Source organism: Campylobacter concisus (genome assembly GCF_002913745.1).
Taxonomy (GTDB): Bacteria; Campylobacterota; Campylobacteria; order Campylobacterales; family Campylobacteraceae; genus Campylobacter_A; species Campylobacter_A concisus_R.
Window position 1 is genome coordinate 1 of record NZ_PPCG01000034.1, and the last position, 57671, is coordinate 57671.

General features: G+C 40.5%; 54 protein-coding genes and 2 pseudogenes (1 of these 56 running past the window's edge). 20 read left to right on the forward strand and 36 right to left on the reverse strand.

Annotated features, from left to right (window positions below; translation table 11 throughout):
* The 6 genes from CYO90_RS04635 to CYO90_RS04660 all read left to right on the forward strand — a co-directional run.
* The coding region (locus CYO90_RS04635; RefSeq protein ID WP_258030656.1) for a hypothetical protein at positions 1 to 754 on the forward strand (754 nt) is incomplete at its 5' end.
* Between the two features lie 80 nt (positions 755 to 834).
* The gene (locus CYO90_RS04640; RefSeq protein WP_103578635.1) at positions 835 to 1959 is read left to right on the forward strand and encodes a PepSY-associated TM helix domain-containing protein; all 1125 of its coding nucleotides are present in this window, start codon (positions 835 to 837) and stop codon (positions 1957 to 1959) included.
* Positions 1960 to 2030: 71 nt separating this feature from the next.
* Positions 2031 to 3053 carry a ribonucleotide-diphosphate reductase subunit beta gene (locus CYO90_RS04645; protein ID WP_009494790.1) on the forward strand — a complete coding sequence of 341 codons (1023 nt, stop codon included), beginning with the start codon at positions 2031 to 2033 and terminating at the stop codon, positions 3051 to 3053.
* Positions 3040 to 3531 (forward strand): hypothetical protein, encoded by a 492-nt coding sequence (locus CYO90_RS04650; protein WP_181000211.1) that lies wholly within the window; start codon positions 3040 to 3042, stop codon positions 3529 to 3531. The genes CYO90_RS04645 and CYO90_RS04650 overlap by 14 nt, the downstream gene beginning before the upstream one ends.
* Complete coding sequence (locus tag CYO90_RS04655) at positions 3532 to 4299, forward strand: carbon-nitrogen hydrolase family protein (RefSeq protein ID WP_103578637.1); 768 nt, start codon at positions 3532 to 3534, stop codon at positions 4297 to 4299.
* 60 nt (positions 4300 to 4359) lie between these two features.
* Positions 4360 to 4992: a protein-L-isoaspartate(D-aspartate) O-methyltransferase gene (locus tag CYO90_RS04660; RefSeq protein ID WP_103578638.1), complete on the forward strand. Its 633-nt coding sequence runs from the start codon at positions 4360 to 4362 to the stop codon at positions 4990 to 4992.
* 19 nt (positions 4993 to 5011) lie between these two features.
* Here the strand turns inward: CYO90_RS04660 and CYO90_RS04665 are convergent, their stop codons facing one another.
* The 5 genes from CYO90_RS04665 to CYO90_RS04685 all read right to left on the reverse strand — a co-directional run bounded on the left by CYO90_RS04665 (position 5012) and on the right by CYO90_RS04685 (position 10128).
* Entirely contained in the window at positions 5012 to 5494 is a 483-nt protein-coding gene (locus CYO90_RS04665; RefSeq protein ID WP_103578639.1) for a hypothetical protein, read from the reverse strand.
* Between the two features lie 120 nt (positions 5495 to 5614).
* Positions 5615 to 5860 carry a hypothetical protein gene (locus tag CYO90_RS04670; protein WP_002940613.1) on the reverse strand — a complete coding sequence of 82 codons (246 nt, stop codon included), beginning with the start codon at positions 5858 to 5860 and terminating at the stop codon, positions 5615 to 5617.
* 92 nt (positions 5861 to 5952) lie between these two features.
* Complete coding sequence (recJ, locus tag CYO90_RS04675) at positions 5953 to 7527, reverse strand: single-stranded-DNA-specific exonuclease RecJ (RefSeq protein WP_103578640.1); 1575 nt, start codon at positions 7525 to 7527, stop codon at positions 5953 to 5955.
* 312 nt (positions 7528 to 7839) lie between these two features.
* Positions 7840 to 8412: a hypothetical protein gene (locus CYO90_RS04680; RefSeq protein ID WP_103578641.1), complete on the reverse strand. Its 573-nt coding sequence runs from the start codon at positions 8410 to 8412 to the stop codon at positions 7840 to 7842.
* 81 nt (positions 8413 to 8493) lie between these two features.
* The gene (locus CYO90_RS04685) at positions 8494 to 10128 is read right to left on the reverse strand and encodes a CTP synthase (protein ID WP_103578642.1); all 1635 of its coding nucleotides are present in this window, start codon (positions 10126 to 10128) and stop codon (positions 8494 to 8496) included.
* A gap of 126 nt (positions 10129 to 10254) precedes the next feature.
* Between CYO90_RS04685 and CYO90_RS04690 the strand changes: the two genes are divergently transcribed.
* The 4 genes from CYO90_RS04690 (at position 10255) to ilvD (ending at position 15739) form a co-directional block, all read left to right on the forward strand.
* Entirely contained in the window at positions 10255 to 10470 is a 216-nt protein-coding gene (locus CYO90_RS04690) for a DUF4492 domain-containing protein (protein ID WP_009295224.1), read from the forward strand.
* Position 10471: 1 nt separating this feature from the next.
* Positions 10472 to 12007 (forward strand): cytochrome ubiquinol oxidase subunit I, encoded by a 1536-nt coding sequence (locus tag CYO90_RS04695; protein WP_103578643.1) that lies wholly within the window; start codon positions 10472 to 10474, stop codon positions 12005 to 12007.
* The gene (locus CYO90_RS04700) at positions 12000 to 13124 is read left to right on the forward strand and encodes a cytochrome d ubiquinol oxidase subunit II (RefSeq protein WP_103578644.1); all 1125 of its coding nucleotides are present in this window, start codon (positions 12000 to 12002) and stop codon (positions 13122 to 13124) included. Before CYO90_RS04695 ends, CYO90_RS04700 begins: the two co-directional genes overlap by 8 nt.
* Before the next feature lie 941 nt (positions 13125 to 14065).
* Complete coding sequence (gene ilvD, locus CYO90_RS04710; protein WP_103578646.1) at positions 14066 to 15739, forward strand: dihydroxy-acid dehydratase; 1674 nt, start codon at positions 14066 to 14068, stop codon at positions 15737 to 15739.
* Between the two features lie 42 nt (positions 15740 to 15781).
* Here ilvD and CYO90_RS04715 read toward each other — a convergent pair whose 3' ends face one another.
* The 6 genes from CYO90_RS04715 to CYO90_RS04740 all read right to left on the reverse strand — a co-directional run bounded on the left by CYO90_RS04715 (position 15782) and on the right by CYO90_RS04740 (position 20866).
* On the reverse strand, positions 15782 to 16516 hold the full coding sequence (locus tag CYO90_RS04715; RefSeq protein ID WP_103578647.1) for a hydroxymethylpyrimidine/phosphomethylpyrimidine kinase: 735 nt from the start codon (positions 16514 to 16516) through the stop codon (positions 15782 to 15784).
* An 87-nt stretch (positions 16517 to 16603) separates the two neighbouring features.
* A complete protein-coding gene (locus tag CYO90_RS04720; RefSeq protein ID WP_103578648.1) occupies positions 16604 to 17140 on the reverse strand; it encodes a hypothetical protein in 537 nt (178 codons plus the stop codon).
* A 44-nt stretch (positions 17141 to 17184) separates the two neighbouring features.
* Positions 17185 to 17880 (reverse strand): response regulator transcription factor, encoded by a 696-nt coding sequence (locus CYO90_RS04725; protein ID WP_103578649.1) that lies wholly within the window; start codon positions 17878 to 17880, stop codon positions 17185 to 17187.
* A gap of 3 nt (positions 17881 to 17883) precedes the next feature.
* A complete protein-coding gene (locus CYO90_RS04730; RefSeq protein ID WP_103578650.1) occupies positions 17884 to 19533 on the reverse strand; it encodes a sensor histidine kinase in 1650 nt (549 codons plus the stop codon).
* 47 nt (positions 19534 to 19580) lie between these two features.
* The gene (gene dsbI / locus CYO90_RS04735) at positions 19581 to 20201 is read right to left on the reverse strand and encodes a protein-disulfide oxidoreductase DsbI (protein WP_103578651.1); all 621 of its coding nucleotides are present in this window, start codon (positions 20199 to 20201) and stop codon (positions 19581 to 19583) included.
* A gap of 8 nt (positions 20202 to 20209) precedes the next feature.
* Positions 20210 to 20866, reverse strand: coding sequence for a thiol:disulfide interchange protein DsbA/DsbL (locus tag CYO90_RS04740; RefSeq protein ID WP_103578652.1), 657 nt, complete (start codon positions 20864 to 20866; stop codon positions 20210 to 20212).
* A 231-nt stretch (positions 20867 to 21097) separates the two neighbouring features.
* Between CYO90_RS04740 and CYO90_RS04745 the strand changes: the two genes are divergently transcribed.
* Both CYO90_RS04745 and CYO90_RS04750 read left to right on the forward strand, forming a co-directional pair.
* The gene (locus tag CYO90_RS04745; protein WP_103578653.1) at positions 21098 to 21742 is read left to right on the forward strand and encodes a ferritin family protein; all 645 of its coding nucleotides are present in this window, start codon (positions 21098 to 21100) and stop codon (positions 21740 to 21742) included.
* 110 nt (positions 21743 to 21852) lie between these two features.
* Positions 21853 to 22143, forward strand: coding sequence for a DUF5339 domain-containing protein (locus CYO90_RS04750; protein WP_002940734.1), 291 nt, complete (start codon positions 21853 to 21855; stop codon positions 22141 to 22143).
* A 38-nt stretch (positions 22144 to 22181) separates the two neighbouring features.
* Here the strand turns inward: CYO90_RS04750 and CYO90_RS04755 are convergent, their stop codons facing one another.
* From CYO90_RS04755 to CYO90_RS04800, 10 genes and pseudogenes are all read right to left on the reverse strand, one after another.
* Positions 22182 to 22412: a DUF2798 domain-containing protein gene (locus tag CYO90_RS04755; RefSeq protein WP_103578654.1), complete on the reverse strand. Its 231-nt coding sequence runs from the start codon at positions 22410 to 22412 to the stop codon at positions 22182 to 22184.
* Positions 22409 to 22969, reverse strand: a complete 561-nt coding sequence (locus CYO90_RS04760; protein WP_103578655.1) for an NAD(P)H-dependent oxidoreductase — start codon at positions 22967 to 22969, stop codon at positions 22409 to 22411. The genes CYO90_RS04755 and CYO90_RS04760 overlap by 4 nt, the downstream gene beginning before the upstream one ends.
* 15 nt (positions 22970 to 22984) lie before the next feature.
* Positions 22985 to 24556 (reverse strand): annotated as a pseudogene (locus tag CYO90_RS04765) (tannase/feruloyl esterase family alpha/beta hydrolase).
* 8 nt (positions 24557 to 24564) lie between these two features.
* Entirely contained in the window at positions 24565 to 25245 is a 681-nt protein-coding gene (locus CYO90_RS04770; protein ID WP_103578656.1) for a putative quinol monooxygenase, read from the reverse strand.
* 15 nt (positions 25246 to 25260) lie between these two features.
* Entirely contained in the window at positions 25261 to 26697 is a 1437-nt protein-coding gene (locus CYO90_RS04775) for a subtype B tannase (protein ID WP_103578657.1), read from the reverse strand.
* A gap of 70 nt (positions 26698 to 26767) precedes the next feature.
* Positions 26768 to 27538 carry an SDR family NAD(P)-dependent oxidoreductase gene (locus tag CYO90_RS04780; protein WP_103578658.1) on the reverse strand — a complete coding sequence of 257 codons (771 nt, stop codon included), beginning with the start codon at positions 27536 to 27538 and terminating at the stop codon, positions 26768 to 26770.
* On the reverse strand, positions 27535 to 28176 hold the full coding sequence (locus CYO90_RS04785; protein WP_103578659.1) for an NAD(P)H-binding protein: 642 nt from the start codon (positions 28174 to 28176) through the stop codon (positions 27535 to 27537). The genes CYO90_RS04780 and CYO90_RS04785 overlap by 4 nt, the downstream gene beginning before the upstream one ends.
* Positions 28177 to 28205: 29 nt before the next feature.
* On the reverse strand, positions 28206 to 29351 hold the full coding sequence (locus CYO90_RS04790) for an iron-containing alcohol dehydrogenase (protein ID WP_103578660.1): 1146 nt from the start codon (positions 29349 to 29351) through the stop codon (positions 28206 to 28208).
* Positions 29352 to 29435: 84 nt separating this feature from the next.
* Positions 29436 to 30140, reverse strand: a complete 705-nt coding sequence (locus tag CYO90_RS04795) for an anaerobic ribonucleoside-triphosphate reductase activating protein (protein ID WP_429827816.1) — start codon at positions 30138 to 30140, stop codon at positions 29436 to 29438.
* A 69-nt stretch (positions 30141 to 30209) separates the two neighbouring features.
* Positions 30210 to 32492 (reverse strand): annotated as a pseudogene (locus tag CYO90_RS04800) (ribonucleoside triphosphate reductase).
* Between the two features lie 327 nt (positions 32493 to 32819).
* Here CYO90_RS04800 and CYO90_RS04805 point away from each other — a divergent pair.
* Positions 32820 to 34778, forward strand: a complete 1959-nt coding sequence (locus CYO90_RS04805; RefSeq protein WP_103578662.1) for an AAA family ATPase — start codon at positions 32820 to 32822, stop codon at positions 34776 to 34778.
* 32 nt (positions 34779 to 34810) lie between these two features.
* Here the strand turns inward: CYO90_RS04805 and CYO90_RS04810 are convergent, their stop codons facing one another.
* Positions 34811 to 37186: a ribonucleoside-diphosphate reductase subunit alpha gene (locus CYO90_RS04810; protein ID WP_103578663.1), complete on the reverse strand. Its 2376-nt coding sequence runs from the start codon at positions 37184 to 37186 to the stop codon at positions 34811 to 34813.
* A 373-nt stretch (positions 37187 to 37559) separates the two neighbouring features.
* Positions 37560 to 38891, reverse strand: coding sequence for an adenylosuccinate lyase (purB, locus tag CYO90_RS04820; RefSeq protein ID WP_103578665.1), 1332 nt, complete (start codon positions 38889 to 38891; stop codon positions 37560 to 37562).
* A gap of 187 nt (positions 38892 to 39078) precedes the next feature.
* On the opposite strand from purB, the gene CYO90_RS04825 reads away from it, so the two are divergent.
* The gene (locus tag CYO90_RS04825) at positions 39079 to 39999 is read left to right on the forward strand and encodes a pseudouridine synthase family protein (protein WP_103578666.1); all 921 of its coding nucleotides are present in this window, start codon (positions 39079 to 39081) and stop codon (positions 39997 to 39999) included.
* Here the strand turns inward: CYO90_RS04825 and CYO90_RS04830 are convergent.
* Complete coding sequence (locus CYO90_RS04830) at positions 39986 to 40189, reverse strand: transcriptional regulator (RefSeq protein ID WP_103578667.1); 204 nt, start codon at positions 40187 to 40189, stop codon at positions 39986 to 39988. The genes CYO90_RS04825 and CYO90_RS04830 overlap by 14 nt on opposite strands.
* Positions 40190 to 40353: 164 nt before the next feature.
* On the opposite strand from CYO90_RS04830, the gene CYO90_RS04835 reads away from it, so the two are divergent.
* Positions 40354 to 40719: a hypothetical protein gene (locus CYO90_RS04835; protein ID WP_009295193.1), complete on the forward strand. Its 366-nt coding sequence runs from the start codon at positions 40354 to 40356 to the stop codon at positions 40717 to 40719.
* Positions 40720 to 40873: 154 nt separating this feature from the next.
* Here CYO90_RS04835 and rlmN read toward each other — a convergent pair whose 3' ends face one another.
* The 4 genes from rlmN to CYO90_RS04855 are packed head-to-tail and all read right to left on the reverse strand — an operon-like array spanning position 40874 to position 46732.
* Positions 40874 to 42019: a 23S rRNA (adenine(2503)-C(2))-methyltransferase RlmN gene (gene rlmN, locus CYO90_RS04840; protein ID WP_103578668.1), complete on the reverse strand. Its 1146-nt coding sequence runs from the start codon at positions 42017 to 42019 to the stop codon at positions 40874 to 40876.
* A complete protein-coding gene (locus CYO90_RS04845; protein WP_103578669.1) occupies positions 42016 to 42696 on the reverse strand; it encodes a purine-nucleoside phosphorylase in 681 nt (226 codons plus the stop codon). Before CYO90_RS04845 ends, rlmN begins: the two co-directional genes overlap by 4 nt.
* Positions 42696 to 43451, reverse strand: coding sequence for an imidazole glycerol phosphate synthase subunit HisF (gene hisF, locus CYO90_RS04850; protein WP_009295189.1), 756 nt, complete (start codon positions 43449 to 43451; stop codon positions 42696 to 42698). Before hisF ends, CYO90_RS04845 begins: the two co-directional genes overlap by 1 nt.
* Positions 43452 to 43453: 2 nt before the next feature.
* Positions 43454 to 46732, reverse strand: a complete 3279-nt coding sequence (locus CYO90_RS04855; protein ID WP_103578670.1) for a DEAD/DEAH box helicase — start codon at positions 46730 to 46732, stop codon at positions 43454 to 43456.
* A 106-nt stretch (positions 46733 to 46838) separates the two neighbouring features.
* Between CYO90_RS04855 and rsmA the strand changes: the two genes are divergently transcribed.
* From rsmA to CYO90_RS04880, 5 genes are read left to right on the forward strand one after another with little or no spacing between them, the layout of a single operon-like run.
* The gene (rsmA, locus tag CYO90_RS04860; RefSeq protein ID WP_103578714.1) at positions 46839 to 47714 is read left to right on the forward strand and encodes a 16S rRNA (adenine(1518)-N(6)/adenine(1519)-N(6))-dimethyltransferase RsmA; all 876 of its coding nucleotides are present in this window, start codon (positions 46839 to 46841) and stop codon (positions 47712 to 47714) included.
* Positions 47647 to 49800 (forward strand): ribonuclease J, encoded by a 2154-nt coding sequence (locus CYO90_RS04865; RefSeq protein ID WP_181000212.1) that lies wholly within the window; start codon positions 47647 to 47649, stop codon positions 49798 to 49800. Before rsmA ends, CYO90_RS04865 begins: the two co-directional genes overlap by 68 nt.
* Positions 49801 to 49809: 9 nt before the next feature.
* Complete coding sequence (locus CYO90_RS04870) at positions 49810 to 50763, forward strand: KpsF/GutQ family sugar-phosphate isomerase (RefSeq protein ID WP_103578671.1); 954 nt, start codon at positions 49810 to 49812, stop codon at positions 50761 to 50763.
* 1 nt (position 50764) lies between these two features.
* The gene (locus tag CYO90_RS04875) at positions 50765 to 51538 is read left to right on the forward strand and encodes a pseudouridine synthase (RefSeq protein WP_009295179.1); all 774 of its coding nucleotides are present in this window, start codon (positions 50765 to 50767) and stop codon (positions 51536 to 51538) included.
* Positions 51539 to 51595: 57 nt separating this feature from the next.
* Positions 51596 to 52426: a tetratricopeptide repeat protein gene (locus CYO90_RS04880; RefSeq protein ID WP_103578672.1), complete on the forward strand. Its 831-nt coding sequence runs from the start codon at positions 51596 to 51598 to the stop codon at positions 52424 to 52426.
* 57 nt (positions 52427 to 52483) lie between these two features.
* Here the strand turns inward: CYO90_RS04880 and CYO90_RS04885 are convergent, their stop codons facing one another.
* The 8 genes from CYO90_RS04885 to CYO90_RS04920 all read right to left on the reverse strand — a co-directional run.
* The gene (locus CYO90_RS04885; protein WP_103578673.1) at positions 52484 to 52993 is read right to left on the reverse strand and encodes a hypothetical protein; all 510 of its coding nucleotides are present in this window, start codon (positions 52991 to 52993) and stop codon (positions 52484 to 52486) included.
* Positions 52990 to 53943: a hypothetical protein gene (locus tag CYO90_RS04890; protein WP_103578674.1), complete on the reverse strand. Its 954-nt coding sequence runs from the start codon at positions 53941 to 53943 to the stop codon at positions 52990 to 52992. The genes CYO90_RS04885 and CYO90_RS04890 overlap by 4 nt, the downstream gene beginning before the upstream one ends.
* Positions 53940 to 54608 (reverse strand): ABC transporter ATP-binding protein, encoded by a 669-nt coding sequence (locus tag CYO90_RS04895; protein ID WP_103578675.1) that lies wholly within the window; start codon positions 54606 to 54608, stop codon positions 53940 to 53942. The genes CYO90_RS04890 and CYO90_RS04895 overlap by 4 nt, the downstream gene beginning before the upstream one ends.
* Positions 54605 to 55714 (reverse strand): ABC transporter permease, encoded by a 1110-nt coding sequence (locus CYO90_RS04900; RefSeq protein WP_103578676.1) that lies wholly within the window; start codon positions 55712 to 55714, stop codon positions 54605 to 54607. Before CYO90_RS04900 ends, CYO90_RS04895 begins: the two co-directional genes overlap by 4 nt.
* On the reverse strand, positions 55704 to 55889 hold the full coding sequence (locus CYO90_RS04905; RefSeq protein WP_021084005.1) for a hypothetical protein: 186 nt from the start codon (positions 55887 to 55889) through the stop codon (positions 55704 to 55706). The genes CYO90_RS04900 and CYO90_RS04905 overlap by 11 nt, the downstream gene beginning before the upstream one ends.
* Position 55890: 1 nt before the next feature.
* Entirely contained in the window at positions 55891 to 56349 is a 459-nt protein-coding gene (locus CYO90_RS04910) for a nitrous oxide reductase accessory protein NosL (RefSeq protein WP_103578677.1), read from the reverse strand.
* Positions 56346 to 56750: a hypothetical protein gene (locus CYO90_RS04915; protein ID WP_258030657.1), complete on the reverse strand. Its 405-nt coding sequence runs from the start codon at positions 56748 to 56750 to the stop codon at positions 56346 to 56348. The genes CYO90_RS04910 and CYO90_RS04915 overlap by 4 nt, the downstream gene beginning before the upstream one ends.
* Before the next feature lie 135 nt (positions 56751 to 56885).
* Positions 56886 to 57671, reverse strand: partial view of an SEL1-like repeat protein gene (locus tag CYO90_RS04920; RefSeq protein WP_103578678.1) — the 3' portion only. The gene runs 36 nt beyond the window's last position; 786 of the gene's 822 nt are visible here — the last part of the coding sequence; the start codon falls outside the window, past its right edge; its stop codon occupies positions 56886 to 56888.

Consider the following 57671-nt stretch of genomic DNA (forward strand, 5'->3'; position numbering starts at 1 on the left):
CTACATTTACAACATGCAAAATTTAAAACAATATGTAAATGAAATTTTAAAAAATCACCATGATGAGCGTGTATTTAGCTTTGAATTTGATGGGCAAAAATTTTGGTTAAAGCGCATTGAAAAGAGCATTGAAGGCAGCTTTTTAACTAAAATTTTTAAACCAAACCCTTATAGGTCATTTGCGGTCGAGATAAAAAAGCTTGAAATTTTAAACGAAGCAAATGCCCCTGTTCCAAAACTCGTGCTAAAAAGTGATGAATTTTTCGTTATAGAAGATGTTGGTGAGCCAGTTTCTAGACTATTTAAATATAGCACCGATGAAAAATTTAAGCATGAAATTTTACTAAAAGCAGCCCGCGCATTAGCTGGACTTCACGCATTAAATTTCGCGCACGGACGCCCGGCACTTAGAGATATCGCCATAAAAAATGACGAGATAAAATTTCTTGATTTTGAGTCAAAATTTTTTAGCGATGATCTAGAGCTTAGAAAGTGCCGTGATCTGCTAGTTTTCATTCACGAGCTCTACCGACAAAAAATTTCAAACGAGCTTGTAAAGGAGGCGATTGATGAGTACATTAAGGCTAATGGCAGTGAAATTTATGAGCACTCTTTGCGATTAATAGTGAAATTTAAGCCACTTTACTACCTGCTAAGGCCGTTTAGATTTTTAGACAAAAAAGATCTAAATGCTGCTATTTCAACATTTGAGCTACTTTTGCCAGCCGCAAAATCCAAAATCACTTCTAGATAACTTAAAAATAATCTTCTAAATTTTATCTCTGCTTAACAAAAAATAAATTAATATTCGTTATTAAAATTAAAAGGAGATATATGCTTTTCAAGCGTAATAAAATCATTTTCAACATCCATCTAATAATCGGTCTGATCGCGACTATACCGCTACTTATCATGACACTTGCAGCGCCATTTGCCTCTTATAGAGAGGAGATTAAGTCTGCGATAAATGAAAAATATATAAATTTAACGCCTAGCGAAAAGCCAAATTTAAGCTTAAGCGAGATCCTCGCCAAAGCAAAAAGTGAGATCAAATTTGACACGCTTGAAAACGTGCAAATCGGCGGCGAAAACAAAGCTTACAGCATCAGCGTTACTAAAGATAAAAAGCCCTTAAATTTCTTCATCGATCCAAGAAGTGGCGAGGTGATCAGCGAAGACTGGGGTGAGAAAACTCGCATGATAATACTAAGCCTACATAGAAATTTAGGCCTTGCTCTGCTTGATAGCAAGGTCCCAGCCAACATCGGCAAACAAATAGTCGCCATTAGCTCCATCATCATGGCGCTTCTTGCCATCAGCGGCCTCATCCTCTACGCCCCAGCGATCAAGCGAAATTTACTAAATTCGCTAAAGATCAAAACAAACACAAAGGGCTACGCCTGCTTTTACAACCTCCACACAAGCCTTGGCACCTACGTGGCGATCCTGCTTGTCGTGATGTCGCTAACTGGGCTTTACTGGTCTTATGGCTGGGTCAGAAACAGCGTAAATAGCGTATTTTTCGAGCTAAAACCAAGCCAAGCGCAAAGGGCAATGCCTCAAAGAAATTTAATCCCTATAAGCGATGATAAATTTAAAGAGATCGAGACTGCGGAGCAAATTTTTAAAGACAATGTCACGCTAGAGCTAAAATCACTCACAATAAACGTGCCTGAAAACAACCAAAGCACCTACACCATAAACTACGAAACTAGCGAGAGCCAAGTGGGCAAACTAAAGCTTGACGCGAGCGCTGGAAAGATCAAAGAAAATAAGCTTGTTAGCAAGGCTGAGAGCATCCCAGAGGCAAAAAAGGCTGGCCGCAAGGTGCTTAACTTGCACACTGGAGAGATGTTTGGCGAGGTCGGTCAGATCGTCTTTGCCATCTCTTGCGTGATCGCCGTTTTACTAATAATAACTGGCTTTTTGATGACCATAAAAAGGAGCAAAGCCATATAAATAAAAGTAAATTTTTACCTTGCTTTGGGTAAGATTTTAAGAAATTTTTACCACAAACAAGAGAGAAATTTATGAATAGAAAACGCATCTACAACCCAAGTTCAAATGAAAATTTGACCGACAGAAGAGTCTTTAACGGCAACCCACACGGCATTTTAAATTTCACCAAGGCAAAATACGAGTGGGCGTTAAAGCTTTGGGACCTCATGGAGGCAAACACCTGGTTTCCAAAAGAGGTCGATACCACCGACGACGTGCGCGACTACGCCTACAACCTCACAGAGGCTGAAAAACGCATGTACGACCTAGTTTGGAGCCAGCTCATCTCGATGGATAGCTTTCAGACAAACAACCTAGCTGACAACATCAACCCTTACATCACAGCTCCAGAGATCAACGCCGTACTAAGCCGCCAAGCCTACGAAGAGGCGAATCACAGCAAGTCTTACGCTGTCATGGTCGAGGCGATCTGCGACAATACCGACCTCATCTACGAGATGGAGAAACACGACGACGTCTTGCGCGAGAAAAACGACTACATCTCAAGCGTCTATGAAGAGCTTGCAGGCGAAGTGACTGACGAGAAGCTGCTTCTTGCGATGGTTGCGAACCAAATTTTAGAGGGCATCTACTTTTACAGCGGCTTTACAGCGATCTACGCTCTAGCTCGCGCTGGCAAAATGCTAGGCTCAGCGCAGATGATACGCTTCATCCAACGCGACGAGATCACGCACCTGCTTTTGTTTCAAAACATGATAAATTCAGTCCGCAAAGAGAGACCCGACCTTTTCACGCCTGAGACTGAGGCAAAAATTTATGATATGTTTGAAAAAGCTGGAAATTTAGAGATCAAATGGGGAAAATATATCACCCAAAACCAGATAATGGGCTTTACCGACGATATCATCGAGCAGTACATCCACTATCTCATCGACCAGCGCCTAGTTGCGATCGGCCTAAAACGCAAATACAACGTCGCTCACCCGATCAAATGGGTCGATGACTTTGCTAAATTTAACGACCAAAAGTCAAATTTCTTTGAAGCAAAGGTGACAAACTACAGCAAGGGAAGCATCAGCTTTGATGACTTTTAAAAATGGCATCTTAGCCCTTGCCTGTGTGCTTTTTGTGGGGTGTGCGAGTAGTAGTCAAAGGATAATTGATCAAGCAAATAAAAATAATCTCGAAAATTTCTACGCTTACAAGCTTGTCAAGATAAAAGAGACAAGCCAAGCGGAAGTCTATCAAGAGATGCCAAACGGCGAAATTGCACCAAGTTTTGCTCCACTAGGATCAGTGCTAGGAAATGACGTGATGCTTGGCATAAACAAGCAGTGCGGCTTTGAAGCAAAAGACCTAAAAGAGGTAAGAGTAGTTTCACATGATGAGGCTAGAGGTCTAGGCTTTGAGGTCTGGGTTTTTAATGATCCACTCTCGCAGCGCGATGACAAGATCACAGCTATAAGCGTTATTTTAAAAGCTACACCAAACATCGGTGGCACGGATATAAACTGCAAAATTCCAAAAGACTGCCATGATGAAAAACCTGTGACATTTGTATTTGAAAAATAAATGAGCGAAAATTTAAACCTAATAAGCCTAACTTTAAAGGCAAAAAATGCTACCGAGCGGCTAGAAGAGCTTGCAAATTTAGTTGAGACTGCGCCTGAAAACTCTCTCCTGCTTGCAAGCGAGCTTTGCATCAGTGGCTACGACTTTGACGGCTTTTTTGCTGGGGCGAACAAAGCGATGCTTGGTGGTATGATAGGCAGCTTTGATGCGATGCTGCTTGAGCGCTTGCAAGAGGTGCTTAGCCCGGATAAATTTCTTGGTTTTACGCACCTTAGCAGCCTAAACAAAAGCGCAGGGCTCGCTCAAATTTCAAATCTAAATCCGCACCAACCAAAAATTTATAACGAATTTTTACTTCTTAACTCAAACAACGTCTTTCATTCGCAGTTTAAGGCTGAGCTTTTTAGGCCAAATTTAGAGCACGAGATCTTTGCGGCTGGCGAGGTGAGCGATATAAATGCATTTACATTTAAAGGACTAAAGCTTGGCGTGCTTATATGCTTTGAGCTGCGTGATAGCAGGCTTTGGGCAAAACTAAGAGGGTGCGACATCATCATGGTGCCAGCCATGTGGGGCAAGGCTAGAGAGGACGCCTACCTTAGCCTTTGCAAGGCGCTTGCGATCGCAAATAACTGCTACGTCATGATCTCAAGCTCGCTTGATCTTGAGCTCGCTGGGGTCTTTTTGCCAGATGGCACGCTAGAAGCAAGCGCAGTTTTTGACACAAATTTGATAGCGCAGATAAAGAAAAATTTAGGTCTTTTATAAATTTTAAGATAAGCTTTAAATCGTATAATAATGATTTAAAATTTGTTTAGGATATAAATTTTGACCCAATTAGAAGCGATAAAATGCCAAAATTTAGCTAGCGACATAGCCGATGAGATCACGCTAAGTCCGCTTTTGTTTGACGCGATATCAACAACTGAGCGTGAAATTTTCGTGCCTATCCCTGCACATGCTTACAAGCTTGACGCGCAGCCGATACTGGGCAACCAGTGGATCAGCTCGCCACTAACGGTGGCAAAGATGACGATGGCGCTGGAGTGTGAAAACGTGGATAACATCCTAGAAATAGGCTGTGGCAGCGGCTATCAAGCAGCGATACTAAGCAAGCTCGCGCATAGAATTTTTAGCGTCGAGCGTATAGAAAAGCTAGCCATGGAGGCTAAAAAACGCTTTGAGGCGCTAAAGATCAAAAACGTACACGTAAGATATGATGATGGCAACAACGGCTGGCGAAGCTACGCGCCGTTTGATAGGATTTTACTCTCGGCTGCTGCTGATGAGATCTCGACAAATTTATTCGCTCAACTAAAAAATGGCGGCATCTTGGTCGCTCCGATGAAAAGAGATGGCAAGCAGTTTATCGCTAAATTTAGAAAAGACGAGAGTGGGAATTTAGAAAAAGAGTTTTTAGACGAGTGCCTTTTCGTGCCACTTCTTGAGGGCAGAGAGTAGAGGCTTTTTGCCTCTACAACTACCACCTAACCAGCCACTCGCCGCTAGGGTGCTGCGTAAATATAATATCATCAAATTTTGTAGTTTCTTCGCCATCTGCTGTGATAAATGTAACGCTAAAACTAAATGCGTTTTTGGCGATAAATTTCACATTTTCTATACTCAAGATATCGACGTTGTCGCTACAAGTGCTACTAGCCCTTTTTGAATAGCTATCATCTCTTCTTAGCGTAGGTGCCCTTGTGCCACTTTCCATAAATTTATCATTTTTATTAGCCTTATAGCATGCCATATTTGCTAAAAATTCCTGCATCCTAGGTTTTGCGCTATCAAATTTCGCTTGATACTCCTTTGGCACCTTAACGCCCAAAATAGCGCCTGGCACCGTCTGACCAACTAAATTTCTACTTTTTGTTAGCGTTGGCTCGCTTTTTGGTTCGCAAAAGGCAAAGCTACTAAAAACGGCACAGAGCACAATGGCAAAAAGCGATTTGGTTTTCATTTTTCTCCTTTTTATATTAGAGCCATTCTACCCTGCATCACTTAAAGGTTGCTTGAGTTATAAATTTAAAGAATAAATTTGAGTTTTTTTGGAGTGGCAAAGCCTAAGCCTTGCCTTGAATTAGAATTTATAAGTGTAGCCTGTGTAAATTCCCACGCTTGTATCTCTTAGCTGGGCGCCGCTATTTTTCTTATAAAATGTCTTATCAGCTTTTAAACCAAACTCAAGCGCGTTGTGAGCGTCAAATGAGTACTGACCGCCAGCTTTTGCACCAACTAACAAACCTTTGAAATTTTTCTTGCTAGTTTCGTTTTCAAAGCTTTGTCTAACACTTAGATAACCAAGACCAGCATAACCACCAAGCACGGCTTTAAAGTTTTCTGTGATGTTTGGAGTGTAGTCAGCATTTTGGTTTTAAAGATATTTAGTGGTTAAATTTCAAACGACTAGGCAAAATGCTATAAAATTTCTCTTATGAGAAGCTGTGGCGTAACAAGTCCGCGGAACGAATTTTTAGATACGCAAAAGATGATATCTATCATTTCGCCTACTCTAACGTTTCTTGTGAAGTTGAAAAATAGCGCCTCAAGCGTCTTGTTGTCTTTTTGCAAGATTAGTTTTAAGTGGTTTTGATCCCTGCCTATGAGCCTCTCGTTTTTCACGACAGCATTTTCTATCTTAAAGACTGGACGTGGATTTTTCTGTCCATACGGCTCATAAAATTCCAAAATTTCAAGTAGTTCAAAGTCGATCTCGCTTGGCATTATGTCGCCAAGTAGCTCATCTGAGCTTTTGCACTCTTGCATATTTAGGCATGAGCAGCTTTTATTTATAGCATCTTTAAATTTTTCCAAATTTTCAGGCGCAAGAGTTAGCCCTGCTGCACCTTTGTGACCGCCGTAGCTTGTTAGTAGATCTTCGTGGCTTGCGATGAGTGACAAGATGTCAAGCTTGCCAACGCTTCTGGCACTGCCCTTTGCGCGGCCTTTATCGATGCTAAAGACGATAGCCGGCTTTGCAAAGTGCTTTGCCAGGCGGCTGGCTACGATGCCTATCACACCCTCATGCCACTGCTCGCCCCAAGTGATGATGACCTCATCGTCCTCTTTTACGTCCTTTAGCGAGCACTCAAAGAGTTGGCGCTCCTCCTCTTTTCTGGAGTTGTTAAATTCAATGATCGTATCAAGGTAGTTGTAAGCCTCTTCTATGCTCTTTGCACGCAAGAAGTTAAATGAATTCATCGCATCATCCATGCGTCCGGCTGAATTTATAAGAGGCGCTATAAGAAAGCTGATATCATCACACTCAAATTTATCCTTGCCGTAAAACTCTTTTATGACGCAAAATGCCGAGCGCTTCGAGGCATTTAGCTTGCAAATACCCATGCGAACGAGCATCCTGTTCATATCTCTTAGCTCCATCATATCAGCGATTATCGCGATGGCTAAAAGCTCTAAAAACTTACTCATATCGTAGTTTAGCTTGCAAACATCCTTTAGCGCTCCAACCAAATACCAAGCCACTTCAGCACCGCAAATTTCGATATTTGGAAAGTTGCAGTCCTCTTGTTTTGGATTGATGATGGCGTATGCTTCTGGTAAAACGGCTGGTGGCATGTGGTGATCTGTGATGATAAGATCGATGCCTTTTTCTTTGCAGATGCTAGCTGCCTCATTTGCTGAGATGCCGTTATCGACGGTGATTATTAGACTCACATCGCTTGCAAGCTCGTCGATGATCTCAGGATTTAAGCCGTATCCGTCTTTAAAGCGGTTTGGGATCTTTACTAGGTAGTTTTTTACGCCAAGATCATCAAAAAACTCGGCTAAAATCACACTTGAAACCACTCCATCAACGTCATAATCGCCAACAATAGCGATATGTTCGTTTCTCTCGATCGCTTCTTTGATGCGATTAGCGCCTTTGTAGATATCCTTTAGAGCGCTTGGCGTTGGAATTTCACTAAGTTTTTTGTGTATGTCGTTACAAAATCTACGTGCTAGTAAATTCCTAATATCCTCTTTAGTTAACATAGCTTTGGCAAGGACTTTTTGACGCCCTGCCAACTTTTACTAATGCTATTTGCTCACTTAAATTTACGCCCAAACTGCCAAAAATTTGGCAACAAAAATACTTTTTTTTCATCGTAATCTTTCGTCTTTATTTTGAATGCTTTGATTATATCTTTTTGAAATTTAATTTCTTATAATTTTCATTGAAAGTAAGATTTTTAGGGCAAAAAACTTTTGTTAAATTGATACTCTTTATAAATTAGCCATTGTAAATTTGAAGTAAAAAATGAGAGAAATTTTAAGTAAAAATAAGGGGTCATAAGACCCCAAAAATTAAAATTTATATGTGTAGCCTAGGTAAGCGCCAACATCTGTCGATTTAAAATCGAGATTATACGCTGAAGGATACCAAGCTTTATCAGTTTTTAAGCCGAATTCAAGTGCATTATTTTTATCAAAACTATACTCGCCACCTACTTTAGCACCCAATAGCCAACCAACTTTTGTAACATCATACATCTCTATAACAGTACCTCTATTATTATAAGCATTAAAATTTATTGTTGAAAGACCAGTATAAAGGCCAGCAATTAATTTCCAGTCTTCAGTTATAGTTGGTGTATAGTCGCCACCTACTACAAATTTATGATTTGTCCATTTTGCATCCACTATACTGCCATGGCTATCTTTAGCTTTAGCATGGTAGAAGTATCCACCATAAACTCTAGCTATATCAAAGTCATAACCACCCTTTATTCCTATATTTGGTCTATTATCTTTTAAACCACCAGTTAGCTTTGAGTTAAAATCATAGCCACCCTCAACTCCAGCAAATCCACCTTCAGCCAATGCAAATGAGCTAGCAAGTGAAAGTGCTAAAACACCTTTTAAAACACAATTTTTCATATTAATCCCTTCAATAGTAACTATGGTGCAATTCTATGTATCATATACTTTATTTTTACTTAAATACTTTTTGCAAATTTATCATTTTACGTGATTAGCCAAGCTTGCTTTTATAAAGCCTAGTATCACAGGATTTGGTCTAGTTAAGCGGCTAGTAAATTCAGGGTGACACTGCACGCCTACAAACCACGGATGGCCTTTTAGTTCGATCGCCTCTACTAGTCCGTCGCTTTCGCCACTTACTATAAGGCCAGCCTTTTCAAAGACCTCTTTATATTTTGGATTTGCCTCGTAGCGGTGGCGGTGGCGCTCTTTTACGCTCTTTGCGTTGCCATAAATTTCAGCTAAAAGCGTCTTTGGCTTGATGTCACAGTTGTAAGCACCTAGCCTCATAGTGCCGCCAAGTGGGCTTGTGTGCGTTCTTATCTGCTTTTTGCCGTGGGCATCAATGAAGCTATCTATTAGATATATGATAGGATTTTTGCACTCTTTGTTAAATTCCATAGAATTTGCATCTTCTAAGCCCAAAACATCCCTTGCAAACTCGATCATCGCTAGCTGCATACCAAGGCAAATTCCAAGATATGGGATCTTATTTTCACGAGCAAATTTTATGGCCTGCATCTTGCCTAAAACGCCTCTTTCGCCAAAACCGCCAGCTACTAAGATGCCATCTACGTCTTTTAAAAGCTCGCTTACGTTGCTCTCTTCTATCTTTTCGCTATCTATCCAGCGTAAATTTACCCTGGCGTCCAAATTTGCTCCAGCGTGGATGATGCCCTCAGTTAGGCTCTTGTAGCTCTCTTTTAGATCGATATATTTACCTACAAAAGCAATCGTTGTTTCGTTTGTTGGAGCGATGATCCTTTTTACTAGACTATCCCAGTTTGCCATGTCTGGTTTTAGCTCACCAAAGCCTAAATTTTCAGCGATCGGCGTTAATATATCTTGTTTTAAAAATGAAAGTGGAATTTGATAGATGCTTGCGCTGTCTAAGCTTTCTATGACGCAGTTTTTCTCCACACCACAGCTTGCTGCGATCTTATCTTTTAGCTCGCGGTTTAGCGGCATTTCAGACCTGCAGATGATGATATCTGGGCTTATACCTATGCGTCTTAGCTCGCCTACGCTGTGCTGGGTTGGCTTTGTCTTTAGCTCGCCAGCTACTTTGATAAATGGCACGAGTGTTAGGTGGATATTTAGCGCTCTTTTTTTGCCAACTTCTACTCTTAGCGCTCTTATCGCCTCTAAAAATGGTAGTCCCTCGATGTCGCCAACGGTTCCGCCGATCTCAACGATGAGTACATCTTTGCCCTCGCCTGCTTTTTTGATACGATCAACTATCTCGCCAACGATGTGAGGGATCACTTGTATAGTCTTTCCAAGATAGTCACCACGGCGCTCTTTTTCGATAACTGAGCTATAAACTCTACCTGTTGTGAAGTTATTGTCCTGACTTAGGCTCTCATCTAAAAATCTCTCGTAGTGACCAAGGTCAAGATCAGTCTCAGCGCCATCGTCTGTGACGAAGACTTCGCCGTGTTCTAGCGGGCTCATCGTGCCTGGATCTACGTTGATATATGGGTCAGCTTTTAAAACGCTCACCTTTAAGCCAGAATTTTTAAGTAATGTCGCGATAGACGCAGCTGCGATGCCTTTTCCAAGTGAGCTTAAAACGCCACCTGTGATAAAAATGTACTTCGTCTCTTTTGCCATCAAATTTTCCTTAACTTTAGTTATTTTTTAATCTGCCGATTATACCCCTTAAATATTTAGTAAGGCATTAATCTTGCAATTTTTAAAAATTATTCTTTAAGTTTTTTTGTTATAGACTTCAACATCATGATTAAAAACTGCTTAAAAAACATCGCCTCTTTATATATAGACGGCTTTAAAAATATGAAAATAGGCAAGAAACTATGGCTTCTCATAGCGATAAAGCTTATCATTATGTTTGGGATATTAAAGGTCTTCATCTTTGATGAAACTCTTAATACCAAATTTCAAACCGACGAAGAAAAAAGCGAATTTGTAATTCGTAATTTAATAAAGGAATAAAATGTCTGAGATGGATTTTGTTGATTGGTCTAGGGCTCAGTTTGCGCTGACTGCCATTTACCACTTTTTGTTTGTCCCGCTTACGTTGGGGCTAAGTTTTATTATCGCCATTATGGAGACGATATATGTCAAAACTGGCGATAAAGTCTGGCTTGAGATAACGAAATTTTGGCTAAAGCTCTTTGGTATAAATTTCGCTATCGGTGTGGCAACTGGCATCATTATGGAGTTTGAGTTTGGTACAAACTGGGCGAATTATAGCTGGTTTGTAGGCGATATATTTGGCGCTCCACTTGCGATTGAAGGCTTGCTAGCATTTTTCATGGAGAGTACATTTTTTGCCATTATGTTTTTTGGCTGGGATAAAGTTAGCAAGAAATTTCACCTATTTTCAACTTGGCTTGTCGCGATCGGTTCAAATTTAAGCGCACTTTGGATCTTGATCGCAAATGGCTGGATGCAGTATCCAATAGGCATGAAATTTAACCCAGATACCGCTAGAATGGAGATGCAAAATTTCTTCGAAGTCGCACTAAATCCACTTGGCATAACTAAATTTTTACACACAGTAACTAGCGGCTACACTATCTCGGCTCTTTTTGTGATAGGAATTTCAGCTTGGTTTTTGATCCAAAAACGCCACATCTTACTAGCTAAAAAAAGCATCGTCGTTGCTAGTGCATTTGGCCTTATCACATCGGCATTTTTACTACTTAGCGGCGATGAAAGCGCATATCTTGCAGCTCAAAAGCAGCCTATGAAGCTTGCTGCAATGGAGGGACTTTATAATGGCGAGAAAAACGCTGGTCTAGTTGCCGCTGGTATTTTAAACCTAGCTAAAGAGCTTGGCGACGAGAGCGAGCCATTTTTGCTTGAGATAAAGGTGCCTTACGCACTTGGCATTATGGCAAACAGAGAGCTTGACTCATTTACACCAGGTATAAATGACCTACTTTATGGCAATAGCGAGCACAATCTAATAAGCGTAGAAGAGAAGATGGCAAAAGGCAAAGTAGCTATCGAAGCTCTCAAAAACTACAAAGAAGCCAAAAAAGCAAATGACGAGAGCCTAATGAAAACTTCTCTTTCAAATTTAGAAAGTAACCTAAATTTCTTAGGATATGGCTATCTTAAAGACGCAAAAGAGGCTGTGCCACCAGTTGCGCTTACATTTTATAGCTTCCATATCATGGTCGCTCTTGGCACTTACTTCATAGCTCTTTTTGCTATTACGCTCTATCTAAATCTCTCAAGAAAATATAAATTTGAAAACATAAGAGCGTTTTTGTGGATCTGCCTCTTTACCATACCGCTTGGCTACATCGCAGCTGAGGCTGGCTGGATAGTAGCAGAGGTCGGTCGTCAGCCATGGGTGATACAAGATCTCATGACCGTTGGCGTTGGAGCTACAAATTTATCTGACTCAAATATCAAAATTTCATTTATATTATTTGCTGTTTTATTTACGGTCTTGCTGATAGCCGAGATCAAAATCATGCTTAAGCAAATAAAGATAGGATTTAACGACCATGCATAGTTTAAGCTTAGAAAATTTACAAATTTATTGGTGGTTTATAGTTAGCCTTCTTGGCGGACTTTTAGTCTTTATGATGTTTGTTCAAGGCGGCCAGTCGCTCATCTTTAGCCTTGGCAAAGACGAGCTTAAAAAAGATATGCTCATAAATTCTATCGGTAGAAAATGGGAACTTACATTTACGACGCTTGTTATGTTTGGTGGTGCGTGCTTTGCAGCGTTCCCACTATTTTACGCTACTAGTTTTGGCGGCGCTTACTGGGTTTGGCTGGCTATTTTGTTTTGCTTTATCATCCAAGCTGTAAGCTACGAGTACCGCAAAAAGCCTGATAACTTCTTAGGCGCTAGAACTTATGAAATTTTCCTTTTCATAAATGGCTCACTTGGCGTTATACTTATTGGCATGGCAGTTAGTACATTCTTTAGCGGTAGTGACTTTGTGTTAAATGAGCACAACTTTGTCGAGTGGAAGACTCCATTTCGCGGTCTTGAAGCACTAGCAAATCCTTACTTGTATTTGCTTGGCATAGCGATGTTTTTCTTATCTCGCGTAGGTGGCTGCTTATATCTTATAAACAACATCGCTGATGGCGAGTTTATACAAAACGCTAGAAAACAGCTGCTTATCAACACCGTGCTATTCTTGCCATTTTTCTTAGGATTTCTTGCGTGGATACTTACAAAAGATGGCTTTGCATACGACGCAAACGGCGTAGTTAGCCTTGTGCCTTACAAATACGCTATAAATTTGATCGAGATGCCTATCGTTGGCATATTGCTTCTTGTTGGCGTTGTTTTGGTACTTGTTGGAATTTTCCAAGGGGCATTTACAAAAAGTATCCGTGGAATTTTTGCTTACGGCGTTGGCGTAACACTAGCTGTGACTGCGCTATTTTTGATAACAGGCCTAAATGGCACAGCATTTTATCCATCATTTAGCGACCTTGCTAGCTCGTTAACTATCAAAAATGCAAGCTCTAGCCACTATACACTTGGAGTTATGGCATATGTTAGCTTGCTAGTACCAGTAGTGCTTACTTATATCATCGTCGTCTGGCGAGCGATAGATAGCAAGAAGATCACGCAAGATGAGATCAAAAACGATCATCACGCATACTAAGGATAAAAGATGTTAGAAGCAGGAATTTTTTTGATACTTTGGCCAGTGACATTGTTTGCTAGCTATAAATTTGTTCTTTTTTCTCTTAAGAAATTTGACGCAAATAACTAAAATTTAGGGGCATTTGCTCCTAAATTTATATAGATAAACAACTCTTACAAAAATCCATGAAATAAAAATTATATAAGCATAATATTTGGTGTGAGACCCCTCTCTCACACCGAGTGTATTAATTATTATGTTGAAATTTATAAATTTCTTCTTTGAGGCTAGTTAGGTCAAAATTTATCGCTCGCTCTAGCTCTAGCAAGCTTACATCTTCATCTATCTCAAGAGCCATCGCTATCTCGTTTAGCTCTTTTGCTTCCTCATTTGCAAGGATTGCGCTCTTAAAACTAGCCTCATCTATCTGGCCAAATTTTAAAAAGATCGATTTAAATTTATTTTTTAAAATTTCTCTACTTAGCTTTTTATCTTCTAAAGCCTTCTTCGTGCCGCCATTTCTGTTACAGGTTCTAAATATAAAATCTATTGTTTCATTTACTTCATCGAGTAAATTTTTGTTTTTTTACTTTGCACATATCCGATTTCTTCAGTGCAAACAAATGAACAAAGTATCTTCTTGATATAAATTAATCTCAAAAATATTTTATGATTAACTCTTTGATTTGTATATTATTATATCTAGGTACGACAAAGCCTTTTAAATTGGTATTTGTGACATATGTGACAATTTAAGTTATCAATTTATATATCATTTTGATCAAAATGAAGCAAATTTCATTTTATACGTCTTATCTTTTAAGAGAGAGTTAAATTTAACGTGTTATTTGCGTTATAAAACTTATTAAAAATTTTCTTTTAAATTTTGTAAAAACTTTTAAAATTTTTGATACTTTAGATGTGATAAAATCCTCTCAAATTTTAAAAAAGGATCAAATTTGAGAAGCGATATAATCAAAAAAGGCTACACAAGAGCCCCACACCGCTCACTTTTACGCGCGACTGGACTAAAAGACGAGGACTTTGCTAAGCCATTTATCGGCGTTGCAAACAGCTTTATAGAGATTATTCCTGGGCACTTTTTCTTAAACAAATACGCACAAATTTTAAAAGACGAAATTCGCAAAAATGGCTGTGTGCCGTTTGAGTTTAACTGCATCGGCGTGGATGACGGCATAGCGATGGGGCATGGGGGCATGCTATATAGCTTGCCTAGCCGCGAGATCATCGCAAATTCTATCGAGACCGTGATGAATGCGCACGCACTTGACGCGCTTGTTTGTATGCCAAACTGCGACAAGATCGTCCCTGGCATGGTTATGGGTGCTTTAAGGGTCAATGTCCCGACCATTTTCGTAAGCGGCGGCCCGATGAAAAAAGGTCACACAAAAGATGGCAGGCCGATCGATCTTGCGACTGCGTTTGAGGCGGTTGGTAAATTTGAGACCAAAGAGATAGACGAGGCTGAGCTAAGAGATATCGAGTGCAATGCATGTCCAAGTGGCGGCAGCTGTAGCGGTATGTTTACAGCAAATTCTATGAACACACTTTGCGAAGCGATGGGCATAGCGCTCCCTGGCAACGGCACCATCCTAGCACTAACTCCAGAGCGTGAGGAGCTCATCAGGCAGGCTGCTCGCAGGATCTGTCAGATCGCCCTTGATGAGAAATTTAAGATAAGAAACATACTAAATGAAAAGGCGATCCGCAACGCACTTGTCGTTGATATGGCGATGGGTGGCAGCAGCAACACCGTCCTTCACATGTTAGCTATCTCAAGAGAAGCTGGCGTAAATTTAGACATCAAAGAGCTAAACAAGATCAGCCAAAACATCGCTCACATCGCTAAGATCAGCCCAAGCTTGCCAAACGTGCACATGGAGGATGTCGGCAGAGCTGGCGGTATGAATGCGGTGATAAAAGAAATTTCACGCAGAGACCATGGCATGCTAAATTTGGACAACCTAACAGTTAGCGGCGAAACTTTGGGCGAGCGCGTACGTGCCAGCGACATCAAAGACGAAAGCGTTATCCACAAAGTGGAAAATGCCTATTCGCAAGTTGGCGGACTTGCCATTTTGTTTGGAAATTTAGCCGAGCAAGGCTGTGTCATCAAGACAGCTGGCATCGTTGGCGAGCGTAAATTTAGCGGCAAAGCGGTCTGCTTTAACTCACAAGATGAAGCGATAGCTGGCATCTCAAGTGGCAAAGTAGATAAAGGCGACGTCGTCGTCATACGTTACGAAGGCCCACGTGGAGGCCCTGGCATGCAAGAGATGCTAAGCCCTACTTCGCTCATCATGGGACGAGGACTTGGCGCAGACGTGGCGCTCATCACAGATGGTCGCTTTAGCGGGGCGACAAGGGGTCTAAGCATCGGCCATGTAAGTCCAGAAGCAGCCGAGGGCGGCATGATAGGCTTGCTACAAGATGGCGACATCATCGATATAGACGTCGATAAATACGAGATAAACGTTCGCCTAAGCGAAGCTGAGATAGCAAAGAGAAGAGCGGAATTTAAACCAGTCGATAAGGCGCTAACCTCTCGCTGGCTAAGGCAGTATCAAAAACTAGTCACAAACGCAAGCAACGGAGCGATATTAGAGGCGTAAGCTAAAAACTATCAAATTTAAGCCTAAATTTTAGGCTTAAATTTACTTCACCCCATGCCAAAGTAGGCGGTTTTTGCCTAGTTTTGTATCGATACTCTCTTTTATAACCTGACAAATATACTCTTTTGAAAGCCCTATGGCCTCCTCCAAGCTCTTACCCTTTGCAATGTAGCAAGCAAGTGCTGTTGAGAAAGTGCAACCAGTGCCGCTCATCACAAGCGGGTTAGCAAGCGGAGTTTTGAAATTTTGCAGTGAGCCATCTTTTCTATAAAGCGTATCTATGCTGCTATCCTCACTTACATGTTTTTTCACGATGATATCGCAAGGCAGATCTTTGAAATTCCCTCCAAAAAGGACATTTGCCTCGTCTAAATTTGGCGTGGCGACGGTAGCAAGCTTCATTAGCTCCTTTAGCTTCTCTACTGCGCTATCTTTTATGAGTTTGTGGCCGCTCTTTGAGACGCAGACTGGATCAAGCACGATCTTGCACTTTTGGGTGAGCAAAAACTCATGCACCACGTCCATTATCTCCTCGCTAAAGAGCATGCCGATCTTTATGGCATCAAAGCTAAATTCCTCAGCAAGCGTGCAAAGCTCGTCTTTAACAAAGCTAGATTCAAGACAAACTACGCTTTTTATCGCGTCTGTGGTCTCAGCAACTAGCGAAGTAACCGCCGTTGCGCTGTAACAATTTAACCTAGCACATGTCTTTATATCGGCTTGAAGCCCTGCTGTGCCGCTATTGCAAGAGCCTGCGATGATTAGAATTTTTTTCATCATTTTCCTTTTGTAAATTTTAGCTTATTATAAGAGATGTTAGTTAAATTTGAGTTTTTAAAAGGATTTGAGCCAAGCGGCTCAAATTTATGAAAGTTTGTTTAGATCGTTATCAATCTCGATATATATCGTAGTTGCGTCAAAATTTGCATGCTCATAAGAGTTATCTACTTTTAGCTCGTTTGAGTCAGATAAAATATCTTTGTTTACATTATATTTATCTGATAAATTTTCGTCAATCTCTTGACTATTAGTACTACTCTCTATCTCTTTTACCTCTATTTTTGTGAGTATATCTTCTACTTTTTCGTTCATATGATCAAGTATATCAGTATAGTTCTCTCCAATAAGTGCTCTAAAAAGCGCATCAGTATCGATACTATTTTCAGCGCTAGTATCAGCACTTACCACGCTACTATCAAGCCATATCGTGTCATATCCACTTAAAGATATATCATTGCCATCTAATGCCGTAATAGTCACACTAGCACTCTGGCTCTCGCCTTTTATGCTCTCTCCAATATAAACCTCATCATTTACATTTAGAACTCTTATGTGATCATTTTTATCTATCGCTATAACATCAGATGTGACGCTTTTTACCTTACCAGCTATAGCTGTCATCTTTATTCCTTATTTTTGATTTTGATGTATTTTAGTATTTTTTATCAAATTTGTATATTGTACTCAGGTACAACTAAGATATACCCACTCTCGCTGATATTTTTAAATTTCAAGCCAAGCTCGCGTTTTAGGCGAAGCACGACATTTTGTATCGCAGCCTTGCTCACCTCGGTGCTATCATAGACAAATTCCTCTATCATCTCGTAGGTGACAAGCTTGTTTAGGTTGTAAGCAAATAGCCAAAATATCTTATTTTGCAAAAAGCTAAGGTATAGCTCGCTGCCGTTTTTATAAATTTTCTCTCTTTTTAAATTTATGCTCACCTCATCACTTAAGCGCACTAGCTTCTCATCTCGCTCAAAGCTTAGGCTTATTAACATCGATCTAAGATCCTTTATATCGATAGGTTTTTTCAAAAACAAGGTCGCACCCTGCTCATAGCTCTTGATCAAATTTTCATCGCTATCATAAGAGGTAAAGACGATAAATTTCTGATGAGGTTTTAGCTTTTTTATCTCATTCATCATCTCAAAGCCATTTAGCACTGGCATGTGAATGTCGCTCATCACGATGTCAAAGCCTTGTTTTTTAAATTTCTCCAGTCCATCTTGCCCATCTTTTGCGCCTACGACCTGATCGCAGTATGGCTTAAGTCCAGTGATGATGAGCTCCCTTGCCATCTCGTCATCTTCAGCTACTAAGATAGATACTTTTTTTAAAATTTCTAACGCCTCTTGCATCTTTTAACCCTTTAAATTCTTCTCAAAGCTTAGCTCAAAAATCGTTGGCTTTAGGTTGTGCACAAGCGTGATGTCGCCATTTAGCTTCTCGCGCGCGAGCTTTTTAGTAAAGTAAAGTCCTATGCCATTTCCTTGCTTTTTAGTCGTGTTTAGCCATGTAAAAATTTTCTTACTCATCTCGTAGCTCACGCCGCCACCATTATCATAAACGCCGATGTAGCACTTATCTTCAAAGCTTCTAAATTTTAGCTCTATGACGCGTTTTAGTGGCTCATCTTTGTAGCTCTCAACTAGTGAGTCTTTTGCGTTGTGGATTAGGATTAGTAAAATTTGCTGGATGATGTTTTCTATCTGACAGACCTTCATCTCTTCAAAACCGCTAAATTTCACGCTCACATTTGCACGGCTGAGCTCTGTGTGCATAAGTGTTATTAAATTTCTAACGCTTGTTTGGATATCAAATTCGCTCACATTTTCAGCGCTTTTGTAAAAATTTCTAAAAATTTCGATTGTTTTTGAAAGTAGCTCAATCGAGCTTTGCCCTTTTTCTAGTAAATTTAAAAGCTCCTCATCGCTTAGCTTGCCCTCTTTTTTTAGCATTATCGCCGAGCTTAGCATCAGTTTTAGCGAATTTACTGGCTGGATGAACTGATGACTTATGCCACTTATGAGCTCTCCAGCCTCGCTCATCTTGGCTCTGTGCGCTAGCAAGGTCTCGTACTCGTCTTGCACCTTTTTTATCTTGTTATACATGAAGTTGTGCAGGCTGTTTGCCAAAAATGCAAGTGCGACGAAGGCAAAGAGTAAATTTAGAGCGTTTTTTAGCGCCTCTCTTGTCATGGCTAAAATTTCTTCTTCGTTGTTTGTGCCAGCTCCGATAAACCAGTTCATCGTCGGTATCTCGGCTACTTGGATCAAATTTTGCCCTATCTTTAGGCTAGTGATGTCCTCATCTTTTAAAAATAGCTCCTTAAATTTCTCCTCGATCTCTCTTTTAAGCGTCGCATCAGCCATCGATGTGAGGATCTCGCCGCTGTGAGTTACTAAAAATGAGTAAGAATTTGGCGCAAGGCTAAAGTTTTTGATGCTATCAAAGATAGTGCCTATGCGCACGACACCGCAAAGTGCCGCCTCAAATTTATCATCCTTTTCAACTGGCACGCATAAATTTAAAGTTGAGTCCTTTAAAATTTTATGATTTTGCATGAAATTTACGCTTGGGGCATTTGTATTTTTTGTCTCGACATACCAGATAAGCCCTGATCGCTCACGCTTTGACATCACCTCTTCTGATATCTTTTGCCCATCTACAAAGATCTCGCCATCCTCTCTTAGAAGCTGCATGAGATCAAATTCTTTTGCATTTTCTTTAAAGAGCTTTATGAAATTTGCCACCCTAGTATCGTCATCTATGATGCCAGAGTTTTGGATAAATTTTGACGCACGAATGAGTGAATTTAAGCGCTCATCAAGCCAAATTTGAAAGTTGCTAACGATGTTTTTACTAACTGCGATGTTGTTTTTATCAGATAGCTCGATGATCTTTTCTTTTGCTTTGTTGTAGCTATTTAGCCCAAGAAGCACGACAAAGAGACTTGCTAGCAAGATGATCGCATAAATTTTAATATTTTGTGATTTTAAATTAATACCCATGCGCGCAGTATATCCTAAGTTAGCCCAAAAATAGGGCTAACTAAAATTTATTTCATAAAAGATAAGAGCTTTGAAACAAGCATAAGTGCAAGCACAACAAAGCAAATGCCAAAGCCAAGCAGCGTGCAATCCGCCATCGACATAAATTTAGAAGACGGCACAAGATACCAGCCATCTGCGTAAAGATCCACTATGCTCTTTTGCAAATCGCTTAGCACCGCGCCATCAGGCACCATAGGGCTGTCATAGCCACAATCACCTGTCGGCATAAACCAGTCAGGCGCCCACTTCTCAAGTGGCAAGCCAAATGGATAGTGCGGCTCAGTCGAGCAGCCCTGCACGCCAAAAGGATCATCGCCATGCACTGCATCGTGGATTTTGGCTAGCTTCACGCTATACATTATGCCCTGCACCGCTCCCCAAAAGGCAAAGACGTAGCCAACAAGGGCAAAGAGTAAATTTTTTGGATTTATGATAGCGATCACGCCGCCAAGCGCCATACACAAAAAGGCAAAACGTATATAGACGCACTGCTCGCAAGGAGGCATATAAGCGTAGTTTTGAAAGAGCGAGTGCGCGATAACGACAAGCGCGACGCTTACAAAGACTAAGATCGCCCAAGAGATGCGTGAGTCTTGAAATTTAGCCATTTTTTTAAAAAAGCTCATGTGGCGCCTTATTTTTTAAGAAGCTCTTCGATGAGTGCTGCCATGCCGTCAAGCGAGCTGATTGATTTTGTCATGATAAGGTATTTGCCATTTACGACAAATGCTGGCACGCCTTGAATTTTAGCCACGTCATAGCTCTCGTCCCAAATTTTTAAAAGCTCGGCTACTTTTGGATTAGCCAGCTCTTTTTCATAATCAGCCTTGCTAACACCAGCTGCATCAAGCCCAGTCTTTAAAAAGCCCTCAACGTCTTTGCCATCGCTCCAGCGCTCTTTTTTGTCATGATAAGCTTTATAGTAGGCAAATTTAGCCTTTTTAAATAGCGAATTTTCATCAAACAAGCTCACTCCCTTTGCCTCGTCCATAACGATAAGCACAGCAAAGACCTTGCTAGCAACCTCGCCGTAATCGCCCTTTGTCTTTAGGTGAAATGGCTCATATTTTAGTCCAGGGATTTTCTCAACTACCTTTGGAGTGACGCTCTTGTCGTATTTGTAGCAAAATGGGCAAGCGTAGTTAAAAATTTTAACTAGCGTATTTTGTCCGACACTTAGTGGCTTTTCAAGCTTGACGTAGTCCTCGCCCTCACTAAATGCACTAGCACTGATCGCACCAGCAACTGCAACGGCAAAGATAGCCTTACTAAATTTAGATAGAAAACTCATGATGATCTCCTTTGGATGATTTATTTTGAGTTATTCTACAACCAAGCTCAACCGCACTTTTAACGCTAGAATAAATTTTGGCTGAAATTTATCTTTTTTAAATTTATGATGATGGATTTGGTTTTTTGTTAAATTTATAAAAATAATATACGTTATCAATAAAAATTATTATTTACATATTTTAATTATTTGGTTATAATCCGCTCAAATTTTATCAAAATAGGAGTCAAAATGAGACAATACGAAACATACAAATGCGAGAAATGCGGCAACGAGATCGAGGTTCAAAAAGTTGGCGGTGGCACACTAACCTGTTGCGGCGAAGAGATGAAATGCATCACTGAAAATTTAACAGCGGTAAATTTGATGAAGGCATTTGCTGGCGAGTCACAAGCTAGAAACAAGTATGAGCTTTACGGCGACCTAGCTAAAGAAGCAGGCTATCACGCGATAGCTAGACACTTTTATGAAGCAGCTGAAAACGAGAAATGGCACGCAAGGGCTGAATTTAAGAAATATCACGAGATAATGAACGATCCGATCGATAAGATGGATAAAAATTTACTTGACGCTGCAGCTGGCGAAAACTACGAGCATACAACGATGTATCCAGACTTTGCAAAGATCGCAAAAGAAGAAGAGCTAAGAGATGTTGAGAGGCTATTTAACGCGATTGGCAAGGTCGAAGTTGAGCATGAAAGAGAGTATTTAGAGCTTAAAAAGATGCTTGATGAAGAGGGCTTTTTTGAGAGCGACGAAGAGGACATCTGGGTTTGCGAGGTGTGCGGACACGTTCACAGAGGCAAAAAAGCTCCAGGCGCTTGCCCACTTTGCAAAGCTCCAAAAGAGTATTTTAAACGCGAATTCTTAGGCTAAAAAGCCAAAATTTTAGCCAAGGCGCTTGTCTTGGCTAAATTTAATAAATTTAAATCTATTTAAAATAAAAAAGTTATATAATCTCCTTAAATTTTCACAAGGAGAAAGAGATGAAAAAATCACTTTTAGTTTTAGCTACTCTTGGCTTTGCATTAAGCCTAAACGCTGCAGATCTTACAGATACTTGCAAGTCTTACTTCTCAGACATTGACAAAATGGTCGAAGCTTACAAACAAGCTGGTCAAGAGCAACAAGTAAAAATGTATGAAGATCAAAAGAAACAATCAATGGATCAACTAGCTTCTTTACCAAAAGAGCAACAAGACGCTACTTGCAAACAAGCTAAAGAGATGTTTGCTCAAGTAATGGATCAAATGAAAAAACAAGGTCTTTTAAAATAAAACTCCATGTGGCTAGGCTCTCTAGCCACACTTTAAATTTACCCCTCTTTTTTACATAAATTTTGCGTGATCTTTGCAACAGACGGCGAAACTAGCAAAAGCACAGGATATGCCACTACAAAGGCTTTTACATAAGCAATTAGCCAAATTTGCACAAAGCCATCTATAAAGCCTAGGTTAAAATATGTCAGCACAAACGACATAAAAAACGCCATAAATGCTGACATTATAAACGCAAAAACATATCTATAAAATTTCGCCGGTATCATGAAATTTTACCTATCAGCTCCTCTAGCCTCTTTGCGTGATCAAGCGCCTTTTGCCTCATCAAAGCAAGCTTTGCCTCATCGTGCCTGCTCTGATACGATAGCCCTCCGCTATAAACATAGCCTGCAAACTCCATGCCACACATATTTGCTAGCGCCTTAAGCGGCGGCAAAAACTCCTCTATCTCATAGCGCTGAAGCGCCTCTTTTTTATAAAGCTCCTCAGGCGCGCCAGAGGTAAATGAAAGCACTAGCTTTTTGCCATGTAGCTTATCTCCCTTGCTGCCGTGAGAGAAGCCATGAACTAGCACATCTTCAAACCACTTTTGCAAAAGCGAAGGCACACCATACCAGAAAAATGGATAAACAAGCGCGATCACATCAGCCTTTACTAGCTTTTCTTGCTCGTCTTTTACATCGATAGCGTAGTTTTTATAAAGCTCGCTTAGTATGTCAAATTTAGCCTCTGGCAAGTGCTTTTTTAGCTCGTCCAAGATGATCTTATTCGCAAAGGAATTTTCAAGGTCAGTGTGACCTGATACGACTAAAATTTCACTCATTTTCTCTCCTTAAATTTACTTGCAAACAAAGCTACTTGCCTTGCTAGCATCGCCACCCACGTAAGTAGCCACCTTTGGATAGGCACACACTAAAAATTCCTTGCCAGCGTAGCTCTTGCTCTTAGCTAGCATACTCTTTGGTGCTTCGCCCTTTTCATGCCACGCTTCAAGCGCACTAAGCGGATCGACGTCATCTATGCCGTTACCGCCACCGCAGTGGTTCATCCCAGGTAGCGCAAAAAATGCCGCGAAATTTTGGCTATTTTCATTATCAGCCTCTAGCTTTTTAAACCAGTCCCTTTGATCTTTTGCTGAGAAAACTGGGTCTGAGACGCCAGTTACTATTATGAGTTTGCCACCATTTGTGCTAAATGTGTTAAGGTCTGTTGAGATGGCGTCATTTATCGCTGCGGTCTCAAAAGTCTTTGGCGTGTCTTTGTCAAAGTCAAAATTTATCGTGTCAAAATTTGGCTGCGCTGGCGTTAAAAAGTAGTAATTCACCGAGCCGCTTGAAAGCGTGATGTTTCTAGCGTTTGGCTTAGCACTTTGTGAGTCGCCCAGCTTCCACTGCCTCCAGCCCTCAGCGCTCACTCCTGAATCGTAAAACCAGCCGCTATAAATTTGCTCGCCCTTGCTGTTTTTGGCTCCGTTAAAGATTTTCTCTATCGCCTCTATCTTTTGCTTATCTAAATTTAGACTTTTTGGATCAAATTTGCACGCTTCCCACGCATTGATGATCCCATCTTTTAGTCCGTCTAAGCCGTCACATTTTTCTAGTACGGCGTGACTTAGCTTGTCAAGGTCGTCCTGCGTTAGGGCATTTGCAAAAATTTTCTCGCCTTTTTCATTTTTCGGAGCTATCTTCATAAGGGCTTGGTTATCCCACTACTGAGCGATCGCCGCGCGAGATAGCCTAAAGCCAGGGTTTGCAGCGATGACGCCGTCAAATTCAAGTGGATAGCGCTGGGCTGCGATTAGTGCTGCCCTGCCGCCATTTGAGCAGCCCATGAAGTAGCTATGTTTTGGCTTTTTGGCGTATGCGGCGGCTAAAATTTGCTTAGCTGCGTCCGTGACCTTGCCTATCGCCTGATAGGCGTAGTCTAGCCTTGCTTGCTGATCTAGTCCAAACTCTGCCGTTGGCTCTGGGTGGCCTGAGTTTGTAGTAACCACCGCGTAGCCTCTAAGAAGCGCTGGTGTGGCTGTGCTTGTGCGTATCGGCACCGCGCCAAGAGCAGGCGCTACAAAGCCGTCCATACCGCCTCCACCTTGAAATAAAAATTTCTCATTCCACTGCTCTGGCAGCCTTAGCTCGTAATCAATCGCATACTCTTTGCCATCACTGCCAGTGCGCTTATAGAGTTTGCCATGCACCACGCAGTGAGGCTTTGCTTTGATAGTGTTTTTACTGCCACCAGTTAGCGCAGACATCTTATCGGCTGATACTTCGCCACTCTCACTCCACACCGCGTCTATCATCTCGTTGTTTAAAATTTTCACATCTTTTAAACTCTCACATCCTGACTTATCAAGGGCAAAAGCCGTGCTACTAACAAGTGCTAGTGCGCAAAAAAGTGAAATTTTCTTCATAACATCTCCTAAAATTTTACCTTGCTAAATGAGGTCTCGTTCTTAAGACCAAAGCCGTCAAATTCATCTATTAGCCCAGCTCGCTCTTTGGCGTAGGCTTTGTAATTTTCGCTGTGGCGGTAGCTCTCAAAGCTAGCCTCGTCTTTGTAAATTTCAACCAGCACCCACTTGTTAGGTGCCTCTTTTTGACTAAAGGCAAACTGCGCGTAAGCACCCTCATCTACGCTTTTTTGCATATATTTTTTGATGATCCTTTCAAATTTCGCATCGCTCTTTGCCAAAAGGCTTAAATTTGTGATATGAAAATAGGCATCTTTTAGGCGCTCTGGCGTTAAATTTTTAGAAAACGCAGCCCGTTTTTTCACGCTTATAGCCTTTTTACTAGCTAAAATTTCAGCGCTCGCGCTTGCAAATTTCTTAAAATGCGCCGAGCTTATATGCTTTTTATAAGCCGCCTCGTCCTTGTAAAACTCAAGCACGTAAAATAGCTCTGGCTTGCTCTTTGCGCTCGCAAAAAAGATCGCCTGCGTGCCTGGCTCGCTCTTTGAGCTTAGTATATTTTCCCTGACAAGCTGTCTCAGCAAGCTCTTGTTATTTGGCGTTGAAAGTAGCTCATATAAGCTCACTTTCGCCTCTGCCCCAAAGGCACTAAGAGCTAAAAATGTCATTAAAAATAGCTTTTTAAACATCAAAATTCCTTAAATTTATCTTTGCTCCACTCTTTTTACCCAAGCAAAAAGCTCGTCTAAGTCGTAGTCGCCGCCATGTCCTTCTCCCCAGACCGCTTCGAAATCAACCTCTTTGCCAACATTTTTAAGCGAAAGTGCGAGCATAGCAGGCACCACAAGGGCTAGGTCGGTGTCGTTTGTGCCCTGTCTTATGCGGTAAAATTTTGCCGCCTCTTTGTTTTTAGCGTAGTTCATCGCATTCATCATCTTTATGACGCCAGCCTCCGCCATCTCGCCCTCGCTTTGCTCTTTTGCAAATTTAGTAAAGTGCTTTGCAGGCGTTTTGCTGTCGCCAAAGAGGTCGTTTTCTGGATTTTCTAGCCCAAATCCGTCAAAGGCAACCACCGCTTTGGCGCGTTTTAGCGAGGCGATGAAGTCTTCAAGCTTAAATGTATATCCAAGCGAGCATCCCTGCGTGTCAAGAGTTATAAATTTAGGTGTGAGCGTGCTTTTGTCGCTACTTTTTGTAGCGGTAAATGCCCTTGAGATGAGGGCACTTATATACTCTTTGAAGCTGCCCTCGCCATTTTCATCAAGGCTTAGCACATGGCCTTTGGCGTCTTTTAAATTTAGCGAGTTTAGATAGGCTGGAAATTTACTCTTTAGCTCACGTGAGAGCTCTTTTTGCGTGGCGTTTAGCTCGCCTGTGATCATCTTTGGCTTTTTGCTTCTGTCGTTAAAGCTAGCCGCATCAAGACTTGAAAAATCAATCCTTTCAAATTTATCTAAATCCCCAAACATCCACTCATACGCCTCGTCCTCATGCTCTAAATTTGTCACAGGGCAGTAGGCTGAAGCGGCATAAATTTGATCGTCCGCTTTTGCAGCGCCTAGCTCTTTAAGATATGGCTCATACTCTTTTGCATTTGCGCTTACTCCTAGAAGTGCTGACATCGCGCCGCCTGCGCTCGTGCCGTTTGAGATGATCTTATTTGCGTCGCCTGGCATAAATTTGTCGTTAAATTTAAGATATCTAACAGCCGCTTTTAGATCGACTATCGCAGCTGGTGCTTTGCCGATAAATTTCTCGCCATCTTTTAGCGTCCTGCCCCTAGCGCCAACGCTTGCCACGACGTATCCTCTAAGAAGCGCTTCAAGAGTAGCATTTGGCTTTTCATTTTGGATTTCTGGCTTTTGTGGTTTGGCGCTCATGTAGCCGCCGATCGCGTTTGGCATAAAGATAGCCCCTTTTTGGTCGCTAAATTTACCCTCTGGCACATAGAAATTTAGCACCTCATAGTCGCTAGCTGGCTTTGCCACATAGACTATGCCCTCATAGGCTCTAAATTTAAGCGTCCTCTCGCCAACTTGCACGCTTTTTAGCTCAAATTTCTTTTCATCAAATTTAAGCTCGCCGCCAAAGCAAGCGCCTACCAAACAAACCCCTAAAATAGCAACTCTAACGCATTTCATGATCTGCCTTTTTATTTTGTCCTACTTTTTGTTTCGCTAGCCTTGGCGTAGGCTACCAAGGCTTTAGCGCCTAGTTATCTTTTGGCTCGTATTTGACCGCATAGTCAAATTTTGGCTTACTTAGGCTAAACTCAAAGCTATCTCTATCGACCGAGCCAACGCAGTAATGGCTATCATAAAGGCGAAGCAAAAACTCCGCCATCTGCTCGCTCGTGTGGTACTTTTTAAACGCCTTGTCGTAGTCGTAGCTCTCTTTGCTAGTTGCCACCATGCCAAATTCTGTCTTTGTAGTAGCTGGGGCCAGCACTTTTGCCTGCATTTTCGCCTGCTTATCTTGTGCTAGCTCGTGGTAAAGTCCCTCGCTAAAGGCACTTACGAAAAATTTGCTAGCGCAGTAGGTCACGGCGTTTGGCACTATCTTGTAGCCGCCTATTGAAGAGATGTTTATAAGCTGCGTATCTTTGTCTTTATATTTTTTAGTAAAGAGCGTTGAGAGCGTGACAAGTGCGGTGATGTTTAAATTTATCATCTGAGTGATCTTGTCTAAATTTTGCTCTCCGACCTTGTTATAGTCGCCAAAGCCAGCGTTGTTTATAAGCGCTTTTAGCTCAAATTTTTCTAATTTTTGCCAAAGCAAGAGGGCATTTTCTTGCTTTGAGAGATCGCAAAGCTCTATTACCACATCGACATTTGCAAATTTAGCTATCTCGCCTTTTAGCTCCTCTAAAAGCTCGCCGCGTCTTGTGATAAGGATCAAATTCTCCCCACGCCTTGCAAATGACTTTGCCGCGGCCGCTCCTATGCCTGAGCTTGCTCCAGTGATGGTGATGTATCTTTTCACTTCGCATACTCCACCGGACTATAAATTTTGACACCCTCGCTGTGGTCATCTTGCGCTACTTGCACGATCACTTTAGCGATGTCAGCTGCCTTCATCGGACGATACTCGTCAAAAAAGCATTTTGGGATAAATTTAAACGCCTTTATCGCTAGATACTCGCCAAGTCTAAAGTCCTTTCTCTCAGCCTCGATAAGTGGCAGTCTGGCGATGTGAAATGAGCTATATCCAAGCTCTTTTATCTTTGCTTCTGCTTGACCTTTTGCCTTTAGGTAAAATGAGCCTGACTTTCTGTTTGCGCCTGCAGCTGAGAGCAAAACAAAGCGTTTTGCACCGCACTCCAAGCCAAATTTGGCGAAATTTATCGGATAGGTCACATCGACTTTGTAAAACTGCTCTTTGTGCTTTGCCGCTTTCATCGTCGTGCCAAGCGCGCAAAAAACGTCATCAGCGATAAATGGCACCTCATCTTTAAAATCATCAAAATTTACTATCTTTACTTCAAGCTTTTCATGGGTAAATTCTAGCTCATGCCTAACAAGGGCGACCACCTTGTTGTAGTGCTCACTCTGGCATAAATCCTTTAAAATTTCACTTCCCACAGCGCCGCTGGCTCCTGCTATAAGGGCGACTTTTTTCATGTTTATCCTTTGTAAATTTTGAATAAATTCTATCTCGCTAAGGCAAAAATTTCGCTTATGGCCTCTTTTGTATAAATTTGCTCCAAGCCCCTGCCCTTGGTGTAGTCATAAACTAGCGCCATGATCTCGTCTAAATTTGACTCATCAACGCCGATTTCGATAAGGCTTGTTGGCGTGCCGATCTTGCTAAACCACTCTTTTAGCTTTTTAATAGCCTCGTCTGCGTCATCTACGCCAAAAATTTCTTTGCCAAAGCGCTTAAATGCCTTTAAATTTCTACTCTTATACCACTTCATCCAAGCTGGCATCACCACACTTAGCCCAGCCCCGTGCGCGCAATCAACCACCGCACCTATGGCGTGCTCGATCATGTGGTTTGGATATGAGTAGCCAGCTGTGCCAACGTAAGTTAAGCCATTTAGCGCCATCGTAGCAGCCCAGGCAAACTCGCCTCTAGCGTCATAGTTTTCTGGCTCTTTTAGTAAAATTTCAGTCGTTTTCATGACCGTTTTGATGTTTGCTTCGATGTATAAATTTATGATCTCAGGCTGGATGCTCGCCGTAAAGTAGCCCTCGATGCTGTGAGCGATGATGTCAGAGGCTGAATAGACCAAATACTCCTTGCTAACGCTTGCTTGAAGAAGCGGGTTTATCACCGATACTTTTGGGTAAAGACAAGCGCCGTGCATAGCAAATTTCTCTTTTGTGGCTTCATTTGTGACGACTGCGCCGCCGTTCATCTCTGAGCCAGTTGCAGCAAGCGTTATGATGTCAAAGATCATAAGCGCTTCTTTTGGGCAATTGCCAGTAAAAAAGTCCCAAACGTCGCCGTTATACTTCACGCCTGCAGCCACCGCCTTGGCCGTGTCAAGCACCGAGCCGCCGCCTATGGCTAGCACGCTATCGACGCCTTGCTTTTTAGCCAAATTTATAGCCTCATTTACCTTGCTTAGCACTGGATTTGACTTCACGCCGCCTATCTTGCAAAACTCGATGCCATTTGCGCTTAGGCTCTTTGTGGCAACGTCAAAAAGTCCGTTTTGTATGATCCTGTCGCTGCCATAGATGATGAGCGTCTTTTTTGCGCCAAATTCTTTCATATATCTGCCGATGTTTTGCACTTTGTCTTTGCCAAATTCTATTTTAGTAGGGTTTAAAAAGCTGAAATTTTGCATAGTTTTCTCCTTGTTTGCTTTTGTGATTTGGGGTAAATTTTAGTTAAATTTTCTTATTTTTAGCTATTTTTATCTGCGCTAAATTTAGAAATTTCTTAGTCTGATAGGTAGTTTTGATGTGATCTTATCTGGATCGAAGCTGTTTTTTGGATCGCCTAAGCCTCCAAAATTTTCGCCAGTGTTAAAGAATTTTTGTAAAAAATAATCCCCTCTATATCCAAGTTCAAAAAGTAGCTCTGACATCTCAGAGATATCCTTTTCGCTTAGCAAGTCCGCATGCACGGTCGTTCTAACTTCAAATTTAAAATTTATCTCTATAAGATATTTTAGTGTTGTGGCAAATTTTTCATATAAATTTGAGCCAGTGATGCCTATAAATTTCTCTTTTGGAGCTTTAAAATCAAGCGCGATGTAGTCGATCAGCCCCTCATCTATCGCCTCTTTCAAGACGTCACGATATGAGCCGTTGGTATCAACTTTTAAGCTAAAGCCGCGTGCCTTTACCTCACGTGCTAGCCTTAAAAAAAGAGGGTTTGCAGTGCATTCGCCACCGCTAAAGACGATGCCATTTAGCTTACCGACCCTGCGGTCTAAAAAGTCGCAAACTTCACTAAAGCTTATAGTGCCATTTGACTTTACGACCTCGATGTTGTAGCAGTATCCACAGCGCATATTGCAGCCTGCGAACCAAATGACAGCTGCCACTTTGTCTGGGTAGTCAAGCGTCGTAAATGGCGTTATACTAAAGACTCTTTGCAAGTTTTGACCCTTTTTTAAACTAAAAGGCACAAGGGGCGTGCCTTTGGCTTGCATTTTAGTTGATTTTTTTAAATTTATTATTGTTTTTAGGCAAAAAATTTATCTTTTGCAGCAACTTGCGTATTCGTCAAATTTAACACGCTCTTTGTGCTCGCCTTTTTTACCGAGATTAAAGCTCTCAACTGGTCTGTGATAGCCCATAACACGAGTATAGACCACGCATCTTGTGCGTTTATCTTGCACTTTTTCTAAAATTTCTTTTTCAGTCATTTTCTCTCCTTATTTGGATTTTTTCTTTTCATTTTCTATAAGCTCTGCATCACAAAGCGGGCAAAACTCATGCTCGCCAGCTATGTAGCCATGCTTTGCGCAGACGCTAAAGACTGGCGTTATCGTGATGTATGGGAGTTTGTAGTTTGAGATTATACTCTTTACAAGCTCTTTGCAAGCTTTAGCCGAGCTTATGCGCTCTTTCATATATAGGTGAAAGACGGTGCCGCCAGTGTAGGCGCTTTGTAGCTCATCTTGCAGATCAAGCGCTTCGTAAGCGTCGTCTGTGAAATTTGCAGGTAGCTGGGTTGAGTTTGTGTAGTAGATATTATCCCCCTCGCCTGCTTGGATGATGTCTGGGTAGCGCTTCTTATCCTCTTTGGCAAAGCGGTATGTTGTGCCCTCAGCTGGAGTTGCCTCAAGGTTATATAAATTTCCGCTCTCTTCTTGAAATGTCCTTATCTTATCACGTAAAAAGCCAACCATCTCAAGGGCAAATTCTCGTCCAAATTTAGTTGAGATGTTCTCTTTATCGTCAGTGAAATTTCTAAGTAGCTCGTTCATGCCATTTATGCCGATCGTGCTAAAGTGGTTGTTAAAGTGCTTTAGATATCTAGCCGTATAAGGATAAAGCCCTCTGTCATACATCTCTTGTATAAATTTACGCTTCTTTTCAAGTGTCGATTTAGCAAGCTCTAAAAGATAGCTTAGCCTGTTATAAAGTGCGACTTTATCACCTTTGAAGTTGTAGCCTAGGCGAGCTAAATTTATAGTGACGACGCCGATAGAGCCTGTCATCTCAGCACTACCAAAAAGACCACCACCTCGTTTTAAAAGCTCTCTTAGATCAAGTTGCAAACGGCAGCACATAGAGCGAACATGTCCTGGTTTGTAGGCTTTTTCGTTTTCTATCTTATTGCCATTTTCGTCATAAGTGTATTGTGAGCCGATAAAATTTTGAAAGTAGCTTGAGCCCATTTTTGCGGTATTTTCAAAGAGCACGTCGGCTACTTCGCTATCCCAGTTAAAATCCTCTGTGATATTTACCGTTGGTATCGGAAATGTAAAAGGCTGCGAGCACTTGTCGCCAGCTGTCAAGACCTCGTAAAATGCCTTATCTATGCGTGCCATCTCAGGCTCGAAGTCCTTGTAAGTCATATCGATCAAATTTTTCCTGCCACGCTCGTTTGCTTTTTTCAAAATTTTCTCATCTTTTACATTTGTAAAAAGGTGTATATCATCGCTCGTTGGGATCTGATCTCTTAGGTCGCTTGGGCAAGTGATATCTATGGTTACGTTTGTAAATGGGCTTTGTCCCCAGCGCGCAGGGACGTTTAGGTTGAAAATAAAGCTAGTGATCGCCTTTTTGATCTCGGCGTCGCTTAGATCGTCTTTGAAAACGTAAGGCGCAAGGTAGGTGTCAAAGCTAGAAAACGCCTGAGCGCCTGCCCACTCGCTTTGTAAAATTCCTAAGAAATTTGCCATCTGATAAAGCGCCTCTCTAAAGTGCTTTGGTGCCTTGCTCTCGACCCTGCCACGAACGCCGTTAAAGCCCTCGTTTAGTAAAGCCCGTAAACTCCAGCCAGCGCAGTATCCTGTGAGGCAGTCAAGGTCGTGGATATGGTAGTCGCCGTTTCTGTGAGCAAGACCTTCTTCTTTGCTATAAACAGCGTCTAGCCAGTAGTTTGCTATGACTTTGCCGGCTGTGTTGTTTATAAGCCCTGCGTTTGAGTAGCTTGTGTTTGAGTTTGCAGAAATTCTCCAGTCGGTGCCATTTATGTACTCATTTATCGTTTGGGTTGAGTTTATATAGGTCGTATCTTCGTTTAGCCCTAAAATTTGCTCGCGTTGGAGCTTGTGCGTGTGGCGGTAGAGCATAAAGCTCTTTAGCACGTCAAAGTAGCCGCCAGCAAATAGCTCTTTTTCGATCGCATCTTGGATGTCCTCGACTGTTATCGCGCTTGACTTTTGAAAGATATCTTGGACAACATTTGTAAAAACTTTCTCATCATAAGCTAAATTTTCACTAGCAAATGCTTTTTTTATCGCATCCACTATCTTATATGCTACAAATTCTTGTCTTGTGCCATCTCTCTTCAAAATCTCACGCATTACTCGCTCTTTCTTCTAAATTTTTCAATATAAAGTTTAAAAGTATAGGACAAGAAAGCTTAAACAATAGATAACTATTTTATTTTGTTTAATAATATTTATCAAAAAATATAAAATTTTGGAAAGTTTTCTTAAGTATATTTCTACGTATTTTATGTATTTTAAACTAAAATTTGATTATTTTTACTTAAATAATTTTTTTAATTTTAGTTTTTAAAAATATAGTATTAAAAATAATGAGATCCTAAGGAAGACTTAACGATATAAATTTTAAAATCATCTTAATCATATACCAAGAAATAATATTTTTATATAAAGGTAGCGCACATGGTTGTTGGACTTTATTTAAGACATATAAAAGCATACGAAGGCATAAACTTTATTCCTATAGGGTATAAATTAGATTTTAACTTTATAAGTTATGTTGGTAAAAATGGAATAGGCAAAAGTTCTATTCTTGAAGGATTTGATAGTTTCTTTAATGAAAAAATCTACAACATTAATAAAAATGCAACTTCAGGAGAAAGAAATAAACCATTTTTTGTTCCAATTTTTTTAATTAAAAAATCTGATTGTATTTTTCCTGCTCATTGTATAAAAGATATAGATAAACTTAATGATTTTTTCTGGAATATAAAATCGTTATCCGGAAGTGCCGATATTAAAGGCTTTAAAAATATTAGGGATGATTTATTAAAACAAGGTATAACTAAAGAAGAGTATTATCTGCTAATGATCGGTGAAGAATTTATATCAAACAGTAGCCCAAAAATATCTTTTGGAACCTTCACTATAGCGCAAGAATTTCTCAGTAAAGTATTTGATAATAAGAATATAAACATAACAACATCAATATCAACAGAAGAAATTCAAAAGCACAAGAATGAGCTCGCCAAAAAATATAATAAAATTCTACAAATCATAAAAGATCACTACTCATATATATATTTTCCGGTCGAACTTAATATAGAAAATTTTACAAAAATAGAAACAACAGAAATGCAAAAAGTTTTTGGAAAAAAACTAAAAAAAGAAATAGAAGGTATGCTATCCGGCATTAACCTAGAAGGTGCAAATAGAATTAATACAAGATTAAAGAATTTTATTAAAGAAATACAAAATAGCCTGCGTAATAATTATGAGTATAAAACGGGACGGCAAAGAAACAATAAAATAACAAAAAATGACATAGTAAATAAAATAATTGAAGCATATTTTCAAAAAAGAATTTTGTATAAAAATAATAAAAAAATTAGTGAACTAAGTGCAGGAGAAAAAAGACAAGCCTTAATTGACATAATATCCGCATTTCTATTAAAAACAGACAGGAATTCAGCAACAATTATAGCAGTAGATGAGCCAGAAAATTCACTCCATACTTCTGTTTGTTATGAGCAATTTGATAGATTGAATAAAGTTTCAAAAAATTGTCAAGTGTTCATTACTACTCATTGGTATGGATTCTTGCCTATCCTAAATGAAGGCTTTAGTCATTTTTTAACAGAAAAAGAAACAAAAACTAAAAAGGAAATTCTTTTTGACACCTATGATTTATATGACTATAAGGCAAGAGTAAAAAACGATATACAAAAAAGCAAAAATGAAATTCCTCATGATTTTAATTTAAAAAGTATAAATGATTTAGTTCAAGCCATATATTACTCGCTATACTGTGAAAAACCGTATAACTGGCTTTTAGTAGAAGGCGTGAGTGAAAAAATATACTTTGAATATTTTTTTAAGGATGAGGTGAAAAATAATTTAAGAATTTTACCTCTTGGCGGAAATACAAAAGTTTCAGAAATTTATGAACACTTAGAACTGCCTTTAAAAAAAGAAGATGACAGATTAATAGGAAAAGTTTTTTGTCTAATTGATACAGATAAAATAAGACATAAAGAGTATATTAAAGATGGAAATAAGCACTTAAAAATTAGAAGATTATGCAATATTGGAAACGATGAAACACGATTATATACACTTGAAAATTTAGATACTACCCAAACCGATATAGAACAATCTTTAAATCCTATAATTTTTAAAGAAACAATGGAAAAATTGGATAAATCAAACAAATATCAGATAAACATACAAAAAAATAATGGAAATACAAGTTTTATTGATAATTTAAAAAGTATTGATTTAAAAAATTATTTTGAAGAAAACGAAGGATCCAATAAAATTAAATTTGCTGAAAAATATGTAGAAATATCTAAAGAGAGGGAAAATAATGAAAAATTTATTCCAACCTGGATATTAGAAATAAAAGATTTTTATAAAAAATAAGCATCAGTTGGAGCACTGATGCTTTATTAACATTACTGACACCCTTCGCATTCGATCGAGCGGTCAGCCACGTCGTTTAGCTTTTCGCTATCTGGTGACTCAGAGCGTAGATAGTAGGTTGATTTTAGTCCAAGCTCCCATGCAAGCGTGTAAATTTCACTTAGATATCCGCCGCTTGCTTTGTCTAAACTCATGAAGATATTTAAGCTTTGACCTTGATCGATCCACTTTTGGCGGATCGCACCTGCTTTTATAAGAATTCTTTGATCAAGCTCGTAAGCTGGCGTGTAAAACTGCCAAGTATCAGGGCTTAAATTTGGCACGACATTTGGGATCATGCCGCTTAGATTGTGCTCAAACCACTTACGCTTATAGACTGGCTCGATAGTTTGAGTAGTGCCAACAAGGATCGAGATCGAGCTAGTTGGAGCGATCGCCATTAGGTAGCCGTTTCTCATGCCGTCACGCTTGACTTTTTCTCTTAGCTTATCCCAGTCACAGATATTTTCGTCAAATAGCCCGCCTTTGTCGTTTAAAAGCGCTTTTGCGTTCTCGTTTGCGGTGTCTATCGGCATGATGCCTTTGCTCCATTTTGAGCCCTCAAATTTTGGATAGACGCCCTTTTCTACGGCTAAATTTGAGCTAGCATAGATCGCGTTGTAGCTTATGTTTTCCATTATACTGTCAATGAGTGCCAAATGCTCGTAACTGCCCCATTTTACGTTTTTCTCAGCTAGCATTTGCGCCTCGCCCATGACGCCAAGGCCGATCGAGCGAGAAGCTAGGTTTGTATGTTTTACCTTTTTGTGTGGATAGAAATTTAGGTCTATAACGTTATCAAGCATCCTGATAGCTATCGGTACGACACGCTCGATGTCCTCTTTGCTGTTTATCTTGCTTAAATTTATACTTGCAAGGTTGCAAACTGCCGTTTTGCCCTCGATGCTCTCTTTTTCTACGATAAAAATTTGCTTACCTTTTAGGCTATCAAGCGCGCTAAGCTTTTTGGCTTTTTTAGTTATGCCGCTATCGACAGTGACGTCTTCTTCTTCGTCAAATAGCTCCTCGCTACCGTCTTCATAAGTGATCTTGATCTTATAGTAGTTTGGCGCTGTGTTTTGGAAAATTTCGGTGCACAAATTTGAGCTTCTAATGATGCCCTCGTGGTCGTTTGGATTTGTTTTGTTGGCATTGTCTTTAAAGCACAAAAATGGCATACCAGTTTCAAAATAGCTAGTTAAAATTTTCTTCCAAAGCTCTTTTGCAAGGATGGTGTTTTTCTGGATATTTTCATCATTTTCATACTCTAAGTATCTCTTCTCAAACGCCTCGCCGTAAAGGTCGCAAAGGTCACTTACTTGAGCTGGGTCAAAGAGGCTCCAGCGGCTATTTTCTTTGACACGCTTCATAAATAGGTCGTTTATCCAAAGTGCAGGGAAAAGCTCATGTGCACGGCGCCTCTCTTCGCCTGAGTTTTTACGAAGATCGAGAAAATCGCTCACATCCATGTGCCAAGGCTCGATATAAACAGCGATCGCGCCCTTTCTAGTACCTAGCTGATCGACCGCCACTGCGATGTCATTTGTCACTTTTAAAAATGGTATGATACCGCCAGCTGCGTTTTTGTGTCCATCGATGCTACCGCCCATCGCACGCACCTTGCTCCAGTCCCAGCCGATACCACCACCAAATTTTGAAAGTAGCGCCATCTCTTTGTAGCTATCAAAAATGCCCTCGATATTATCGGGCGTACTGCCTACGTAACAGCTGCTTAGCTGGTGACGCGTCGTACGGGCATTTGAAAGCGTCGGAGTGGCGAGCATCACTTCAAATTTAGAGATAAGGTCATAAAATTTCTTGGCCCAGCCTTGGCTATCTAGCTCGTTTTGCGCAAGAAACATCGCAATAGCCATAAACATGTGCTGTGGTAGCTCGATTGGCATGCCATTTTTGTCTTTGATGAGATAGCGGTCATAAAGCGTTTTGATACCGAGGTATGCAAACTGAAGGTCGCGCTCAGGCTTAATATAAGCGTTTAGGTCTTCTAGGTCGTACTTATCTTTTAGCCCAGGAATGATGCGGCCTACTTTTTCGCCCTTTGCGAGGTAGTCTTTTAGGTGGTTGTAGCCGTTAAAGCCAGTCACTTTGTGATAAAGGTCGAACAAAAATAGCCTCGCAGCGACAAATGTCCAGTTTGGGCGGTCGATGTCGATCTTATCAACTGCTGTTTTTATAAGAGTTTGCTGAATTTCCTCAGTCGTTATCATATCTCTAAACTGAATTTTCGCATCTACCTCAAGCTCGCTAAGACTTACGTTGCTAAGACCTAGGACGGCTTCGTTTGTGTATTTTTTGATCTTACTGATATCAAGCTCTTCTGTTCTGCCATTACGTTTTACAACTTTCAAAAATATCTCTCCGTGTTAAATTTTAATTTGAGATTTTATCCAAAAAGAGATAAAAACTCTCTTTGCCAAAAACTACTCAATAAATATAAAATTTATAGCCAAAATGAGAAAAAGAAAGGCTTGCCAAAAACTCTTATTTTTCTAGCGCGAGGGCGACAAAAAACGTTAATCGTGACGAGCTTTGGATTAGTTTTGGAGATCAAAATTTAAATTGCCACTAAATTTTGCTGACACTTGTAAAAGCTACTTGAAAAGTACTACCCTTGGCTGATAAATTTGACACTAATTAGGCTTAAATTTGCGAGCTAAATTTAAGGTGGATTTTGTGTTAGGGTATTTTGCAAGGGGCTAAATTTACCCCTTGCGTTTAAATTTATTTGCCAAAGACTCTAGCAAAAATTTTATCTACATTTTTGGTGTAGTAGTTGTAGTCAAAACACTCTTTGATCTCATCTTTGCTAAGGCTCTTAGTTAGATCCTCGTCGTTTAGCAAATTTTGCAAAAATAGGCTGTGGCCTTGCTCGTCTATCGCTTTTTTGCCCTCTTGCAAGTCCGCCCAGACCTTCATGGCGTTGCGCTGAACGATCTTGTATGCGTCCTCTCTAGAAATCCCACGTTGCGGTAGCTGCAAAAGCACGCGCTGTGAAAAGACTAGGCCGCCTGTCAAATTTAAATTTTTCATCATATTTTCTGGATAAACAACCAAATTTGCTATCAAATTTTTTATACGAACCAGCATAAAATCAGTCGTGATAAACATATCTGGCAGGATAAATCTCTCAACCGAGCTGTGGCTGATGTCGCGCTCGTGCCAAAGTGCGACGTTTTCAAGAGCTGGCGTGACGTATGAGCGTAGCACTCTGCAAAGGCCGGTGATGTTTTCGCTAAGGACTGGATTGCGTTTGTGTGGCATCGCGCTTGAGCCTTTTTGTCCTGGGCTAAAGTACTCCTCCGCCTCGTAAACTTCGGTCCTTTGGTAGTGCCTAATAGCAACTGCGATCTTCTCGCAAGTAGAGGCTAAGATAGCGATAGCACTTACCACGTGGGCGTAGCGGTCGCGCTGGATCACTTGATTAGAGGCTGGAGCGGCTTTCAGACCTAGCTCCTCACATGTTAGCTCTTCAAATTCCATCGGAGCGTGGGCTAAATTTCCCATAGCGCCTGAGAGTTTGCCGTAGCTGATCGTATCTTTTGCGTCTTTGATGAGCTTTAGCGCCCTTGCTATCTCATCGTACCAGATGGCAAGTACGAGGCCAAAGGTTATCGGCTCGCCGTGAATGCCGTGGCTTCTGCCGACCATGAGCGTGTGCTTGTGCTCATTTGCTCTATTTTTGACCGCCTGCATAAACTCCTCTACATCGCTGATGATGAGCTCTAGACTATCTTTCATCTGAAGTGCGACGGCTGTATCGATGCAGTCGCTTGAGGTCATGCCATAATGCACGAACCTGCTCTCCTCGCCAAGGCTCTCGCTGACGCTTGTTAAAAATGCGATGACGTCGTGCTTTGTCGTCTTTTCTATCTCGTCGATGCGAGCCACTTCAAATTTAGCGTTTTTGCAAATTTTCTCGCAATCGCTGTCGCTTATGAAGCCAAGCTTATTCCAAGCTTTAACGGCAGCTTTTTCTACCTTGAGCCAAGCGTCGTATTTTGCTTGTATGCTCCACTTTTCAGCCATCTCTTTGCGTGAGTATCTTTCGACCATTGTTGAACCTTTTGTGTTAGTTTGCTTTTGTCCTGAAAGTATAAATTTGGCTTTTTGGGCCGGAAATCACGTCGTGCAATTTCTCTAAATTTAAGTTTTGATTATATAAAATCCGGGCTGAAATGTCGGTTATACGCTTATAAATTTGGGCTTAAGATAGCTCGCTCATTTTTCAAAAGGATCATTTTTGCCCTACGTAAATAAATTTATCGCCACTGCAGATCACCAAAAAGCTTATGAAATTTTGCTGAAAAATGGCTTTAACATGAGCCAAACTCAGCGTCTCATCGATAAAGGCAGGCTGATCTGTGGCGGCAGTGTCGTGAGTGAGAAAAATGCCGTTTTGTGCGGCGATGTCTTTTTGATCGACTATGAGGCCAAGCCAAAAGGACTAAAGCCGATCTTTGAGTGCGAGAGCTTTGCGGTATTTGACAAGCCAAGTGGCGTGCTGAGCCACCCAAATGGCAGACACTGCGACTACTCGCTAAATGATGAAATTTACACACTTTTTGGGCGAGATGCGAGCGTGGCACATAGACTAGACTTTGAAACAAGCGGCGTGATAGTCGTGGGCAAAGATAGAAATTCTACGATAAAACTAAAAAAAACCTTTGAAAACAGAGAGGTTTCTAAAAGCTATGTCACGATGGTGCAAGGCAAGATCTGGCGAGAATTTACGATTGATGCTAAGATGGATCTAGCGAACAACTACGACGATGTGAAAATGCGAATGCAAATTTGTGAAAACGGTAAGAGTGCGGTGACTAAAATTTTGCCTATAAAGTATTTTGACAATATCGATACGACTTTGGTTCGGGCCATCCCACTCACTGGCAGGCAGCATCAAATTCGGTTGCATTTGTTTCATGTGAAACACAAGATCCTTGGCGAACCACTTTATGGTTTGTCTCGTCCGCAGATCGAGAAAATTTTAGACAAAGAGATGAGCGAGCGTGAACGGATAAATTTAACTGGAGCGAAAAGACTCTTGCTTCACTCGGATGAAATTTCATTTAAATTTAATGAAATTTTTTACACCATAAAAAGCAAATTTGACGCCGAAAGTGAGTTTTATAAATTTGCAAAAGAAAGTTTTATTTTAGCCTAAAGGTTTTATTTTCTTCTGCAAGTTTTTCTAACTCTATTAAATTTTCTCTGCTTTGCGTCAAAAACTCATCAAATTTAAAACCTAGCACTACTATTCTATAAAGCTCTGGTTTATTTTTTCTCCAATTATAGATAGTTTTTGCATCTATTTTTAAAATCCCAGCCATATCACGTTGTGTTAAATTTGCCATTCCTAATCCTATTTTTTGGGAGATTTTAAAGTAAAGCTTTATAACTTTTAACAAAGTAAATATTTCTTACTTATATTTAAATATAAGTAATTATTCCTTTAATTTATTATTTATTAAGAACATAGCAGGTAATATTTCCGTTTAAATATTTAAAAGGAGGCAAGATGAATAAAATCATCAAAAAGACATTTGGGGGACTTAGTATGTCATATTATTTAAGACATCTATTTTTTGGCGCTATAATGGCAGTATTTTTTATATATATGTTTTACAATTTAGGTAGAGCATCGATTTTAGTGGCTCTTGTTTTTGTGGCAAATGCTCTAATTTATCCGTATTCGCGTTTTGTTTATGAAAGTATAGTCGATTTTATTTTTGGGAATAACGTCTTTTTTGTAAATGCATTATTTTTACTTGCAACTAAAATTATAACTATGCTTATATGTTTTAGCTTTGCTATATTTATCGCGCCTATTGGACTTATATATCTTTACTACTATCACAACAAAAACAAAACCTTTGACGAGTAGATTTTATAAGCCAAACTTTAGTTTATACTTGCACAAGTTTGGCTTTAATACCTTAAAAAATACTATTTCTCCCCAGATATAACTTTAATAAGTCCAAAGATTCCAACTCCAACTACGATACATATAAAAATTATCTCGGCGATATCAAGAGCTGTCATTTTTTACTCACGTTAGTTTTATCGTTAGTTGGTTTTTCTTCTGCTTTAGCTGCGTTCTTATCGCTAACGTTAGCTTTAAATTTTGGATTTTCATTTCGCTGTTTTAGCTGGCCACAAGCAGCACTTATATCAAGTCCTTTACTCTGTCTGATTGTACAAGTGACACCATGATCCCTTAGATATTCTTGAAATTTTAGCATGCTAGTAAGCTCAGGTCGTCCAAATTCACTGCCCTCATGTGGGTTAAAATATATGAGATTTACCTTTGCCTTGATACCATGCAGCAGTTTTACCAGCTTTTTCGCGTCACTGACACTATCGTTTAGGTCTTTGATAACAAGATATTCAAACATCACACGCTTTCGCATATCGATAGGAAATCCCCTAACAGCATCCATAACGGCCTCGATATTATACGCCTTATTTATCGGCATCAAGCGGCTTCTAAGCTCGTTAGTAACAGCATGTAGTGATATAGCCAGCAAGACACCAATGTCCATCTCGCCAAGCTTTTTTATCTGACTGCCAAGACCGCTAGTTGAAACAGTTTGACGGCGTGGCGATATGGCTAGACCCTCATTAAGAGCTAAAATTTTGATCGCTTTACTAACGTTAGCAAGGTTATCAAGTGGCTCACCCATACCCATATAAACGACATTTATGCGCCTCTCGTATGGTATGTTATTCTCTCTTTTTATCCATAAAATTTGCCCTACGATCTCGCCAGCAGTCAAATTTCTAACAAGCCCGCCCTTTGCTGTTAGGCAAAAAGCACAGCCCATTTTGCAGCCAACCTGCGAACTAACACAAACAGTGTAACGAGCATGGCGACTAATCTTGCCATCTTCGTCACTAATCTCCTCTTTCATCGGCAACAAAACGCTCTCTATCTTTAGTCCATCTTTTAGCTCAAAAAGATACTTGATAGAGCCGTCGCTACTTTGCTCAAATTTCACACATTTTAGAGGATCAAGATAAAATTTCTCAGTCAGATCCTGACGCATATCCTTTGGCAAATTTAGCATTTGGCTAAATTCAGTAGCATTTTTTTTATATACCCACTCATAAATTTGCGTCGCTCTAAAAGAGGGAGAGACTAGCTCTTTTAACTCTTCAATGCTAAGATCAAGCAAATTTTTCACATATTTTCCTTTACATATTTTATTAGTAGCTCTTTGGCAGCAGAGTGATTTTTTATAAAGTCAGCATGCGCATTTTTATCACAAAAATTTGTCGCTACAAAAATTCCATAAGCCGGAATTTTAAAAATTTGAGCCACTTTTAGAACAGAAAAAAACTCCATATTTTCTAAAAAATAACCCTTTTCAAACATTTTATGGGCCAAATTTTTGTCTGTCGTTATGAAATTTGATGAATTTGTTTTGATAGTTCCACGTGAAACAATAGAAGAAATTTCACACTCAATAGGCGAATAAGATCTATTTTCTATGCTAGAAATTTCAACATTTGCCCCAATCGAGCTTTCATAAATTTGTAAAATTTCACCATCTTTATAAAGGCCAGCTGAGCCAACAAAAACTATCTTTTCTGGCATTTGATATAAATTTCGCTCGGGATTTTTTGACGAATTTTGGTTTAGATTTTGCAGCTCTGGGTTTGATGAGTTTGCAAATTTAGCCTCGATCTTTGCGAGGTAGTGCGGATCAATATTTTTTAAATTTATACCCTTTTCATCAGCTCCCGCGCATGATTTTTTTTGCAAAAACTTTGTCAAATTTATCGCCATATCGACTAGCCCCACCCCCATTGGCAAAGCAAAGTCAAAAATTTCATTTTTTCCAGCTGAGATAACTAACATCAGAGCCTAACCTCAACGCCATTTGCTTTAAGATACTCTTTTAGTTTTTTTATCTCGATCTCGCCAAAGTGAAATATCGAAGCCGCCAAACACGCATCAGCCCCAGCCTCAAAAGCCTCTTTAAAATGCTCCACCTTGCCAGCGCCACCACTTGCAATAGTCGGTATAGAAAGCGCACTAAATATCTTTGTTAGCTCCAAGCTAAAGCCCTGTTTGACGCCGTCGTTATCCATAGACGTTAGTAAAATTTCCCCTGCTCCGCGCGACTCGACCTCTTTTGCCCAAGCAAAGGCATCTTTTTTGGTATCGATCCTGCCACCATTTATAAAAACACTATAACCATTTTCGATCTTTTTGGCATCGATCGCCACAACGACACATTGCGAGCCAAATTTTTTAGCTGCTTCGTCGATCAAATTTGGATCTTTTATCGCCGATGAGTTTAGGCTAACCTTGTCACAGCCCGCATTTAAAAGGCGAGAGATATCATCGATCGTGCGTATGCCACCCCCAACGGTTAGGGGTATAAAAAGCTTGCTTGCGACCTTTTTTACCACATCAACTATCGTATCACGGCCAAGGTGAGAGGCTGTGATATCCAAAAAGCAAAGCTCGTCAGCGCCCTCATCGTTGTATCTTTTAGCTATCTCGACTGGGTCTCCAGCATCGACAAGTCCAACAAAATTTACACCTTTTACGACCCTGCCGTCTTTTACGTCGAGGCATGGGATTATGCGTTTTGCAAAATGATTCAAATTTATCCTTTGTCTATCTTTCTAGCTGCCACCTCAAAATATGGCAAACTAGCCCAATTTTCTCGGTTTCCAACTATATAAATAACCTCTTTTGCCCTTGTTAGCGCCACGTTTAGCAGGTTTGGCTTGCTAGCAGCCCACGCTCTAGCACCCTTTGTCGCTCCACCTAACACAAATACGATAATATCAGCCTCTTTGCCCTGCATAGTGTGGATAGTGCCTGCACCTTTTAAATTTCTACAAACATCTTTAAATGGCGTTATTATTCTGATGTTATTTTTTTCATTAGCTAGCTCACCTGCTAAGAGCTCTTTAACCACCTCGCCCTCGGCTTTGTTATAGTTACCTATCCACTCCTCGCTTCTAACATCTATCCACTTTGTTTGCACGTTAGTGTTTGCAAATTTACTAGCCGCGTTTCTGCCAAGTATCATCATATCGTCGTATGTAGTCTCGTTTGATATCTCAAACATAGGGTTAGCGCACCTTCTATGCACGATCAGTGGTGAGCCGACCCAGATACTCTCGCCGCTACCTTTTATATATGTGCCGATATTCTGCGCTTTGTCGGCTCTTAGTTGCACAGAGGACTTAAGCAAGTTAAACTCCTCCTTTGCCTCACAGTAGCTAAGGATCGCGTTATTTAAACTAACTGGTAGTGTTACGACAGGCTCAAGTTGAAGTGGGTCGCCAACCACCACAGCCATCTTTGAGCGGAGTAAGGCACCTAACGCGTTAGTTAAATTTGCCTGCCCTGCTTCGTCTATCAAAAGCATGCCTATATCGCCATTTAAAAGCTCTTTAAAGGTATTATTAAACGAGGCAAAAGTCGAGCTAACAACTGGCGTTAGCAAGAAGAGCCCCTTAATAATCTCACGTCTATGCTTTGCCTCTAAGCCGTTTTTCTCAGCCATCTTTTCATCGTTGAAGATAACGCTAATGGCACGTAAATTTGTCCTAACAGCCTCTTTGCAGGCAAAAATGGCAGCTTTGTGCAAATTTAGCGCCTCTTTAAAAAGCTCTATCCTAGCCTTAAAAAGCTTTGTCTTGTGAAATTTCTGATCTATGCCAAATTCCATCATAAATGGCATACTCTTTTGCATCTCTTCGTTGCTCTCGCTAAAGCTGCCGTTTAGAAAGATATCTAGCTCCTCGCTCCTACCAAGTATCTTTTGGCGTCTAGCAAAGTCGCTTTGTAGCCTTTTGTAGAGATTTATCTTTACACCAAGCTCTGCAGCCCTGCTCTCAAGCCCTGTTATCTCCTCTTTTAGCTCGTTTAGCCTTGCCTCATTTTTCTCTTTGCTCTCGCCATTTTGCTTGCTAGCTTTTAAATTTTGCTCAGCTATCTGGCGATTTATCTCACCGACCTTTAGCGCCTCGTCGCTATACTTTTCAAAGGCCTCTGTCTTAAAAATCTGCTGAAAGAGAAAAAATGGCGGCTTTTCTGGTGTGCTTAAATACTCCTGCAAAGCTTCATTTTGACTAACAAGCCTTGTTAGCTCGCTAAATTCAGCCTTTTTATCTTCAAGCTCGTCACTAACGCTAGCAAATTCGCTCTCAAGCGGAGATAAAAGCTCCTCTATCTGCTTAGCCGAGTAGTAGCTCTCTAGCCTTCTATCGACGTCGGCTAGCTCTATTTTAAGGCTCTTTAGCTCCTCTTCTTTGATCCTGATCTCACTAAAAAGCAAATTTACCTCGTGAAGTGCGAGGTTAAATTTCTCCTTCGCTTCGTCAAAATCATCAATCCCTTCGCCAACTGCCAGATATTTGCCAAGCCCCATCAAAAAGCCATCTTGCTCCAAAAACTCGCCATACTCTTTTGTGATCTCGTCATACTGGCTGTGAGTAGCCTCGATCTTTACGCCATTAATTGCGTTAAAAACAAAATTTGACTTATTTTGCTTTGAGCCAAGCGCCACGCAAAATAGCCCCCAAGCTGGCTTTGAAATAAAGGACTTCTCGCCATATTTGCTCTTTTCATCAGCTGAGAGCAGCCTTGTGGCTATAAATTTAAAATAATCAATCTCGCCCGCATAATCCCCTATGCTCTTTAGCTGGCTTAGCTCCTTGCTCAAAATCTCAACTGCACCGTTATTGCAAGAGCTAACGACCATTTCATAGCCTTGCAGCTCGTCATTTAGCCTAAAATAAAGCGCCTTTTCATCACTGTCATAAACTGGCTCAAAGATATCGTGCCTGCTCATTTGCGCAAGCTTCATCGCCCTAAGCGTAACAACCTCAGCCATCACGTCCTTTAAAAGTGTCGTTTTCCCAGTGCCTGGAGCGCCATTTACGCTATAAATCCCACCGTTACCTTCTTTAAATTTCTCTATGATGTTATTTAGCGCCATTTGCTGCGAGAAATTTAGTGCAAAATCACTTGCAAAAGCCGATCTTGGGTAGCGCTCAGCCTTAAAAAAGTCCCTCACAGCCCTTTGATTTAGCTCATCTCTAACGTCAAGCCTCTCAAATTTATTCTCACCGCCCTCGTCTAAAAACTGATCCGTCAGCTCGTGCGTCCTACCTGACTCATAAAATTTGATAAGCAAATTTATATCATCTATAAAAAAGCTATTTAAAAGGGCGTCGTTCTCTTTAAAATTTGGGTCAGCGATCCTTACTTCAAGCCTGATCACATCTTTGCAAAATGGCGTCTTTAGCGAGCTTTTTAGCTCCTCATGGACTGCTTTTACATAGTCGCTAAGCTTCATTTTCTCTTTGTGGATAGAAATTTTATCCTTGATGTGTTCGCACTCTTTATTAAAGTCGTTTTGACTGATCTCTTTTAGGCGGTTTAGTCGCACAATCGCCCAAGGAGCCGTTGGGATAAAAAGCTCATTTGATGAGTTTGGCGTGAAAGATGGGCTTAACTCATCGTCTAAATTTACATCTTTTAAAGCAAAATTTTGGTCATCTTTACAAAATACCAAATCACCAGCAAGCTTAAATTTATAGCAAAACGCCTTTTCAAAGCTCGTTTGCTCAGATCGTAGCTCATCTAAAATTTGCTCTTTTTCAAATTTAATATTTGCTAGCTTTGAGATATAAATAGCAAGCAAGTCAGTCTCAAAAATGCCACCATAAATCGAAATTTCTATACCATTTTTTAAAAGCGAGTAATCAAATGCTCTAAAAATTTGTAGAAATTTCTCATCAAAATTTACGATCTCAAGGTCTATTGATTTTTTAAATTTGGTATTTGTCTTTTTTAGATCATCTAAGGTTTTTGGCTCTAGATATTTTGATAATAAAAAGTATTTTAAGGTATTTGCCTTGCTCAAATTTATGCCCTATTTCGTTATTATTTAGTGATTATAGTCCATTTTATATATGATTAAACTAAACTTGTAATCATTGTATAAGTAATTTTTGGCTAATATCGCGGCTATGATAAAGGCAAAAAAGCACTTTGGACAGAATTTTTTACAGGACAAAGCGACACTAGATAAGATCATCCAAGCGATACCCAATGACGTAGAAAACGTCGTTGAAATTGGGCCTGGCTTAGGTGATTTGACATTTAGACTTTTGCAAATTTATAAGACAACCTGTTTTGAGATAGATTGTGAGCTGTTTCAAATTTTAAAGGTCAAATTTGCAAATGAGATCCAAAATGGACAATTAAAACTTTTTTGTAAAGATGCTTTAGAGCAGTGGCAGCAAGAGGGCGGACTAAGTAGCGAAAACTACTTTTTGGTCGCAAATTTGCCCTATTACGTTGCTACGAAGATGATCCTAAATGCGATAGATGACGAAAAATGCCTTGGGCTTATCGTGATGATACAAAAAGAGGTTGCTCTTAAATTTAGTGCAAAGAGCAAGGATAAAGAATTTAGCTCTTTATCGATCCTCGCTTCACTTCAAGGCAGGTGTGAGCTTTTGTTTGACGTGGATGCAAAGCTTTTTAATCCACCTCCAAAGGTCACATCTTCAGTCATCAAACTACAAAAAACAAAAAAGATTTTTGGCAAAGACGGGATTTTCAAAGATGCAAAACAATACGAGGCTTTTAAAGTATTTTTAAGAGCTGCATTTGCTTCGCCAAGAAAGACGCTTTTGAAAAATTTATCCACAAATTTTGACAAAAAGACGTTAGAAGAAATTTTTGAAGACCTAGACTTAGCTCAAAATTTACGTCCACACGAGCTAGATGTCGATTCTTATCTAAAAGTATTTGAAAGATTAAAGGAAGATAATGAACGACAAAAACGAAGAGAAAGTTGTAACCAACCAAAGCAAAAACAACAAAAGACGAAGATTTAGACCAAAAAATAAACCAAAACAAGAGGGCGAAACTACCGAGCAAACATCACTAGCAAGCAAAAGCGTGATAGATAACTTCTTTGCAGCAGAGCAAGCTGAAAATGAAGCGCATGCCGAGCCAAAGAGTCAAAATCCTCGCCCAAAAAAGCAAAGAAATAACAAAAATCAAAACAAAACTGGCGAAAACAATAAACCAAAAGAGCAAAAACAGCAAAAAGAAAAGCCAAAACAAGAGCCAAAAGCTGAAGCTAAAAGCGAGACAAAAGAGCAAAAAGAAAAGCCTAAAAAGGCTAAAAAACCAAAGAAAAATTTACCCGCAAAGCTAAATGGCAACGAGCAGTGGCAACAAGATATCGCAAGCGCGATGGAGGCAAACAAAGCCACTCACGAGCTAAGACTTGAGCCACTAAAGTATCTAAACTCAAGCGAGCATAAAATTCGCATAACTCCACTTGGCGGTCTTGGCGAGATCGGCGGCAATATGACCGTCTTTGAGACCGAAACTAGCGCTATCATCGTTGATATCGGCATGAGCTTTCCAAGCGAGAGCATGCACGGCGTGGATATCCTCATCCCAGACTTTGACTACGTTCGCAAGATAAAAGATAAGATAAAAGGTGTCATCATCACTCACGCACACGAGGATCACATCGGCGCGGTGCCTTATTTTTACAAAGAGTTTAAATTTCCTATCTACGCCACACCGTTACCGCTTGGCATGATAAATAATAAATTTGAAGAGCACGGACTAAAACAAGAGCGTTCGCTCTTTAGATCGGTCGAAAAGAGAAAGCCTTATCTCATAGGTGACTTTGAGGTCGAGTGGATACACATCACCCACTCTATCATCGACGCCTCAGCACTTGCGATCACGACAAAGGCTGGCACGATCATCCACACAGGCGACTTCAAGATAGACCACACGCCGATAGATGGCTACCCAACAGACCTTGGCAGACTAGCGTATTATGGCGAGCGTGGCGTGCTTTGTCTATTAAGCGATAGCACAAACAGCTACAAAGAGGGCTTTACGAAGAGCGAAAGTAGCGTTGGCAAGACCTTTGACGCGATATTTTCAAAGGCAAAAGGCCGCGTCATAATGAGCACATTTAGCTCAAACATCCACCGCGTCTATCAAGCGATCGAGTGGGGCTTAAAATACAACCGCAAAGTCTGTGTCATCGGCAGATCAATGGAGCGAAATTTATACACTGCGATGGAGCTTGGCTATATCAAGCTTGATAAGAAAATTTTTATCGATGCAAACGAGGTTGGTAAATTTAAAGATGACGAGGTACTTATCGTCACTACTGGCTCTCAGGGCGAGACCATGAGTGCGCTTTACCGCATGGCGACAGATGAGCACAAATATATAAAGATAAAGCCGACCGATCAGATCATAATCAGCTCAAAAGCGATCCCAGGCAACGAAAACAGCGTCTCAACGGTGCTAAATTTCTTACTAAAATCAGGCGCGAGCGTCGCCTACCAAGACTTTAGCGAGATCCACGTCAGCGGTCACGCAGCGCAAGAAGAGCAAAAGCTGATGCTTCGCCTCATAAAACCAAAATTTTTCTTGCCGGTGCATGGCGAGTACAACCACATCGCAAAGCACAAAGAGACGGCCATTAGCTGTGGTGTGGATGAGCGAAATATCTATCTAATGAGCGACGGCGATCAGATGGAGGTTTGTCAAAAGTACCTAAAACGTGTAAAAACTGTAAAAACTGGCAAAGTCTTCATAGACAATCAAATAAATAAACAAATCGCGGACGACGTCGTCATCGACAGACAAAATCTAGCTGAAGCAGGTGTCGTCATGATAATCGCTCAAATTTCACGTCACGGCGCAAAGCTCATCAACAAACCTCGCGTCATCAGCTACGGACTTGTGGGCGACAAGCAAGACGCCGAGTTTAGAAAAGAGATGGAGGGCGTGCTAGAGCAATACCTAAGCAACGTCAAAGAGGAGCTTTTGAAAGATAGCAGACTACTCGAGTCACAGGTGCGCCAAGTGATCAGAAAGCACATATTTAGAAAGGTCAAAAAGTACCCAACTATCGTGCCGATCATCTATATAATGTAAGGAAAATTTATGCAAAAAGCCAACCAAATCGCCGCTGAAGTCTTAGAGATAGAAGCAAACGAGCTTTTAAGACACGCTAAAAGCGTAGAGATAGAAGATGCTGTAAATTTGATATATAACGCAAAGGGCAAAGTCATAGTAACAGGCGTGGGCAAGAGCGGTCACGTGGGCGCAAAGATCGCTGCCACGCTTGCAAGTACTGGCACGCCAAGCTTTTTCTTGCATCCGACAGAGGCCATGCATGGAGATCTGGGCATGATAGAAAAAGACGACATCTTGTTAGCCATTAGTTTTAGTGGCGAGAGCGATGAGCTTATCAAAATTTTGCCTCATGTAAAGCGCTTTGGCGTAAAAATAGTCGCCATGGCAAGAAGCAAGACAAGCTCGCTTGGTAAATTTAGCGACGCTTTTATAGATATAAATGTAGAAAAAGAGGCATGCCCACTAAATGCCGCCCCAACAGCATCAACCACGCTAACGTTAGCTCTTGGCGATGCGTTAGCTGTTTGTTTGATGCAAAAAAGGGGCTTTAAAAAAGAGGACTTTGCAAATTTTCATCCAGGTGGCAGCCTTGGCAAGAGGCTATTTTTAAAGGTCAAAGATGTGATGAGAAGCGAAAATTTACCGATAGTCCGCTGGAATGCAACCCTAAAAAGTGCGATCGATACGATGACGCATGGCAAGCTTGGCACGGTTTTAATAGTCGGTAAAGATGGCGTGCTAGACGCTCTTTTAAGTGATGGCGATCTTAGGCGCGCGCTTATGAGAGAGGACTTTGACCTAGACGAGCCAGCGATGAAATTTGCAACCTTGCATCCAAAAGAGATAAACGACAAAGAGATGTTAGCCGTAGATGCGTTAGCTTTAATAGAAAAGTATAAAATTCAGCTTCTAGCTGTCGTAGAAAATGGCGTGCCCGTGGGTGTTTTACACATCCATGACCTTGCAAATTTAGGACTATAAAATGGAAAAAACAAGACTAAATAAATTTATCTCGCATAACACAAACTACTCACGCCGTGAGGCAGATGAGCTGATAAAAGCTGGCAAGGTTAGCATAGCAGGACGCGTGGTTAGCGACCTTGCTACAAGCGTGGATGAAGATGACAAAGTGCGTATAAATGGCCGTTTGATAAAGCTAAAAAAGGAATTTACCGTTATCGTTTATCACAAACAAAAGGGCGAGCTAGTTAGCAAAAAAGATGACCGTGGACGAAAAACGATATATGACACGTTAGATAAGAAATTTGCAAAATTTGTTAGCGTGGGACGCTTAGACTACGCAAGCGAGGGGCTACTTTTACTAACTGACGCTCCAGCGATCGCCACAGCGCTAATGAATAGCGATCTAGAGCGCGAATACTACCTAAAGGTAAAAGGCGAAGTGACAAAAGAGGTGATAGAGGCGATGACAAATGGCTTTTTCGCCAAGGACGCCACCAAAGGCGCGCACGCAAAAACCACTATAAAATCAATGGAATTTAAGCCATTTCTAGCCTACAAGGTCTTTGGCTCAAGCGGTGGCTACACAAAACTAAAGGTCATCATCAACGAGGGTCAAAACAGGGAGCTACGCCGCTTCTTTGGCTACTTTGACCTTGAAGTGATGGACCTAAAACGTGTTAGCTTTGGACGCGTTAGCCTTGATATGCTAAAGCCTGGCAAATGGCGATACTTCGAAAATAGCGAATACGAAGACTTAAGAGACTTTTTGAAAGTTAATAACGTTAGATACTAACATCAGGCTTGTTTCTATAACAAAGAGGCAAGCTAAATTTATAAAAATGAATAAGAAATGAAAAAGATTGTTCTTTTATCCATGATATCACTAACTACCAGCTTTTGCGAGGATCTTTTTAAACTTGGGCTTGAGGCTTATAATAAAGGCGAGTTTGATAAAGCTGCCAAGCAATGGCAAAGAGGTTGTAATGATGGAAATATTGATAGTTGCACTAATTTAGGAACTTTATATGAAAACGGTCAAGGTGTGGCGCAGGACTATAATAAAGCAGCCGCCTTGTATAAACACGCTTGTGATAGTAAAGATGCTATTGGTTGCTATAATCTAGGTGGTTTTTATGAAAGAGGACAAGGAGTAGAGCAAGACTATACCAAAGCTGTCAAACTATACAAAAAAGCTTGTGATGGCAATGTTGCCCAAGCCTACCATAATTTGGGAGTTTTATATATAAACGGTCATGGCGTAGAGAAAGACTATTATAAAGCAGCTCAATTATGGCAAAAAGCTTGCAGTGACAAATATAGCACTAGCTGTTACAATTTAGGGATTTTATACAATATTGGTCAAGGTGTAAAACAAGACTATTATAAAGCAGCCGATCTATACAAACAAGCTTGTGATGATGGAGTTAGTGATAGCTGTTCTAGTTTAGGAATTTTATATGAAAACGGTCAAGGTGTAAAACAAGACTACAGTAAATCAGTAGAATTGTATAAAAAAGCTTGCAATAATGGATACAATCGCGGTTGTTTTAATTTAGGAGCTTTTTATCTAAAAGGCAAAGGCGCAAAACAAGACTATCACATAGCAAAAGAATATTTTGATAAGGCTTGCAAATTAGGGTTTCAATCAGGATGCGATTTTTACAAAAAATTAAACAAATAGCGCCTTGATACCAAAAACAACCTAGTAAGCTCTAACAAATTTAGAGCTTCTCTAAATTTATATCCTATTTTCTGAAAGTAGGATGTTTATATATGGGTTTATGAGCGTTTCGCCGCGTGCTGCGTAGAGCAAGACCTCTTTAAAGTAGTTGTCGTTTATGCCGTAAGTGTGAAACTCATACGCCCCTATGCCGTATCCCATCGGCGTAATATCGACCCTCGAGTACCAGGCATTTTGCGCTGGGATGTAGCGGTTTGTATCTCTTGAATAGACATATAACTTGATCTTATCTTTACTCTTTTGCCCCATATACCAGATGAAAGAATTTGTGATGTCGTTAAAGAAGTAGATGTCGCCATTTGGCATGATCGCCTGAGCTGTGTCGTTGTTATCAGCGATGAGCGTCCTGCTCTCATAACATATAAATTTATTTGGCGTAAGCTGCTCTATGGGCTCAGACTTGCCGTTATTTAGGACTAAAATTTTATCGTCGCTTATGTCGGCATTATAGGCGAGCACGGCTAAAACTAGAGCTAGCAAACAAAGAGAAAAAATTTGCTTTATCAAAATAAAAATCCTCTTAACAAATAGTATTTAAGCACGTAAAGTGAGCATATCAGCACGCAAACACTTAGCCAGATCGATGAAAATTTAAGCTTGTGTGAGTAGTTTGTCTTTGTGATGATCTCCACAAGATATGGCATGAGGCCGTAAAAAATGCCCAAAAACAAAGTGCCCCAGATGAGGTAGCCAACGTAAAAATAGTCGCTTCTTAGCATGCAGTATGGGCACTTGTGATTTGGCTGCTCATAAACATAAAGGCCAAAAAAGTAGGTGATAGCGTAGTAGCTAAGCACTAAAAATAGCAAATTTGCCACGAAGCTTGCCATGCTTTGCTTTAAGAAATTTAGCACCAAAATGACAAAAAATAGCACGAAAAATGCACTCACTAAGCCAAAATTTGTATAACCAAATGGCAGCTTTGGAGCCTGAAAAGTGACCGAGCAGCAAAAGACTGGCACTTTTAGCGGGATATTATAAAAAAACGAAATTTCTATGCCAAGCTCTATTAGTATCATCACAAAAAGGCAGATGAAAATGGCATATTTTTTCTTTAGATATGGGAAATTTAGAGCCTGCAAGTCGAGTTTATTTATAACCAGCCAGATGCCAAGCCCAAAGATCAGCAAAATTTTAGTGAGCATCAAGATGCCACCAAATTTATTTGAGCCGATCACGCCAGCTGAGCACATAGCCCCTGGCACGATGTCAGAGAGCTCATTTAGACAAAGTGCGAAAAATATAAACAAAACGATCTTTGTGCAGACACTAAAGAGCAAGATCGTATTTACAAGATAGTTTTGCTTTTCAAGTGAGTATTGAAGCGATGTTAGCGCGTTATAGTCCCACGATCTTACTATCCTAACGACGTAAAATAGCGAAATGCTCATCAAAACTAACAGCACAAACTCCGCTAACAAAAAGGCGATAACGGCGTTTGATAAAAATACGCTCATACTATCTCTCCGTTTTGTAAGCTAACTACCCTATCTGTAGCGCCTAGCTCGTCAAAAATGCTATCGTGAGTCGCGACTATGACACTTTTTTTAAGTGCTTTAAAAGACTCTAGCAAACTTAAAAATGCACGCGCATTTTGCCTATCTAAATTTGCCGTTGGCTCATCAGCCAAAATGATATCAGCGTCCATTGATAAAGCCCTAGCCACCGCACATCTTTGACGTTCGCCACCGCTTAAATTTGATACATTTTCATCTCTTTTGTGTGAGATATTTGCAAGCTCAAGAGCCTTTTTTATCATCTCTTCACGCACATTTGCCTTGAAATTTGTTAGAGCAAACGGAGCTAACAAATTTTCATAGACACTTAAGCCCTCGATGAGGTTAAAATTTTGAAAGACAAGCCCAAGCCTTTTGTGCCTAAAGTCAGAGCAAAATGCGTCAGGCAGCTTTGCTATGTTAGTGCCGTCTATCAAAATCTCTCCGCTAGTTGGCTTTTGAAGCAGGGCTATGAGCGAGAGTAGGGTGCTTTTACCACTTCCGCTAACGCCTTTTAGTATCACTAACTCGCCGTTATTAACGTCTAAATTTATATTTTTTAGAGCGCAAAACTCGTTTTGTTTGCCTTGGTTATAAACTAGGCTAACGCCTCTTATATTTATCATTTTAGCCCCTCATTTATGTCGCCACACGCCACACGCCACGATGGGATAAGGACAAATGCCAAAAATGGTATGACGCCAAAGACAAAGATCAAAAAGAGCTTATCAAACTCCAAAATAGGCGTGAAATTTGTAAAATTTAAAAGCTCATCGCCTAAAAATATCCCCTTTAAAAAAGGAGCATTTAAAACAAATACAAAGAGGTAAGCTAACATAACGCCAAGCAAAAAGGCGCTAACGCTAACGATGAAATTTTGTATAAATTTTAAAAAAATGATCTCTTTTATACTAAAGCCGATGCTTCGCAAAATGGCTATCTCACGCTTTTTGCTGCCATAAGCAAGTGAAATTTGGTTTTTAAGCAGCACGAAAAATATTAGCATAACGCTAACATAGATGCTCATAAAAATTCCGCCCTTATAGTAGTAAAGATGCCTAATGTTTGCCACCTCATCTTCTATGCTAATGGCAAATGAGTTTGGATATAAATTCTCTATCTTTAAAGCCACTTGGCTGATCTCTTCGCTATTTGGCACATCGACATAGAGCTTTGTGTATTCTTCATCTTTTAAATTTAAGATAGCCCTTAGCGTTTTTGGATGCAAAAATATCGCGTTATTTGTGATAAGAGCGCTTTGTTTTGGCATGGTTTTTAATATCTTTACTGGTATCATGCGCTCTTCTGTTAAGAAGTTAAAGCTCTCATCGTAGTAAAGCTCGTTCATAGCAGCTTTTACGCCCTCGCCAACGATCATCTCGTCCTCTTTCAAACTATCATCCTCATATAGATGAAACCAGACGCGCTTTTGCACGAAGTAGTACTCCCCATCAACCACACCCCTAACGTCAGCCACGCCATCGATCTTTGAGATGTCGTAGATGTAGCCAGGGTGCATGAGGTCTCTTTTGCCAGCACGAAAGGCGCTAACAACGATGCTTGATCTATCTTTTACTAAACTTATGAGATCATGCTGGATAGAGCCAGAGATGAAAAGCACCGAGCTTAGCACAAAGATAATGAGCGCAAAGAGGCAAAAGCTAAAAAGGTGGTCCTTTTTGTCTTTAAAAAGCAAGATCACGGCGTAGTTTATGAAATTTCTACTTATCATAGACAAAGCCCTTTTGCTCTTTTAGGCTAAAGCTAGAAGCTAGATTTGCCCTTGTTATCTTTGAAATTTCTCTTAGCTCATCTTGCTTTGCTTTGTGGTCAAAGCTAAGGTAGTGCGCCGCTAAAAGCGTGTATGAGAGTCCAAAAAATAACGCCAAAAATGCTAAAAATTTCACTTTATTTACCAGTAAATGTCTTTATCTCGTCAAATTTTATGACACCTTTGCCAGCGTGATCTTTCATAAAGCTCTTGGCCTTTGCTTCGTCTTTAAACGGGATAAACTCCTCGCCCATCGGTCCAAAAACGTTTGAGCCATGAACGTAAAACGCCTCTTTTGCATCAAGCTTTTCAAGCGTGTAATAATCACTCACGTAAGCCTCTTTCACCACCTCATCAGCAAAGTAAAAGTGCGCCATATCTTTTACGCCGTCAAAGTAATAATCCTTGCCACCAGCTTTGATAAGCGTCGCCCACTGCTTGTTTTTTATAGGCATGCCACACACCGCACATCTTGCATCCTTTGGTAGCTCGATGCGCTCTTTTGCCCCTTTATAGGCGTTTATGTTTGCATCACTCGTCAAATTTCCAGCCCATAAGGCAAAAACTGCGCTAAGCAACAAAGCTATAAATTTCATCTTATCTCCTTTAGTTTCTCTTTTTCTAACTCACCCTTTTCATAGAGTTTTTTTAACATCTCATCATCAAAGTCTATCTCGTAGTAGCCCTTTACAAACTCGCTAAATTTATCAAACTCATCAAAGGCATAGCCAAGCAGCCAGCGTCCGCCGTTATTGCCACCGACTAAATTTTGATGCTCCGTCCCGTCATACCAGATAAAAAAGGTCGTCTGCTCTATCTCATCTGACAAGAAGTAAGAGCGAAATTTAGCAGCCTCGCCACTATAAATTTGCTCTACCACGCTTTTGTCTGCTGTGCTAAGCGAATTTAGCTCATTTTCATGGTCAAACCCTCTAACAAGCACCGCCTCACGCGTAAATATCACATCGAGCAGATCGCCCTGCCCGTTATCTACCACGTATCTTAGGCTATTTTCATCCTCTTTTTTAGAAATAAAGCCTTAGATACTCTTCATCTGGCTCTAAAAAGGCACTATCAAGCACATATAGCGCCTCTAGGCTTGCTTGCATGTTACCCCAGTTTTTAAAACTCATCAATTCTTTCCTAAAATTTCTAAATTCTCGCACGCCTCTTTTAAGCCATTTTTGCAGCTTTTAGTGAAAATTTCACGTGCTTTTTCTACGTCCTCTTTCACGCCTTTGCCCTCAGCTAGCATGATAGCGTAGTTGTTGCAGCCCTTTTCATAGGCGTATATGCACGCTTGCTCGTAAAGCTTTGTCGCTTTTGTAAGGTTTTGATCAACCCCTTGCCCATAAACATATAAAAAGCCAAGGTTGTCACACCCTATGCCAGCTTCGTTTGCGCAGGCCATCTCGTAGTATGTTTTAGCTTTTGCGTAGTCTTTCTCGGTGCCTTCGCCCTGAGCATATAAGTAGCCAAGGTTGCTACATCCCATGCCGTCCCCTGCTTTGCAAGCCTTTTCATAAAGCTCTTTTGCCTTTTTTGGATCTTTTCTCACACCAGTACCATTTGCATAGAGCAAGCCAAGCTCCGTGCAGCCCTCGTTGTCGCTACATGCTTTTTCGTAAAATTTAACTGCTTTTGCTAGGTCTTTTTCTACGCCTTTGCCTTTTTCATAGACGTAGCCAAGGTTGCTGCAAGCCATAGAGAAATTTTGATCGCAAGCCTTTTCATAGAGCATTGCCGCTTTTGCCTCGTCCTTTTTGACGTTGCCGTCACCCCTGCTGTAAAGCACAGCTAGGTTGTAGCAGCCTGATGCCTTTTTCTCTTTGTCGCAAGCATCTTTATAAATTTGTGCTAGTTTATTGTGATCATCTTTTGCGTTTAAAGCCTCTTTGATGTAGCCAGCATTTAAAAC

Coding starts and splice junctions, on each gene's coding strand:
- CYO90_RS04640 (WP_103578635.1), top strand. CDS start 835: ATGCTTTTCAAGCGTAATAAAATCATTTTCAACATCCATCTAATAATC.
- CYO90_RS04645 (WP_009494790.1), top strand. CDS start 2,031: ATGAATAGAAAACGCATCTACAACCCAAGTTCAAATGAAAATTTGACC.
- CYO90_RS04655 (WP_103578637.1), top strand. CDS start 3,532: ATGAGCGAAAATTTAAACCTAATAAGCCTAACTTTAAAGGCAAAAAAT.
- CYO90_RS04665 (WP_103578639.1), bottom strand. CDS start 5,494: ATGAAAACCAAATCGCTTTTTGCCATTGTGCTCTGTGCCGTTTTTAGT.
- recJ (WP_103578640.1), bottom strand. CDS start 7,527: ATGTTAACTAAAGAGGATATTAGGAATTTACTAGCACGTAGATTTTGT.
- CYO90_RS04680 (WP_103578641.1), bottom strand. CDS start 8,412: ATGAAAAATTGTGTTTTAAAAGGTGTTTTAGCACTTTCACTTGCTAGC.
- CYO90_RS04685 (WP_103578642.1), bottom strand. CDS start 10,128: ATGGCAAAAGAGACGAAGTACATTTTTATCACAGGTGGCGTTTTAAGC.
- CYO90_RS04690 (WP_009295224.1), top strand. CDS start 10,255: ATGATTAAAAACTGCTTAAAAAACATCGCCTCTTTATATATAGACGGC.
- CYO90_RS04695 (WP_103578643.1), top strand. CDS start 10,472: ATGTCTGAGATGGATTTTGTTGATTGGTCTAGGGCTCAGTTTGCGCTG.
- CYO90_RS04700 (WP_103578644.1), top strand. CDS start 12,000: ATGCATAGTTTAAGCTTAGAAAATTTACAAATTTATTGGTGGTTTATA.
- CYO90_RS04715 (WP_103578647.1), bottom strand. CDS start 16,516: ATGAAAAAAATTCTAATCATCGCAGGCTCTTGCAATAGCGGCACAGCA.
- CYO90_RS04720 (WP_103578648.1), bottom strand. CDS start 17,140: ATGACAGCTATAGCTGGTAAGGTAAAAAGCGTCACATCTGATGTTATA.
- CYO90_RS04725 (WP_103578649.1), bottom strand. CDS start 17,880: ATGCAAGAGGCGTTAGAAATTTTAAAAAAAGTATCTATCTTAGTAGCT.
- CYO90_RS04730 (WP_103578650.1), bottom strand. CDS start 19,533: ATGGGTATTAATTTAAAATCACAAAATATTAAAATTTATGCGATCATC.
- dsbI (WP_103578651.1), bottom strand. CDS start 20,201: ATGAGCTTTTTTAAAAAAATGGCTAAATTTCAAGACTCACGCATCTCT.
- CYO90_RS04740 (WP_103578652.1), bottom strand. CDS start 20,866: ATGAGTTTTCTATCTAAATTTAGTAAGGCTATCTTTGCCGTTGCAGTT.
- CYO90_RS04745 (WP_103578653.1), top strand. CDS start 21,098: ATGAGACAATACGAAACATACAAATGCGAGAAATGCGGCAACGAGATC.
- CYO90_RS04750 (WP_002940734.1), top strand. CDS start 21,853: ATGAAAAAATCACTTTTAGTTTTAGCTACTCTTGGCTTTGCATTAAGC.
- CYO90_RS04755 (WP_103578654.1), bottom strand. CDS start 22,412: ATGATACCGGCGAAATTTTATAGATATGTTTTTGCGTTTATAATGTCA.
- CYO90_RS04760 (WP_103578655.1), bottom strand. CDS start 22,969: ATGAGTGAAATTTTAGTCGTATCAGGTCACACTGACCTTGAAAATTCC.
- CYO90_RS04770 (WP_103578656.1), bottom strand. CDS start 25,245: ATGTTTAAAAAGCTATTTTTAATGACATTTTTAGCTCTTAGTGCCTTT.
- CYO90_RS04775 (WP_103578657.1), bottom strand. CDS start 26,697: ATGAAATGCGTTAGAGTTGCTATTTTAGGGGTTTGTTTGGTAGGCGCT.
- CYO90_RS04785 (WP_103578659.1), bottom strand. CDS start 28,176: ATGAAAAAAGTCGCCCTTATAGCAGGAGCCAGCGGCGCTGTGGGAAGT.
- CYO90_RS04790 (WP_103578660.1), bottom strand. CDS start 29,351: ATGCAAAATTTCAGCTTTTTAAACCCTACTAAAATAGAATTTGGCAAA.
- CYO90_RS04805 (WP_103578662.1), top strand. CDS start 32,820: ATGGTTGTTGGACTTTATTTAAGACATATAAAAGCATACGAAGGCATA.
- purB (WP_103578665.1), bottom strand. CDS start 38,891: ATGGTCGAAAGATACTCACGCAAAGAGATGGCTGAAAAGTGGAGCATA.
- CYO90_RS04830 (WP_103578667.1), bottom strand. CDS start 40,189: ATGGCAAATTTAACACAACGTGATATGGCTGGGATTTTAAAAATAGAT.
- CYO90_RS04835 (WP_009295193.1), top strand. CDS start 40,354: ATGAATAAAATCATCAAAAAGACATTTGGGGGACTTAGTATGTCATAT.
- CYO90_RS04845 (WP_103578669.1), bottom strand. CDS start 42,696: ATGTTAGTTATCTCAGCTGGAAAAAATGAAATTTTTGACTTTGCTTTG.
- rsmA (WP_103578714.1), top strand. CDS start 46,839: ATGATAAAGGCAAAAAAGCACTTTGGACAGAATTTTTTACAGGACAAA.
- CYO90_RS04865 (WP_181000212.1), top strand. CDS start 47,647: ATGAACGACAAAAACGAAGAGAAAGTTGTAACCAACCAAAGCAAAAAC.
- CYO90_RS04870 (WP_103578671.1), top strand. CDS start 49,810: ATGCAAAAAGCCAACCAAATCGCCGCTGAAGTCTTAGAGATAGAAGCA.
- CYO90_RS04875 (WP_009295179.1), top strand. CDS start 50,765: ATGGAAAAAACAAGACTAAATAAATTTATCTCGCATAACACAAACTAC.
- CYO90_RS04880 (WP_103578672.1), top strand. CDS start 51,596: ATGAAAAAGATTGTTCTTTTATCCATGATATCACTAACTACCAGCTTT.
- CYO90_RS04890 (WP_103578674.1), bottom strand. CDS start 53,943: ATGAGCGTATTTTTATCAAACGCCGTTATCGCCTTTTTGTTAGCGGAG.
- CYO90_RS04895 (WP_103578675.1), bottom strand. CDS start 54,608: ATGATAAATATAAGAGGCGTTAGCCTAGTTTATAACCAAGGCAAACAA.
- CYO90_RS04900 (WP_103578676.1), bottom strand. CDS start 55,714: ATGATAAGTAGAAATTTCATAAACTACGCCGTGATCTTGCTTTTTAAA.
- CYO90_RS04910 (WP_103578677.1), bottom strand. CDS start 56,349: ATGAAATTTATAGCTTTGTTGCTTAGCGCAGTTTTTGCCTTATGGGCT.